This window comes from Streptomyces sp. NPDC058620 (assembly GCF_042717135.1).
Lineage (GTDB): Bacteria > Actinomycetota > Actinomycetes > Streptomycetales > Streptomycetaceae > Streptomyces.
The window spans coordinates 56,481-111,204 of sequence record NZ_JBHXQO010000003.1 but is presented as its reverse complement, the minus strand read 5'-3'; the positions used below and the strand labels follow the sequence as shown (position 1 = coordinate 111,204).

Annotated in this window: 56 protein-coding genes (2 of these 56 only partly in view); 37 read left to right on the top strand and 19 right to left on the bottom strand. The window is 71.3% G+C overall.

From position 1 onward, the window contains the following. From ACFWSK_RS05275 to ACFWSK_RS05250, 6 genes are all read left to right on the top strand, one after another. Positions 1 to 1,196 carry the 3' portion of a SpoIIE family protein phosphatase gene (locus ACFWSK_RS05275; RefSeq protein ID WP_383782183.1) on the top strand. 874 nt of this gene lie to the left of the window's left edge, so only the last 1,196 of its 2,070 coding nucleotides appear in the window; its start codon lies beyond the left edge, outside the window; it ends in the stop codon at positions 1,194 to 1,196. A gap of 166 nt (positions 1,197 to 1,362) precedes the next feature. Beyond that, on the top strand, positions 1,363 to 2,799 hold the full coding sequence (locus ACFWSK_RS05270; RefSeq protein WP_383782181.1) for a wax ester/triacylglycerol synthase family O-acyltransferase: 1,437 nt from the start codon (positions 1,363 to 1,365) through the stop codon (positions 2,797 to 2,799). Between the two features lie 133 nt (positions 2,800 to 2,932). Further along, positions 2,933 to 3,958: an aldo/keto reductase gene (locus tag ACFWSK_RS05265; RefSeq protein ID WP_383782179.1), complete on the top strand. Its 1,026-nt coding sequence runs from the start codon at positions 2,933 to 2,935 to the stop codon at positions 3,956 to 3,958. A gap of 1 nt (position 3,959) precedes the next feature. Further along, entirely contained in the window at positions 3,960 to 4,271 is a 312-nt protein-coding gene (locus tag ACFWSK_RS05260) for an L-rhamnose mutarotase (RefSeq protein ID WP_383782177.1), read from the top strand. Position 4,272: 1 nt separating this feature from the next. Next, the gene (locus ACFWSK_RS05255; protein ID WP_383782175.1) at positions 4,273 to 5,136 is read left to right on the top strand and encodes an amidohydrolase family protein; all 864 of its coding nucleotides are present in this window, start codon (positions 4,273 to 4,275) and stop codon (positions 5,134 to 5,136) included. Positions 5,137 to 5,191: 55 nt separating this feature from the next. Next, positions 5,192 to 6,052: an Fpg/Nei family DNA glycosylase gene (locus ACFWSK_RS05250; RefSeq protein ID WP_383782173.1), complete on the top strand. Its 861-nt coding sequence runs from the start codon at positions 5,192 to 5,194 to the stop codon at positions 6,050 to 6,052. 21 nt (positions 6,053 to 6,073) lie between these two features. On the opposite strand, the gene ACFWSK_RS05245 is transcribed toward ACFWSK_RS05250, so the two are convergent. Beyond that, complete coding sequence (locus ACFWSK_RS05245) at positions 6,074 to 6,730, bottom strand: zf-HC2 domain-containing protein (RefSeq protein WP_383782171.1); 657 nt, start codon at positions 6,728 to 6,730, stop codon at positions 6,074 to 6,076. An 81-nt stretch (positions 6,731 to 6,811) separates the two neighbouring features. Here ACFWSK_RS05245 and ACFWSK_RS05240 point away from each other — a divergent pair, with 81 nt between their 5' ends. From ACFWSK_RS05240 to ACFWSK_RS05225, 4 genes are all read left to right on the top strand, one after another. Next, entirely contained in the window at positions 6,812 to 7,564 is a 753-nt protein-coding gene (locus tag ACFWSK_RS05240) for a LytR/AlgR family response regulator transcription factor (protein ID WP_383782169.1), read from the top strand. A 63-nt stretch (positions 7,565 to 7,627) separates the two neighbouring features. After that, positions 7,628 to 7,990, top strand: a complete 363-nt coding sequence (locus ACFWSK_RS05235) for a hypothetical protein (protein WP_383782167.1) — start codon at positions 7,628 to 7,630, stop codon at positions 7,988 to 7,990. Continuing rightward, a complete protein-coding gene (locus ACFWSK_RS05230) occupies positions 7,987 to 9,477 on the top strand; it encodes a cation acetate symporter (protein WP_383782165.1) in 1,491 nt (496 codons plus the stop codon). Before ACFWSK_RS05235 ends, ACFWSK_RS05230 begins: the two co-directional genes overlap by 4 nt. Beyond that, positions 9,474 to 10,661 (top strand): sensor histidine kinase, encoded by a 1,188-nt coding sequence (locus tag ACFWSK_RS05225; RefSeq protein ID WP_383782162.1) that lies wholly within the window; start codon positions 9,474 to 9,476, stop codon positions 10,659 to 10,661. The genes ACFWSK_RS05230 and ACFWSK_RS05225 overlap by 4 nt, the downstream gene beginning before the upstream one ends. Before the next feature lie 28 nt (positions 10,662 to 10,689). On the opposite strand, the gene ACFWSK_RS05220 is transcribed toward ACFWSK_RS05225, so the two are convergent. After that, positions 10,690 to 11,208, bottom strand: a complete 519-nt coding sequence (locus ACFWSK_RS05220) for a hypothetical protein (RefSeq protein ID WP_383782160.1) — start codon at positions 11,206 to 11,208, stop codon at positions 10,690 to 10,692. A 111-nt stretch (positions 11,209 to 11,319) separates the two neighbouring features. Here ACFWSK_RS05220 and ACFWSK_RS05215 point away from each other — a divergent pair, with 111 nt between their 5' ends. Beyond that, entirely contained in the window at positions 11,320 to 11,517 is a 198-nt protein-coding gene (locus ACFWSK_RS05215) for a zf-HC2 domain-containing protein (RefSeq protein ID WP_383782158.1), read from the top strand. On the opposite strand, the gene ACFWSK_RS05210 is transcribed toward ACFWSK_RS05215, so the two are convergent. Next, positions 11,451 to 12,020 carry a sigma-70 family RNA polymerase sigma factor gene (locus ACFWSK_RS05210; protein WP_383782156.1) on the bottom strand — a complete coding sequence of 190 codons (570 nt, stop codon included), beginning with the start codon at positions 12,018 to 12,020 and terminating at the stop codon, positions 11,451 to 11,453. The genes ACFWSK_RS05215 and ACFWSK_RS05210 overlap by 67 nt on opposite strands. Before the next feature lie 258 nt (positions 12,021 to 12,278). On the opposite strand from ACFWSK_RS05210, the gene ACFWSK_RS05205 reads away from it, so the two are divergent. Then, positions 12,279 to 13,487, top strand: coding sequence for a CapA family protein (locus ACFWSK_RS05205; protein WP_383782154.1), 1,209 nt, complete (start codon positions 12,279 to 12,281; stop codon positions 13,485 to 13,487). 200 nt (positions 13,488 to 13,687) lie between these two features. On the opposite strand, the gene ACFWSK_RS05200 is transcribed toward ACFWSK_RS05205, so the two are convergent. After that, complete coding sequence (locus ACFWSK_RS05200; protein WP_383782152.1) at positions 13,688 to 14,149, bottom strand: universal stress protein; 462 nt, start codon at positions 14,147 to 14,149, stop codon at positions 13,688 to 13,690. A gap of 164 nt (positions 14,150 to 14,313) precedes the next feature. On the opposite strand from ACFWSK_RS05200, the gene ACFWSK_RS05195 reads away from it, so the two are divergent. Beyond that, positions 14,314 to 15,156, top strand: a complete 843-nt coding sequence (locus ACFWSK_RS05195; protein ID WP_383782150.1) for a polysaccharide deacetylase family protein — start codon at positions 14,314 to 14,316, stop codon at positions 15,154 to 15,156. A gap of 34 nt (positions 15,157 to 15,190) precedes the next feature. Here the strand turns inward: ACFWSK_RS05195 and ACFWSK_RS05190 are convergent, their stop codons facing one another. Next, positions 15,191 to 15,850 (bottom strand): class F sortase, encoded by a 660-nt coding sequence (locus ACFWSK_RS05190; protein WP_383782147.1) that lies wholly within the window; start codon positions 15,848 to 15,850, stop codon positions 15,191 to 15,193. 347 nt (positions 15,851 to 16,197) lie between these two features. Between ACFWSK_RS05190 and ACFWSK_RS05185 the strand changes: the two genes are divergently transcribed. Then, positions 16,198 to 16,701 (top strand): hypothetical protein, encoded by a 504-nt coding sequence (locus tag ACFWSK_RS05185; RefSeq protein ID WP_383782146.1) that lies wholly within the window; start codon positions 16,198 to 16,200, stop codon positions 16,699 to 16,701. A gap of 95 nt (positions 16,702 to 16,796) precedes the next feature. Here ACFWSK_RS05185 and ACFWSK_RS05180 read toward each other — a convergent pair whose 3' ends face one another. From ACFWSK_RS05180 to ACFWSK_RS05170, 3 genes are all read right to left on the bottom strand, one after another. Continuing rightward, complete coding sequence (locus ACFWSK_RS05180; RefSeq protein ID WP_383782145.1) at positions 16,797 to 17,405, bottom strand: hypothetical protein; 609 nt, start codon at positions 17,403 to 17,405, stop codon at positions 16,797 to 16,799. Between the two features lie 191 nt (positions 17,406 to 17,596). Further along, positions 17,597 to 18,364: a hypothetical protein gene (locus ACFWSK_RS05175; protein ID WP_383782143.1), complete on the bottom strand. Its 768-nt coding sequence runs from the start codon at positions 18,362 to 18,364 to the stop codon at positions 17,597 to 17,599. A gap of 15 nt (positions 18,365 to 18,379) precedes the next feature. Beyond that, complete coding sequence (locus ACFWSK_RS05170; RefSeq protein WP_383782141.1) at positions 18,380 to 18,514, bottom strand: hypothetical protein; 135 nt, start codon at positions 18,512 to 18,514, stop codon at positions 18,380 to 18,382. Positions 18,515 to 19,155: 641 nt separating this feature from the next. Between ACFWSK_RS05170 and ACFWSK_RS05165 the strand changes: the two genes are divergently transcribed. From ACFWSK_RS05165 to ACFWSK_RS05155, 3 genes are all read left to right on the top strand, one after another. Then, complete coding sequence (locus ACFWSK_RS05165) at positions 19,156 to 20,130, top strand: SCO0930 family lipoprotein (RefSeq protein ID WP_383782139.1); 975 nt, start codon at positions 19,156 to 19,158, stop codon at positions 20,128 to 20,130. 203 nt (positions 20,131 to 20,333) lie between these two features. Next, positions 20,334 to 21,152, top strand: a complete 819-nt coding sequence (locus tag ACFWSK_RS05160) for an SAM-dependent methyltransferase (protein ID WP_383782137.1) — start codon at positions 20,334 to 20,336, stop codon at positions 21,150 to 21,152. Further along, complete coding sequence (locus ACFWSK_RS05155; protein WP_383782134.1) at positions 21,149 to 23,326, top strand: putative bifunctional diguanylate cyclase/phosphodiesterase; 2,178 nt, start codon at positions 21,149 to 21,151, stop codon at positions 23,324 to 23,326. The genes ACFWSK_RS05160 and ACFWSK_RS05155 overlap by 4 nt, the downstream gene beginning before the upstream one ends. A 217-nt stretch (positions 23,327 to 23,543) precedes the next feature. Here the strand turns inward: ACFWSK_RS05155 and ACFWSK_RS05150 are convergent, their stop codons facing one another. Further along, positions 23,544 to 24,446, bottom strand: coding sequence for a LysR family transcriptional regulator (locus ACFWSK_RS05150; RefSeq protein WP_383782132.1), 903 nt, complete (start codon positions 24,444 to 24,446; stop codon positions 23,544 to 23,546). 96 nt (positions 24,447 to 24,542) lie between these two features. Between ACFWSK_RS05150 and ACFWSK_RS05145 the strand changes: the two genes are divergently transcribed. The 3 genes from ACFWSK_RS05145 to ACFWSK_RS05135 are packed head-to-tail and all read left to right on the top strand — an operon-like array spanning position 24,543 to position 27,944. Then, positions 24,543 to 25,250 carry a succinate dehydrogenase gene (locus ACFWSK_RS05145; protein WP_383782130.1) on the top strand — a complete coding sequence of 236 codons (708 nt, stop codon included), beginning with the start codon at positions 24,543 to 24,545 and terminating at the stop codon, positions 25,248 to 25,250. A gap of 1 nt (position 25,251) precedes the next feature. Then, positions 25,252 to 27,201 (top strand): fumarate reductase/succinate dehydrogenase flavoprotein subunit, encoded by a 1,950-nt coding sequence (locus tag ACFWSK_RS05140; protein WP_383782128.1) that lies wholly within the window; start codon positions 25,252 to 25,254, stop codon positions 27,199 to 27,201. Continuing rightward, positions 27,198 to 27,944: a succinate dehydrogenase/fumarate reductase iron-sulfur subunit gene (locus ACFWSK_RS05135; RefSeq protein WP_383782126.1), complete on the top strand. Its 747-nt coding sequence runs from the start codon at positions 27,198 to 27,200 to the stop codon at positions 27,942 to 27,944. Before ACFWSK_RS05140 ends, ACFWSK_RS05135 begins: the two co-directional genes overlap by 4 nt. Before the next feature lie 44 nt (positions 27,945 to 27,988). Here the strand turns inward: ACFWSK_RS05135 and ACFWSK_RS05130 are convergent, their stop codons facing one another. Next, entirely contained in the window at positions 27,989 to 30,409 is a 2,421-nt protein-coding gene (locus ACFWSK_RS05130) for an ABC transporter (protein WP_383782124.1), read from the bottom strand. Positions 30,410 to 30,486: 77 nt separating this feature from the next. Next, positions 30,487 to 31,500: an MsnO8 family LLM class oxidoreductase gene (locus ACFWSK_RS05125; RefSeq protein WP_383782122.1), complete on the bottom strand. Its 1,014-nt coding sequence runs from the start codon at positions 31,498 to 31,500 to the stop codon at positions 30,487 to 30,489. Between the two features lie 72 nt (positions 31,501 to 31,572). Between ACFWSK_RS05125 and ACFWSK_RS05120 the strand changes: the two genes are divergently transcribed. After that, on the top strand, positions 31,573 to 32,061 hold the full coding sequence (locus ACFWSK_RS05120; protein ID WP_383782120.1) for a hypothetical protein: 489 nt from the start codon (positions 31,573 to 31,575) through the stop codon (positions 32,059 to 32,061). A 36-nt stretch (positions 32,062 to 32,097) separates the two neighbouring features. Here ACFWSK_RS05120 and ACFWSK_RS05115 read toward each other — a convergent pair whose 3' ends face one another. Continuing rightward, entirely contained in the window at positions 32,098 to 32,313 is a 216-nt protein-coding gene (locus ACFWSK_RS05115) for a dodecin (protein ID WP_328907291.1), read from the bottom strand. 202 nt (positions 32,314 to 32,515) lie between these two features. Here ACFWSK_RS05115 and ACFWSK_RS05110 point away from each other — a divergent pair, with 202 nt between their 5' ends. The 4 genes from ACFWSK_RS05110 to ACFWSK_RS05095 all read left to right on the top strand — a co-directional run bounded on the left by ACFWSK_RS05110 (position 32,516) and on the right by ACFWSK_RS05095 (position 36,555). Continuing rightward, positions 32,516 to 33,769: an extracellular solute-binding protein gene (locus tag ACFWSK_RS05110; protein WP_383782118.1), complete on the top strand. Its 1,254-nt coding sequence runs from the start codon at positions 32,516 to 32,518 to the stop codon at positions 33,767 to 33,769. Between the two features lie 304 nt (positions 33,770 to 34,073). Then, entirely contained in the window at positions 34,074 to 34,553 is a 480-nt protein-coding gene (locus ACFWSK_RS05105; protein ID WP_383782116.1) for a nitroreductase family deazaflavin-dependent oxidoreductase, read from the top strand. Positions 34,554 to 34,849: 296 nt separating this feature from the next. Next, complete coding sequence (locus ACFWSK_RS05100; protein ID WP_383782114.1) at positions 34,850 to 35,641, top strand: GNAT family N-acetyltransferase; 792 nt, start codon at positions 34,850 to 34,852, stop codon at positions 35,639 to 35,641. Continuing rightward, positions 35,638 to 36,555 (top strand): lysophospholipid acyltransferase family protein, encoded by a 918-nt coding sequence (locus ACFWSK_RS05095; RefSeq protein ID WP_383782112.1) that lies wholly within the window; start codon positions 35,638 to 35,640, stop codon positions 36,553 to 36,555. The genes ACFWSK_RS05100 and ACFWSK_RS05095 overlap by 4 nt, the downstream gene beginning before the upstream one ends. Here the strand turns inward: ACFWSK_RS05095 and egtD are convergent. The 4 genes from egtD to egtA are packed head-to-tail and all read right to left on the bottom strand — an operon-like array spanning position 36,498 to position 40,874. After that, a complete protein-coding gene (egtD, locus tag ACFWSK_RS05090) occupies positions 36,498 to 37,460 on the bottom strand; it encodes an L-histidine N(alpha)-methyltransferase (protein WP_383782110.1) in 963 nt (320 codons plus the stop codon). The genes ACFWSK_RS05095 and egtD overlap by 58 nt on opposite strands. Further along, on the bottom strand, positions 37,457 to 38,212 hold the full coding sequence (gene egtC / locus ACFWSK_RS05085; RefSeq protein WP_383782108.1) for an ergothioneine biosynthesis protein EgtC: 756 nt from the start codon (positions 38,210 to 38,212) through the stop codon (positions 37,457 to 37,459). Before egtC ends, egtD begins: the two co-directional genes overlap by 4 nt. Further along, positions 38,212 to 39,570 (bottom strand): ergothioneine biosynthesis protein EgtB, encoded by a 1,359-nt coding sequence (egtB, locus tag ACFWSK_RS05080; protein ID WP_383782106.1) that lies wholly within the window; start codon positions 39,568 to 39,570, stop codon positions 38,212 to 38,214. The genes egtC and egtB overlap by 1 nt, the downstream gene beginning before the upstream one ends. Beyond that, complete coding sequence (gene egtA / locus ACFWSK_RS05075) at positions 39,567 to 40,874, bottom strand: ergothioneine biosynthesis glutamate--cysteine ligase EgtA (RefSeq protein WP_383782104.1); 1,308 nt, start codon at positions 40,872 to 40,874, stop codon at positions 39,567 to 39,569. Before egtA ends, egtB begins: the two co-directional genes overlap by 4 nt. Positions 40,875 to 41,022: 148 nt before the next feature. Here egtA and ACFWSK_RS05070 point away from each other — a divergent pair, with 148 nt between their 5' ends. Beyond that, positions 41,023 to 41,859, top strand: a complete 837-nt coding sequence (locus ACFWSK_RS05070; RefSeq protein ID WP_383782102.1) for a TIGR02452 family protein — start codon at positions 41,023 to 41,025, stop codon at positions 41,857 to 41,859. Here ACFWSK_RS05070 and ACFWSK_RS05065 read toward each other — a convergent pair. Further along, a complete protein-coding gene (locus tag ACFWSK_RS05065) occupies positions 41,844 to 42,311 on the bottom strand; it encodes a type II toxin-antitoxin system PemK/MazF family toxin (protein ID WP_383782100.1) in 468 nt (155 codons plus the stop codon). The two genes, ACFWSK_RS05070 and ACFWSK_RS05065, sit on opposite strands and share 16 nt — an antisense overlap. 50 nt (positions 42,312 to 42,361) lie before the next feature. Here ACFWSK_RS05065 and ACFWSK_RS05060 point away from each other — a divergent pair, with 50 nt between their 5' ends. The 4 genes from ACFWSK_RS05060 (at position 42,362) to ACFWSK_RS05045 (ending at position 45,540) form a co-directional block, all read left to right on the top strand. Beyond that, positions 42,362 to 43,534: a glycosyl hydrolase family 18 protein gene (locus ACFWSK_RS05060; protein WP_383782098.1), complete on the top strand. Its 1,173-nt coding sequence runs from the start codon at positions 42,362 to 42,364 to the stop codon at positions 43,532 to 43,534. Positions 43,535 to 43,714: 180 nt separating this feature from the next. Then, positions 43,715 to 44,737: a LacI family DNA-binding transcriptional regulator gene (locus tag ACFWSK_RS05055; RefSeq protein WP_383782096.1), complete on the top strand. Its 1,023-nt coding sequence runs from the start codon at positions 43,715 to 43,717 to the stop codon at positions 44,735 to 44,737. Positions 44,738 to 44,796: 59 nt separating this feature from the next. Then, positions 44,797 to 45,063 (top strand): hypothetical protein, encoded by a 267-nt coding sequence (locus ACFWSK_RS05050; protein ID WP_383782094.1) that lies wholly within the window; start codon positions 44,797 to 44,799, stop codon positions 45,061 to 45,063. Between the two features lie 54 nt (positions 45,064 to 45,117). Beyond that, a complete protein-coding gene (locus ACFWSK_RS05045; RefSeq protein WP_383782092.1) occupies positions 45,118 to 45,540 on the top strand; it encodes a helix-turn-helix transcriptional regulator in 423 nt (140 codons plus the stop codon). A gap of 138 nt (positions 45,541 to 45,678) precedes the next feature. On the opposite strand, the gene trxA is transcribed toward ACFWSK_RS05045, so the two are convergent. Then, positions 45,679 to 46,062: a thioredoxin gene (trxA, locus tag ACFWSK_RS05040; protein WP_383782090.1), complete on the bottom strand. Its 384-nt coding sequence runs from the start codon at positions 46,060 to 46,062 to the stop codon at positions 45,679 to 45,681. Positions 46,063 to 46,177: 115 nt separating this feature from the next. Here trxA and ACFWSK_RS05035 point away from each other — a divergent pair, with 115 nt between their 5' ends. Together ACFWSK_RS05035 and ACFWSK_RS05030 are read left to right on the top strand one after the other, a co-directional pair. Then, positions 46,178 to 47,617 carry a dihydrolipoyl dehydrogenase family protein gene (locus tag ACFWSK_RS05035; protein WP_383782088.1) on the top strand — a complete coding sequence of 480 codons (1,440 nt, stop codon included), beginning with the start codon at positions 46,178 to 46,180 and terminating at the stop codon, positions 47,615 to 47,617. 221 nt (positions 47,618 to 47,838) lie between these two features. After that, positions 47,839 to 48,321, top strand: a complete 483-nt coding sequence (locus tag ACFWSK_RS05030) for a hypothetical protein (RefSeq protein ID WP_383782085.1) — start codon at positions 47,839 to 47,841, stop codon at positions 48,319 to 48,321. A gap of 168 nt (positions 48,322 to 48,489) precedes the next feature. On the opposite strand, the gene ACFWSK_RS05025 is transcribed toward ACFWSK_RS05030, so the two are convergent. Further along, positions 48,490 to 48,654: a hypothetical protein gene (locus ACFWSK_RS05025; protein WP_383782083.1), complete on the bottom strand. Its 165-nt coding sequence runs from the start codon at positions 48,652 to 48,654 to the stop codon at positions 48,490 to 48,492. A gap of 110 nt (positions 48,655 to 48,764) precedes the next feature. Here ACFWSK_RS05025 and ACFWSK_RS05020 point away from each other — a divergent pair, with 110 nt between their 5' ends. The 5 genes from ACFWSK_RS05020 to ACFWSK_RS05000 form a co-directional block, all read left to right on the top strand. Continuing rightward, on the top strand, positions 48,765 to 49,607 hold the full coding sequence (locus ACFWSK_RS05020) for a carbohydrate ABC transporter permease (RefSeq protein ID WP_383782599.1): 843 nt from the start codon (positions 48,765 to 48,767) through the stop codon (positions 49,605 to 49,607). Further along, complete coding sequence (locus tag ACFWSK_RS05015; RefSeq protein WP_383782081.1) at positions 49,604 to 50,455, top strand: carbohydrate ABC transporter permease; 852 nt, start codon at positions 49,604 to 49,606, stop codon at positions 50,453 to 50,455. The genes ACFWSK_RS05020 and ACFWSK_RS05015 overlap by 4 nt, the downstream gene beginning before the upstream one ends. 1 nt (position 50,456) lies before the next feature. Further along, complete coding sequence (locus tag ACFWSK_RS05010; protein ID WP_383782078.1) at positions 50,457 to 52,088, top strand: beta-N-acetylhexosaminidase; 1,632 nt, start codon at positions 50,457 to 50,459, stop codon at positions 52,086 to 52,088. A gap of 288 nt (positions 52,089 to 52,376) precedes the next feature. Continuing rightward, positions 52,377 to 53,270 carry an FAD binding domain-containing protein gene (locus tag ACFWSK_RS05005; protein ID WP_383782076.1) on the top strand — a complete coding sequence of 298 codons (894 nt, stop codon included), beginning with the start codon at positions 52,377 to 52,379 and terminating at the stop codon, positions 53,268 to 53,270. Beyond that, positions 53,267 to 54,724: the 5' portion of a 2Fe-2S iron-sulfur cluster-binding protein gene (locus ACFWSK_RS05000; RefSeq protein WP_383782074.1), read on the top strand. It continues 168 nt past the right edge of the window; the window shows 1,458 of its 1,626 coding nt (coding positions 1-1,458); the start codon lies at positions 53,267 to 53,269; its stop codon lies off the right edge, out of view. The genes ACFWSK_RS05005 and ACFWSK_RS05000 overlap by 4 nt, the downstream gene beginning before the upstream one ends.

Sequence of the window (54,724 nt, the reverse complement as noted above, 5' to 3'; positions counted from 1 at the left end):
AGCGGAACCTGCTGGTGGCCCTGGGCAGCTCGATCGCCCAGAGCCTGCAGCGCGCCATGCTGTACGAGCAGGAGCACGACCTCGCCGAAGGTCTCCAGCAGGCGATGCTGCCCCGCAGAATCCCCGAGGTGCCGGGGGCCCAGGTCGCCGTCCGCTACCGTTCCGCACGGCTCGGCCGGGACATCGGTGGCGACTGGTACGACATCATCCCGCTGCCGGGCGGCCGGGTCGGCGCCGTCATCGGGGACGTACAGGGCCACGACACGCACGCCGCGGCGGTCATGGGGCAGCTCCGGATCGTGCTGCGCGCCTACGCCGCCGAAGGGCACAGTCCCGCCACGGTGATGGCGCGAGCCTCCGTCTTCCTCCACGAACTCGACACCGACCGCTTCGCGACGTGCAGCTACGCCGAGGTCGACCTGCGGACCGGCGTGGTGCAGCTGGTCCGCGCGGGGCACGTCGACCCGCTCGTGCGGGACGTCGACGGAAGCTGCCGCCGGCTGCCGGTCGAGGGCGGGCTGCCGCTGGGACTCTCCGCCGAATTCGGACGGCTCGAGTATCCGGTAAGCACGGTCGAGCTGGACCCGGGGCAGACGATGGTGCTGTACACGGACGGCCTGGTGGAGCTGCCGGGCTCCGATCTCGACGAGGGCATGCAACTGCTGGTCGACCTGGTCACCAATGGCCCCAGGGAACTCGAAAAGCTGGCAGACCGCCTCTGCGAGGCCGTCGACGAGCGGGGCGGCGAGGACGACGTGGCGATGCTCCTGCTCCGCCGCAAGGCGGCACACGCGCCGCAGCCCGGCGGCCGGCTCCAGCAGCATGTCGCGCAGAACGATCCGGAGGCGCTGAGCTCCGCCCGGCACATGATCAGGGCCGCCGTGCGGGCATGGGGAGCGGCGGAGCGGGCCGACGAGATCGAACTCGCCGCCGACGAGCTGATCACCAACGCGCTCATGCACACGGACGGCGGGGCCATCGTGACGATCCGCGTCCTCTCGGGCCCCGAGCGGCGGCTGCGGGTCGACGTCGAGGACCGCTCCAGCGCGCTGCCGCGGCGCAGGGACGCGGGGGAGTCCGGGGTCTCCGGGCGCGGGCTGATGCTGGTCGACCGGCTGGGCGACGTCTGGGGTGTGGAATCGCGGGGGACCGGCAAGTGCGTGTGGTGCGAGTTCCTCGTCCCCGAGCGCGGCTAGGCTCTCACCTACCTGAAAGTAACGTTACGTAACACGTCTGTCCTTGACCGTAATCGGTCGTCAGGGATTGACTGCGGGGACCCGGTGGGAGAGCGCGGGCTGCGAGCCCGGCTCTCCGTTCCGCGTCCCGGTCCTGCCGTTCTGCCTTCCATGACATGAGGACCCCTTGGGTACCGAGCTCCTGGCACCGCTTGATCTGGCCTTCTGGCACCTCGAATCCGACGCGCACCCGATGCACCTCGGCGCACTGGCCGTGTTCTCCCCGGCGCCCGGCGTCGGCCCCGCCGGCATCCTGGACCTCCTCGGCACACGGGCCGCCGCGATTCCCCGGCTGCGGATGCGCGTACGGGACGTCCTGCTGCCCGTCGGCGGCTCGGCCTGGTCGGTGCACAAGGAGTTCGACGTGCACCGCCATGTCGTACGCGTGGTCCTGGAGGAGGGCGACTTCATGGCGGAAGCGACCAGGCTCGCCGGGGAGCTGATGGAGCAGCCGCTCGAACGCGGGCTGCCGCCCTGGCAGATGTATCTGCTGAGCGGCGCCGACGACGGCCCGTTCGCCGTGCTCGTGAAGCTGCACCACGCCCTCGCCGACGGGATGCGCGCCGTCGCCATCGGTGCCGGGATCTTCGACCAGATCGCCGCTGTGACTGCCGCTTCCGGAGCCGGGCGCGGTGCGGTACGCCGCCGCGTTCCCGTGCCGCCGCGGTCCTGGATGCCCGGTCCGCGCCAGGTGGCGGGCATGGCCCTGGACCGGATCGGTGAGGTCGGACGGGCGTTGGGGGTGGGCGCCTCCGTCGTCCGGGCCAGCCGTCTCGACCTGCACGTCTCGACCGCGCTCACCGCGGGCTCCAGTGGCACCCGCCGGCTCGCCACGGCGGAACTGGACGCCGACGTGGTGCAGGGCATCCGCCGGGCGGAGGGCGGCACGGCCAACGACGTGGTGCTGGCCGTCGTCGCCGGGGGCCTGCGACGGTGGATGCTCGGACGCGAGGAGGAACTGCCGGGTGCGGACCCTCGCGCCCTGGTTCCCGTCTCCCGGCGCAGGCCGCGCGCCACGACGGGTACCGGGAACAGGCTCTCCGCCTACCTCCTCGGCCTCCCGGTCCGCGAGCCCGATGCCCGGGCACGCCTGCGCGCGGTACGGACCGCCATGGACCGCAACAAGGCGGCGGGGCCGCTGCGGGGAGCGGGCGCCGTCGCCGTGGTCGCCGATCAGCTGCCGCCGCTGGTGCACCGGCTCGGTGCGCCGCTGGCGGGGAGCGCGGCGCGGATCCTCTTCGACGTCCTGGTCACCAGCGTGCCCCTGCCCCGCTCGGCGCTCTCGCTCGGCGGCTGCCCGCTGAGTGCCGTCTACCCGATGGCGCCCCTGGCCCGTGGGCAGGCGCTGGCGGTGGCCCTGTCCACGTACGGAGGGCGGGTCCAGGTCGGCCTGGTCGCCGACGGCAAGGCGCTGCCGGACCTCGACAGGCTGGCGACCGCGATCGAGGAGGAGCTCGCGGAACTCCGGTCACTGATCGTTCCACCGGCCGCGGCTCCGTCCCCGGCTCCGGTTCCGGAGGAGTGCCTCGACCGGCGGACGGTCACCACCGCCCCGACCGTCTGATAGATCGGACTGATTCCCGGGAAAGCGGCGTAATTGGCCCGTTCCTCTTGTGTTCAAGGTGTTGACGCGCCCCAGTGATCCGATGAATATTCGCTGTGAATGCCCAGCGATCACCGGCAGGGACGGCAGAGACATGCACGGCAGAGACATCCAAAGGAACAGGCTCGGGCGCAGTGCGGTCGAGATCACCCGGCTCTCCTTCGGGGCAGCGGCCATCGGCAACCTCTTCACCGCCGTCGACCCCGCACAGGCCGCGGCCGCCGTGGACGCGGCCTGGGACGAGGGCATCCGCTACTTCGACACCGCACCGCACTACGGACTCGGCCTCTCCGAGCGGCGGCTCGGCGAGGCGCTGCGATCCAGGCCCCGCGACGCCTACGCCGTGTCCACCAAGGTCGGCCGGGTGCTCGACCCGCTCCCCGCCGGCGAGGCCCCGGCCGCCGCCGGCGGGCTCTCCGAAGGGTTCGCGGTTGCCGCCACGCACCGGCGCCGCTGGGACTTCAGCGCCGACGGCGTACGGCGCTCCATCGAGGACAGCCTCGAACGGCTGGGCCTCGACCGCATCGACATCGCCTACCTCCACGACCCCGACGACCACGGGGAAGCCGCCTTCCGCGAGGCGTACCCGGCGCTGGAGAGGCTCCGGGCCGAAGGTGTCGTCGGAGCCATCGGCGCGGGCATGAACCAGACGGCGATGCTGACCCGTTTCCTGCGCGACACCGACGTCGACGCCGTGCTCTGCGCGGGCCGCTACACCCTCCTCGACCACAGCGCCCTGACCACGCTCCTGCCGGAGGCCGCCGCCCGCGGCCGGAGCGTCGTCGTCGGTGGCGTGTTCAACTCGGGCCTCCTCGCCGCACCGCGCCCCGGTGCGACGTACGACTACAAGGCAGCGCCGCTCTCCCTCCTCGACCGGGCCCTGCGCATGAAGGCCGTCGTCGAGGGGTACGGCCTCCCGCTGCGCGCCGCCGCCCTGCACTACCCGCTCACCCACCCGGCCGTCGCCGGAGTGCTGGTCGGCACCCGCTCCCCGGACGAGGTACGGGACGCGGCCGCACTGCTCCGTGCCGAGATCCCGGACGCCCTCTGGGACGAACTGCGCGCCGAAGGACTCCTGACCGGTGAACCGGGCGGCGACGGCCACCGGGAAGGGAACTGACATGAGGATCGCCCTGCACACCAAGGTCCGCGCCGACCGCATAGAGGAGTACGAGGCGGCGCACCGCGAAGTGCCCGGGGAACTCACCACCGCGATCCGGGCGGCGGGCGCCACCTCGTGGACGATCTGGCGCAGCGGCACCGACCTCTTCCACCTCATCGACTGCGAGGACTACGCCCGCCTCCTCGCCGAGCTGGAGAAGCTGCCCGTCAACGTGGCCTGGCAGGCCCGGATGGACCAGCTCCTCGACGTCGCTCACGACTACACGTCCGGCGGAGCCGAAGCGGGTCTGCCGATCGCCTGGGAGCTGTGACGTGACAGCCTCCCCACCGGCGGCCGTGGTCGACGCCCACCACCACGTGTGGGACCTCTCCGTGCGGGACCAGGACTGGATCACCGGCGAGGAACTGGCCCCGCTGCGGCGTACCTTCACCCTCGCCGACCTGGAACCCGAGGCCCGGGCCGCCGGGGTGACCGCCACCGTCCTCGTCCAGACGGTCACCGTCGCCGACGAGACCCCCGAATTCCTCGCGCTCGCCCGTGACAGCGGCCTGGTCGCCGGTGTCGTCGGCTGGACCGACCTCACCGCACCCGGCATCACCGACACGCTCGCCGCTCTCCGCGCGCTTCCCGGAGGCGACCGGCTCGTCGGCATCCGGCACCAGGTGCAGGGGGAGCAAGACCCCGAGTGGCTGCTGCGCCCCGACGTCCGGCGCGGTCTGACCGCCGTCGCCGACGCCGGACTGGCCTACGACCTGATCGTCCGGCCCCACCAGCTGCCCGCCGCGGCGAAGGCGGCCGCGCTGCTCCCCGGCCTCACCTTCGTACTCGATCACGCGGGCAAACCACCCGTCGCGGAACGGCGCACACACCCCTGGGCGGACGAACTGCGGACGCTGGCGGCCCGCCCCAACACCGTCTGCAAGCTCTCCGGTCTGGTCACCGAGGCCGACCCGCACGCCTGGACCGTCGAGGACCTGCGGCCGTACACGGAGACGGTCATCGACGCCTTCGGCCCCGACCGCCTGATGTTCGGCTCGGACTGGCCGGTGTGCCGGCTCGCGGCGAGTTACGCCGAGGTCGTCGACGCCGCCCGCACACTGACCGCCGCGCTCTCCGGCCCGGAACAGCGGGCCGTCTTCGCGGAGACCGCCACCCGCGTGTACGGCCTGGGCTGAGCGGCCGACGGCGCGCGGGGAGGCATCCGCCGCGGTGCTGCGGCAGGCTGGAAGCATGCCCGAACTGCCGGAGGTGCAAGCACTGCGGCTCTTCCTCGACGACCACCTGGTCGGCAAGGAGTTCGCCCGTGTCCTGCCGCTCGCGATCAGTGTCCTCAAGACGTACGACCCGCCGGTCTCCGCCCTCGAAGGCGCGACGGTCACCGCCGTGGCACGGCACGGGAAATTCCTGGACATCACCGCCGGGGACCTGCATCTGGTCACGCACCTCGCGCGGGCCGGCTGGCTCCAGTGGAAGGACGGCTTCCCCGCCACACCGCCACGGCCCGGCAAGGGCCCGCTCGCGCTGCGCGTGGTCCTCGCCGGGGGCGACGGCTTCGACCTCACCGAAATGGGCACGACGAAACGCCTCTCCGTCCACCTGGTGCACGATCCGGCACAGGTGCCCGGCGTCGCGCGCCTGGGGCCCGACCCGCTCGACGACTCCTTCGACCGCGAGGCGTTCGCCGCCCTGCTCGCCGGGGAACGCCGCCGGATCAAGGGAGCCCTGCGGGACCAGTCCCTCGTGGCGGGCATCGGAAACGCGTACAGCGACGAGATCCTGCACGTCGCGAGGATGTCCCCGTTCAAACTCACCACAAGCCTGAGCGAGGACGACATCACCGAGCTGTACACCGCGCTGCGCACCACCCTCACCGACGCCGTCGAGCGCTCCAGCGGCCTCGAAGCGGGCAAGCTCAAGGCCGAGAAGAAGAGCGGCATGAGAGTGCACGGGCGCACCGGCCTGCCGTGCCCCGTCTGTGGTGACACCATCCTGGAGGTCTCCTTCAGCGACTCCTCGCTCCAGTACTGCCCCACCTGCCAGACGGGCGGCAAACCGCTCGCCGACCGTCGCCTCTCCCGACTGCTGAAGTAACCGCCGTGCGCCGGCACGGAGTCAGCGGGTGAGCGTGACGAGGCGCTGCCCCCGCACCGTCCGCACCTCGAACCGGTCGATGGCGCCGGGGCGCAGTGCGGCGCCCCCGCTCACCCGTACCGGCTCCCCGCCGGGGCGACCGGCCGACCAGGTGGTCACCGTCTGCTCGCTGCCGTCCCGGCCCACCGCGACCAGCGCGCACACCCCCGTCACCGGAAGCCGCGCCACCTGCAGGTCCACGTCCGTCCCCCACTCCCGCGCCCCGGTCGTCACCGCCGCCACCACCCCTGACACCGCGTCCCGCCCGCCCCACCGCTCGGCCCGCGCCGGCCCCGGCGTGTCCGGGGAGCCGGACATCGCCAGGGGACCGCCCACCGCGAGCACGGCGGCGGCCGCCACCAGCGCCGCCCGCCGCCACCGGGATCTCCGCCGCAGGGCCGCCACCGCGGCGACCGTCCGGTGCAGGAGCCCGGGGCCGGGCTCCTGCACCGGCTCCACCTCCGCGGCCGTCGGGCGGCCGTGCTCCGCCAGCAGCGCCGTCACCGCGCCGAACTCACGCACCTGGCACCGGCACGCGGGGCACTCCGAGAGATGCTCCTCGAAGCGGAAGGCACCGGCGGCACCGAGCACACCGAGCGCGTAGGCGCCCGAGGCGCGGCGGTGTTCCGGGGGGTGCATGTGCTCAGGTACGCGGGCCGCGTGAAAAACACTCACCCGTGCCCGCCCCGGCGTGCTCGCGGGGCCCTAAACTCCGGCCTCATGCTGCGCGTACTCGCCGTCGACGACGAACAACCCGCCCTGGAGGAACTCCTCTACCTCCTGCGCGCCGACCCCCGCATCCGCAGCGCCGAAGGAGCCACCGGGGCCACCGAGGCGCTGCGCCGCATCGGCGGTGCCGTCGACGCGGGACCCGACGATCCGTCCGCCATCGACGTGGTCTTTCTCGACATCCACATGGCGGGTCTCACCGGACTCGACGTCGCCCAGTTGCTGGCCGGGTTCGCCGCGCCGCCGCTCATCGTGTTCGTCACCGCCCACGAGGGCTTCGCCGTCCACGCCTTCGATCTCAAGGCCGTCGACTACGTCCTCAAGCCCGTGCGCCGCGAGCGCCTCGCCGAGGCCGTGCGCCGCGTCGCCGAGCAGGTCGGCGACCGGTCCGCGCCCGTCCACGACGCCGCCACCGACCAGATACCGGTCGAGCTGGGCGGAGTCACCCGTTTCGTCCCCGTCGACGACATCACGTACGCCGAGGCGCAGGGCGACTACGCACGGCTCCACACCGTCTCAGGCAGCCACCTCGTCAGGATTCCGCTCACCACCCTGGAGGAACGCTGGCGCTCCCGGGGCTTCGTACGCATCCACCGCCGCCATCTGGTGGCGCTCAGCCGCATCGACGAACTCCGCCTCGACGCGGGCGCCATGAGCGTCCGCGTCGGCGAGGCGGAACTCGCCGTGAGCCGCCGCCACAGCCGCTCACTCCGCGACCTCCTGATGCGCCAGACCGGCCGCTGACCAGCATCGACCCCGGGGCCGGCCCTTCCCAGAGCGCTCCTGCGCCGCCTACACTCCGAGCCCATGTCCGCAGAGCCCACACCCCGGCGCGAAGTGGTGACGGGAGAGCCCCGGCGGGTCCGCCCGCTGCCCCGCTACCGTGCCCAGTCGGAGATCGACGAGCAGACGGCGCTCGGCGGTGCCTACGTGCGCTCGCTGATGCGCAGCCAACTGCGCGCCGGACTGACCGCCTTCGCCGTGCTCGCCCTCGTCGCGGGCACGCTGCCCCTGGTGTTCGCGGCCCTGGACAGTGCCGCGGTCGTCTGGGCGGTGCTCGGCTTCGCCACCTGCCCACCGCTCACCCTGATCGCCTGGTGGTACGTACGGCGCGCGGAGCGCAACGAGCGGGACTTCGCCAGGCTCGTGGAAGGCCGCCCCGCACAGTGAGCAGACCCGACCACATGGCGTCGGTGGTGGCGGTCGCACTCGTCGTGCTCGCCACCGTCCTCGTGGGCGGATTCGGGCTCCGGATCTCGCGGACCACGTCCGACTTCTACGTCGCGTCCAGGACCGTACGTCCGCGCCTCAACGCCGCGGCCATCAGCGGCGAGTACCTCTCCGCCGCCTCCTTCCTCGGGATCGCCGGCCTCGTCCTCGTACACGGCCCGGACATGCTCTGGTACCCGGTCGGCTACACCGCCGGGTATCTGGTCCTGCTGGTATTCGTCGCCGCACCGCTGCGCCGCTCGGGGGCGTACACCCTGCCCGACTTCGCCGAGGGCCGGCTCGAATCCCGTCAGGTACGCAGACTCGTCAGCGTGTTCGTCGTCGGTGCGGGCTGGCTCTACCTCGTACCGCAGCTCCAGGGTGCCGGGCTCACCCTCCAGATCCTCACCGGGGCGCCGGGCTGGCTCGGCGACGTGCTCGTCGCCTCCGTGGTGGTGATCGCCGTCGCCGCGGGCGGCATGCGCTCCATCACCTTCGTCCAGGTCTTCCAGTACTGGCTGAAGCTGACCGCCCTGCTCGTGCCCGCCATCTTCCTGGTGCTGGCCTGGCGGGGCGACGGGCAGCCCCGTGTCTCGTTCGACGAACAGCTCTCCGTCTTCCGCGGCGACCATCCGCTGTACGCGACCTACGGACTGATCGTGGCCACCTTCCTCGGCACCATGGGACTGCCCCACGTCGTCGTCCGCTTCTACACCAGCCCCAACGGGCGTGACGCCCGGCGTACCACCGTCGCGGTCCTGGCCCTGGTGGGGGTGTTCTACCTGCTGCCACCCGTGTACGGGGCACTGGGCCGGCTGTACACCCCCGAGCTGGTGCACGGCGGGGACGCCGACGCCGCCGTGCTCCTCCTTCCCGCACGGGTCATCGGCGGCCTCGGCGGGGACCTTCTCGGCGCGCTCATCGCCGGTGGTGCCTTCGCCGCGTTCCTGTCGACGGCCTCCGGGCTCACGATGGCCGTCGCCGGAGTGATCACCCAGGATGTGCTGCCCTCGCGCGGAGTACGTCACTTCCGGCTGGCCACACTGCTCGCGATGGCTGTGCCGCTGGCCGGTTCGCTGCTGGTCAGCCGGGTGCCGGTGGCCGACGCGGTGGGGATGGCGTTCGCCGTCTCCGCCTCGTCCTTCTGCCCGCTTCTCGTGCTCGGCATCTGGTGGCGGCGGCTCACCCCGCCCGGGGCGATCGCCGGACTGCTGCTCGGCGGCGGCTCGGCCCTGCTGTCGGTGGCCATCACGGTCAGCGGGGCGGTGCGCCCGCCCGGCTGGCCGCATGCCCTGCTCGCCTGGCCGGCCGTCTGGTCCGTGCCCGTCGGCTTCCTCGCGATGATCCTCGTATCGCTGGCCACCCCCGGCCGGATACCCCCCGGCACCAATGCCGCCATGACCCGCTTCCACCTGCCGGAAGCGCTGACCTCGGGACGTGAGCGATGACCGGCGCCGGGATCGCGGTGGTCGCCGTCATCGCTCTCCTGCTGTTCGGCACGGGCTACCTGCTGGGCCGTACGGGCCGGCCCGTGCGCACGAGTGACGTCGGCACCCCCGTGGAGCACGCCACGTTCGAGACCCTGCACACCGCCTCCCTCGCGGCTCCGCCGCTGCGGGCCGGTCTCACCGAGGAGAGCGCGCGGAGGTCGGCCCGACGGCTGCGCTCGCTGCTGGGAACGAACGCCCTCTGCCTCACCGACCGCGACCGGGTCCTCGTGTGGGACGGCGACGGTGACCATCACGGCACGGGGGTGATGGAGCACGTCCAGGGGCTCCTCGCCAGCGGCCGCGACACCGCCTTCCACACCGACTGCGCGGACCTCGACTGCCCGCTGCGATGGGCCGTCGCCGTCCCGCTGACCGTCGACCACCGGGTGCTCGGGACGCTGGTCGCCTATGCCCCGCGCGAATCGGCCGTGCTGGCGAGGGCGGCCGGGGAGGTGGCCCGCTGGGTCTGCGTGCAGCTGGAGCTGGCCGAACTCGACCGCTCCCGTACCAAACTCATCGAGGCCGAGATCAAGGCCCTGCGGGCACAGATCTCTCCGCACTTCATCTTCAACTCGCTCGCCGCGATCGCCTCGTTCGTCCGCACGGACCCGGAGCAGGCACGCGAACTCCTCCTGGAATTCGCCGACTTCACCCGCTACTCGTTCCGCAGGCACGGGGAGTTCACCACCCTCGCCGACGAACTGCACTCCATCGACCAGTATCTGGCGCTGGTACGGGCCCGCTTCGGGGAACGGCTGGCCGTCACGCTCCAGGTCGCCCCCGAGGTGCTGCCCGTCGCGCTGCCGTTCCTCTGCCTCCAGCCCCTCGTCGAGAACGCCGTCAAACACGGTCTCGAAGGCGCCGTCAGCGACAGCCGCATCACGATCAGCGCCCTGGACGCGGGGTCGGAGGCGGAGGTCGTCATCGAGGACGACGGCACCGGCATGGACCCGGACCGGCTGCGGCAGATACTGCGCGGCGAGGGCGGCACCTCGACCGGCATCGGGCTGCTCAACGTCGACGAGCGGCTCAGGCAGGTGTACGGCGACGACTACGGTCTCGTCATCGAGACGGGCATCGGCGCGGGCATGAAGATCACGCTGCGGCTGCCCAAGTACCGTGCGGGCGTGCACGGTTCATGATCCGGATCGTGATCCGGCTCGTGGCGCTTCAGTAGAGGTGGACGGCCAGATGACCCAGCGGCAGCCCGAGCTGCCACGCCGGGGTCCACACCTGGGCGGCCTCCTCCTCCTCCTCCTCCGCGCGGCCCGGCGGCGCCCAGGACGGCGCGCCGATCGCGTCGAGATCCGCGGCGAGCATTTCGGTCTCCTCAAGCCACCGCCAGGCCGCGCGTGCCAGCCCGAGACCGGGGTCGGGCGGGCAGCCGGGAGCCGCCCGCCGGTCCAGCTCGTCGAGGCGCTCGCAGATCCACTGCCGCCACTCCGTGCCGTACGCCGTCAGCAGCCGTAACTCGTCCACCCGGACGGCGGGCAGCGCGTCTGCCACCGCCCCGTCGGACAGGAAGATCGTCAGGGCGAGTGCATCCCGCCCGGCGCGGTACTCCAGCGTCGTCGGCTCCATGAGATCGCCGGTCAGCAGCAGTTCATCCGCCAGGTACTCGGCGTACAGCCAGGCCATCGGGATCACCAGCCCGCCCCCACCGGCCCCATCCGTGCGTTCCGGACGCATCCCGCCTCGCCTCTTTCCTTACTCTGCACTGGGCTTCACGGAGCATTGAACCGGGGGCGCATGCCTCGCGTGGGCAGAAGAGCAAGTTCGTTCATGAGATGCGAGGTTGAGATGACCGCCGATCGTGCCGAGGTCCCGCATGTGCGGCAGTTGCTCGGTGCGTACGTTCTGGACGCGCTGGCCGCAGGGGAGTGCGTGAGGGTCTCCCGGCATCTGCAGCACTGCGACAGCTGTGCGGGGGCCTACGTCGAGGTCGCGGAGGCGTCGGCCATCCTCGGCCTGCTCGACGTGGAGGACCTGCTGGAGTAGCCGGGCAGACTGCGGGACAGGAGGCGCAGCGCGTAGTACGAACGGGACTTGACGGTGCCCGCGGGTATGCCCAGTTCCTGTGCCGTCTCACCCACGCTCATGCCGCGGAAGTAGATCTGCACCAGCACCGCGCGGTGCTCCGGGCTGAGGGTCTTCACCGCCTCGCGCACGTCGAGCGCGCGGACCGCCGAGTCCGCGGTGTCCTGCGGCGCGGGGGCACTCTCCAGCACGGTGTCGCTCACCTCAGCCGGACGGGCCAGACGCGACCGGCGGGCGTCGATGGCGAGGCGCCGGCCGACGGTGAAGAGCCAGGGGCGCATCGACTCGTAGGGCGCGTCGAACGCCTCGGGGTGCTGCCAGGCGCGTACCAGCGTCTCCTGGAGCAGATCCTCCGCGCGCTGCCGGTCGCCGAAGGTCAGGCCCAGCAGGAAGTGGAACAGCGCGGGCCCGTGCTCGCGCTGCAGATCCGCGAGGGCCCGCTCGCCGGTCTTCGTCGTGGTCATGGTGAACGTCCCTTCCCGGAGAGGCTCCTGCCGCCTCGCTTCCGCCTGCCGTATACGAACGCATTCGGGCCTGGAGGAACAGGCAGTGCACCGAGGTCTGCGATGAGCGGTCGCACGGAGCGGCGAGTGGTGCGGTGAACGGTCGGGCGGCGGCGATACGACCGATTCAGGGAGACGCGGGCCGTTGATCCTTGACTCTGCGGTATGACTGTATGTGTAGTCAGATGTCCTAAATGAGTCGAACTGGGAGCCGGGCAGATGACGAAGCGCATCCGACAGGGCGCCGTGGCCGCCGTCACCGTGCTGCTCGCGGCAACGGCGTGTAGTGGGAAGCAGTCTCCGGCGCCGGGGGAGGCCGGGCGGCAGACGGCCGCGGCACAGGCCGGCCGGGGCGCCGGTGGCGTCGCCGTCGACAAGGCGCGTGCCTTCACGCTGGTGGCCTCCGGCGACGTCCTGCCGCACTCCTCGGTCATCGACCAGGCGGCGGCGGACGCCGGCGGCCTCGGCTACGACTTCGGGCCGATGCTCAAGGGCGCCGCCCCTGTCGTCTCCGGCGCGGACCTGGCCATCTGTCACATGGAGACGGTGTACGGGGAGGACGGCGGCCCCTACACCGGCTACCCCTCCTTCAAATCGCCGCCCGAGGTGGCGCAGGGACTGCGCGCCACCGGGTTCGACTCCTGCTCCACCGCGTCGAACCACACGCTCGACGACGGGGCGGGTGGCATCCGCCGCACCCTCGCCGCCCTCGACAAGGAGGGCATCGCGCACGCGGGCTCCGCCCGTTCCGCCACCGAGGCCGCCCGCCCCACCCTCCTGAGAGCGGGCACGGGCAAGCACGCCGCCAAGGTCGCCCATCTCGCCTACACCTACGGAACCAACGACGTCCCGCTGCCGGAAGGGCAGCCCTGGGCGGTCAACCTGATCGACGAACAGAAGATCGTCGCCGACGCGCGCGCGGCCCGGCGGGCGGGCGCCGACGTGGTGGCCGTGTCCCTGCACTGGGGCACCGAGTGGCAGGACGCACCCGACGAGAAGCAGCTCGCACTCGGCCGGCAGCTCACCGTCGCCACCTCCGACGGCCGCCCGGACATCGACCTGATCCTCGGCACGCACGCCCATGTCCCGCAGGCGTACGAGAAGGTCAACGGCACCTGGATCATCTACGGCATGGGCGACCAGATCGCCGGGGCGATGATCAACTACGAGGGCGCCCAGGACCCGCGCGGCAACCAGAGCTCCATGGGCCGCTTCACCTTCGAGCCGCCGACGAAACCGGGGAAGCGCTGGACGGTGAAGAAGGCCGAGTTCGTCCCCCAGTGGTACGACACCACGGTGGGGCGCGTCGTGAACCTCAACGCCTCCATCGACGAGGGCGCCGACCACCACCGTGTGGTGCGCGACCGCATCCGCGACGTCGTCCTCGGCCGCGGCGCCGCTAAGGACGGTCTCCTCATGGGGAAGTGACGGAAGTGGTGGAAGCGGCGGATATGACCGCCACAACGAGACGGCCGTCGCCCGTCCAGCCGCTGGGCACTACGCCGACGCGTACACCGAGCACCACGGCGGGGGAGTTCCAGAGGCCGATCGAGCGGAACGCCTGACGGGCGGCGCGACGCGGGCGCTCGTCAGGCGTTCCGCTCGCGCCGCCCCGGCGCCGTATGCCGTTACGGGACGACGGTGACCGGCCAGCGGCCGGCCTTCACCAGACGGACGGCCACCGAGCCGATGAACCGGTGCCCCGCCGACTCCGACGCGCCCACCACGACGGCATCTGCCTTCAGCTCGTCGGCCGCGGTGACAAGACCGTTGTACGGATCGCCGCGGAAGGTGTGGAACTCCCACCGCACGTTCCATATGTCCTTGAGCCGCTCCGTCGACTCCCGGATCTCGTTCACCAGGCTCTCCGCGACCTCACCGGTGACGTCGCCGACCGGCGCCCCGAGCGCCGCCCCCGCGGCCATCACCGGCTGGACGTAGACAAGGGCGAGCATGGCGTTCTGCCGTCGCGCCAGGCCGGCGGCGTAGGCAGCGGCGCGCATGGAGGAGTCGGACCCGTCGATGCCCGCGACGATCACTTTGGGGCCGTCCGTGCCCCGCTCGAACTGATGGCTTTGCTGGTCTGTCACGGCAGTGAGGCTATCCGCTCCCCTCCCGGGAGCCCGTCAGGGTCGCACCATCACCCCCGAAGGGCCGCCGGTCACCGGTGGTCCGATAGTCCTATCGGGTGCAAAAACGACGTGCTCACGGTGTCGGGGGTACGGGCAGGTGACCGCCGTGCGAGCAGTTGGCCATGAAATCGGATCAGCAGCCCCTGGAACGACGCGTCCTGCTCCGGCTGGCCCTCGGCGTCGGAGCCGCCACCGCCGTGCACCTGATCGCCGCGGACCCCGCCGCCACGCCCGTCCGCCCCGGCGGCGCCCCGCCCGCAGGAGCCGCCGGGCCGCCGCCACCTACGCGTGCGAACCCCTCCTCGTACCGTCTCCAGCCCATGACGGCCCACGCCCCGCCACGCTTCCGCAGGGCGGCGCCGCCCGTACGCACCAGACCACTGGAGGAGCTTCCGGACCTCGGGCGGTCCATGGTGCTCAGCTTCGACGACGGCCCCGATCCCCGGTACACCCCGGGCATCCTGGCCACCCTGCGCGAGCACCGGGTCCGGGCGATGTTCTTCGTCTGCGGTGAGATGGCCGTCGACAACCAGGACCTGCTGCGCGAGATGGCGGACGACGGACACGTCGTCGCCAACCACTCCTGGTCGCACCCGCTGATCCCCGGGCTGTCCCGGGCCGGCATCCGCGACGAGCTGAGCCGTACCAGCGACATCATCGAGCGGACGCTCGGCGAAGCGCCGCTCTGGTACCGGGCGCCGTACGGGGCGTGGAACCGCAACTCGTTCGAGATCGGCGCCGCCCTGGGCATGGAACCCCTGGCCTGGACCGTCGACACCCTCGACTGGACCGAGCCGGGCACCGGCACCATCGTCCGCCGGGTCCTGGACGGCGCGGCGCCCGGCGTCGTGGTCCTGTCCCACGACGCCGGCGGCGACCGTTCACAGAGCGTCGCCGCCCTGCGCCGGTACCTGCCCGAACTGCTCGCCGACGGCTACCGCATCACGGTGCCGTTCCGCGGGTGAGCGCGCGGCGGCGGTCCCGGCACGCCCGTACGGTTCAGCGCGTCGCGACCATCCGGGCGAAGACGACCACGTTCCCCTCGTATCCGCCGGCCTTGGAGTAGGCGCCGCCGCAGGTGATGACCCGGAGCTCCGCGTGGCCCGTGTCCCCGTACACCCGGGCTCCGGGGAAGTCGTTCTTGGAGAACACCTCGACTCCGTACACCTCGAACACCGCGACCCGGCCGTCGTAGCGTGCCACCTCTACGCGCTGCCCCTTCTCGACGGCGCCCAGACCGTAGAAGACGGCGGGCCCCGACATGTTGTCGACATGGCCGACGACCACGGCGGTGCCGCGCTGGCCGGGCGAGATGCCGTTCTGGTACCAGCCCGCGAGGTTGGGGTCCTCCGGGGGCGGTGCCTCGATCCAGCCGTTCGGGTCCAGGCTCACATCGATCATCGGCGCGTCCACGCGGATCGAGCCGATCCTCACGCGGGCGGCGGGCGCGTAAGGCAGCGGCTGTACGGGCTCGCCCGCGAGCGGAGCCGCCGCCGGGTCCTGACGCTCCTTCAGTGAGGCGGCCGCCGCGGGCTGCGGTGGCCCCGGGGCGATATCGGTGCCGTTCCGCATGAGGGCGAGGCCCGAAAGCAGCACCAGGGCGATCGCGCCCCACGGCGCGCGCCTGGTCCGCTCGGCTCCCCAGTGGTCCCGGCCCATGGTTCTCCCTTCGTCGCGACGATTGGAACGCTATGTGCGGGGCGCACCGGCGGCGATCAGGGAAGGGCGAACGGGTGGCGGCCGGATGTGGGGACTCCGCGGCGATCACCCCGTGCGGCCTCCGGATCGGTCTCTTCGGAGTAATGAGCAGATAAAAGTTCTGACGGTCTGTGACCTGCGGCTCCGTCAGGTTCAGGGGGGTACGCGCGGCGTGTCGGCTCACCAGGGTGGAGCAGTGCCGAAGTGCGACAACCGGAAGATCTGGTGAGTGTTCGTCATGGGACGCGTATCCGTCGATCCATCCCGGAGGACATGACTCCGGGGCGCTTCCCGCTGGAGGTTCAACGATGCGTGCTTCACGCGTTCTCGCCGTGACCGCTACCGCGTTCGCGGCTGTCGGTCTCGCCGTGCCGATGGCGGCCGCGACCAACGGTCCGGGCAACGGCCCGGGCAACGGTCCGACCAACGTCACTGTCAACCCGTCCTCGGTGCACCAGGGCGCCACGATGCAGGTCAGCGCAATGGGCTGCGGCCAGGGTGGCAAGGTGTGGTCGAACGCCTTCCCGACGACGAACCTGTCCGCCGGCTCCACCGGATTCGCCACCGCTCACATCCGGCCCAACGCGACCCCGGGGCAATACAACCTGTCGGTGAGGTGCAGCGACAACGACCGGATCGCGACGCAGCGATTCACCGTGCTCGCCGGTCAGGGAGCCCAGGGCGGGCTCGGCGGCTCCATGGGGCCGAGCTCGGTCGAGATGCAGATCGGTGGTGGCCTGGTGGCTGCCTCGGCCATCGGTGGCGCCGTCTTCATCGTCCGTCGTCGACAGACCGGCCATGCGGCCGTCTAAGGCGTCGAATCTCCCGCCCGGCCCGATACGCCCGTCGCCCCGAGTCCTGGATCAGGACCCGGGGCGACTGTCGTGCGTCCGGCTGTTCATGCCGGTCAGTGGCTGCCTCGCCGCCTGCGCATGACATACACGGCGCCGCCTGCGGCTGCCAGCACCAGGGCGCTACCCGCAGCGATCGCGCCGGCGTCGATGCCGTCGACGCTGCCGCCCAGACCGCCCCGCACGCCACTCGGGGCGAGCGCGGTGGAACTGGAGGTCGGAGTCGTCCTGATGGGTGAGCTCGTGGGTGAGCTCGTGGGTGAGCTCGTTGGTGAACTCGTGGGCGTGCTCGTCGGTGTGCTCGTCGGTGTGCTTGTCGCGCCGCCGGTGATGGTCAGGCTGACCATTCGTACGGTGCCACCGCAGTTGAACGTCACCTCGTAGACGGCACCCCGCCTGGCATCCCAGTCGACCGTGGCCGTGGCCGACTGTCCACTGGGAATCGTCGTCGTGTCGAACACGCCCGACGATGCGGTCGCGGCCACATCGCACCCCATGGCGCCCAGGGTGACCTGGCCGCCCGGCGCGATCACCGCAGGGGTGACCGATGGGGTGAAGGACGTGCCCGGGCCGTTCGTGGCGGCGTATGCGGCCGTGGCCGGTGCCGTCAGTGCGAGAGCGACGGAGCCGAGCAGGGCAATGGGTGCGACACGTATCGCGCGCATGGTGAATCCTCCGGGTCCCCGAGGAGCAGTTGCGGAACGGTTTCCACAAAGCAGCAGAAATGCACCTCGATGCCCGAAAGGCTAGAAGTGGCTCATATCACCCGCGATCGGGGTCCGGCGAATGGGGCAGCTTTGTCCCCCGGCCGGAGCACCGGAGCGGTGCCGGCCGGAGGTGGGCCGGGGCCGGCCGGCTATCCGCCGGCGGCGTGCGGGAACAGGTCGACGAACGGTGCGGTGGTGGCCGAGATGCCCCGTCCGAAGGGTGCGTCGAAGTCCCAGATCAGGAAGAGCAGGAAGGCGATCAGCACGCTGAAGAGGCCCGCGAGCAGCAGTTCGCGGAACGTTCTGCGGATCTGCAGCGTGAAGATCAATCCCACCGTGACCATCGCGCCGGTGATCAGGCCGAACCACACCACCCCGGGCATCGTCGCGCCGGCGCTCTGCCCCCGGGAGCCGCGTGCGTCATCGGCCGCGGCCACCTGGTCCACCAGGGGCTGATACACCTGCCCCTCGTGGTCGGTCTTGGGCTGGTAGTCGGTGACATCGGCCCGTACGCGGTCCAGCAGCTGGGTGCCCCGCTCGGTGAGGCTCCCCGTCTCGGTCATGGCCTTCCACTCGTCGTTGACGACAAAGGTGACATAGGCATCGACATCGGCACGGATGCGGTCCCGGACCTCGACCGGATAGACGGAGGACCGGGCGCTCACCTCGTGCAGGGCCTGGGCCTCCAGGCGTACGGACTCCTGGGCCGCGCTGCGCCCCTCCCAGACGCCCGCGATGGCGAGGCCGAGCACGATCGCGTACACCACGCCGATCATCATCGTCATGTACTCGATGACGTCCGGTGTCTCGGACGGGTCGTCGTCCTCGCCGATGCGCCGGTTGTTGAGGACGGCGATCGTGATGACAACAGCGCAGGCCGAAGCCATGGCAATGGTCAGAACAAGCCATTCCGACATGGGTATCTCCGTGGATCAACGGGACGAACGCGGCCGCAGGACGGCGACGGCGAATACCGCGGGTGCGGTGATCAGCAGCGTGAGCGAGACCAGGGACGGGCCGCTGCGCGGTGCTTTGCGGGCGGGCTTGCGGTAGGTGGGCAGTGCCACGGGCTCCGGCGGCGGGGGCTTCGCGCGCGCCGACGGGGGCGGCGGCGCGGGTTCCGGTTCCGGTGGCGCGGGGGCAGGGGCAGGGGCAGGGGGAGGAGGAGGTGGCGGTGGGGGCTCCGGGGCCGGTGGGGGCTCCAGGGCCGGCGGAGGCGGGGGAGGGGGAGGTGGCGGTGGTGGCGGTGGTGGTTCCGGAGGAGGCGGCGGGGGTGGGGGAGGCGGTGGTGGTGGCTCCGGGGGCGGTGGAGGAGGCGGGGGCGGGACCGGTTCCGAGACCGCCGCACAACTCCCCCCGCCCGCCACGGCGACCGACGAACTGCCGTCGCCCTGCCCGATGGAGGCGACCGCGCAACTGTCGCCGGTCGCGGGCACGGGCACCGCGCACAGCCATACGAGTGCGGCGGCTGCCGAGAGCCGCCCGATGCGAGATCCGTACACGACCGGGAGCATGGACCCGGTCACGCCCGGACACGCCCGGACGGACGAGGATTCCCCTGATGGTGGGGATCTTGTTCGGTTCGCGTTTGCGGGCCGGGAAACTTTCTGCGCGACCCGTTGAACGCGGAGGGACCGGTGACCCGTACCTAGGGCCATGAACGACGCGGACTCGCGTCGCAACGGGCAGAAGGACAACGGGAGTCGACATGAACACCTGGCGCAACGCCTCGCTCGCGGTGACGGCGACGGCCCTGCTGGCGCTGACGACGGCGTGCGGTCAGGAGAAGGGGCCGGCCACGCCGAACGGCCAGGTCGTGGGCAACGCAGTCCCCGGCGAGCAGCCGGCCGACAGCGGATACGGCTCCGACGGCGGATACGGGTCGGACGCCGGAGGGGAGGCCGCCGCACCCAAGGAGGCAGGACAGCTCGCCGTGTGGGACAGCAAGACCCTCGGCAAGGTGCTCACCGACAGTGCGGGCTTCACGCTCTACCGGTTCGACAAGGACACCGCCAGTCCGCCCGCATCGAACTGCGAGGGCGAGTGCGCGAAGACCTGGCCGGTCGTGGCCGCGGGCAATGCCGTGGCCGCGGCGGGCACCGACGCCGCACTCCTCGGCGAGGTCGTGCGGGCCGACGGGACGAAGCAACTCACCGTCGCGGGCTGGCCGATGTACCGGTACGCCAAGGACACCGGGCCGGGAGACGCCAACGGGCAGGGCGTCGGCGGGACGTGGTTCGCGGCCGCGCCGGACGGTAAGAAAGCCGCAGCGAACGCCGAAGAGGGCGCCCAGGAAGGCGGCGAAGCCGAACCGGCCGACCTCGCGGGGCTTTCGGTCCGCAAGGACCCGAAACTCGGGGACATCGTCGTCGACAAGCGCGGAATGACGGTCTACCGGTTCAAGAAGGACACCGCGTGGCCGATGAAATCGGCCTGCACGGGCGACTGCCTCAAGAAGTGGCCCGCAGTCGATCCGGTGGCGAAGAATGACGTGGAGGGCGTCACCACGAAGGGTTATGTCACCTTCGACCGGCCCGACGGAATCAAGCAACAGACGCTCGACTGCTGGCCGATTTACACCTTCTCCGGCGACGCCAACCCCGGAGACACCAACGGGCAGGGTGTCGGGGGGACATGGTACGCGGTGTCGCCCGACGCGAAACTGGTCGGAGCGCCCAAGTAGGAGAATCTCCGGGCCCGTTGTGCCGGTCCGTCGCTGAATGTTCACCCGCAGCGACGGACCGCCGCACATGCTCCTGGTGTGTGACCAATAACGGACCGCGAATTTCCGTTTCCGCTCGCTCTCTTGGCGGTCGATCAGTAGCCTCTGGTCAACACTGACCATGAACATGGCCGGATCGCCGTGGCGACTTGTTGGAGACATCGATGGAGCGTCCCGCCTGGGCACCGCAAGGCATTGACATTTCAGTGCCGAGCGTGTCCCGCATGTATGACTTCTATCTGGGCGGATCGCACAATTTCGAGGTGGACCGGGAAGCGGCCCGGAAGGCCATGGAGTTCATGCCGGGCCTTCCCAAGATCATGCAGGCGAATCGCGCCTTTATGCGCCGGGCCGTGCACTACGCCGCAGCCGAGGGCATCAGCCAGTTTCTGGACATCGGTTCCGGCATTCCGACCTTCGGTAATGTCCACGAAGTGGCCCAGGCGGCCGACCCCGGGGCCAAAGTGGCGTACGTCGACCACGACCCGGTCGCCGTCGCACACAGCCAGGCCGTGCTGGAGGGCGTCGAGAACACGGTGATCGCCGCCGCGGACCTGCGCCGCCCCGAGGACATCCTGAAGAACCCCGAGATCACCGGACTCCTCGACTTCGACCAGCCGGTGGCGCTTCTCCTCGTCGCGGTACTGCACTTCGTCGAGGACGCCGACGATCCGTACGCCGCCGTCGCCTCGCTGCGCGAGGCACTCGCCCCCGGCAGTCTGCTCGTCATGACCCACGCCTCGTACGAGGGGATACCGCTCACCCGGGAGCAGGCGGGCGGCACCGTGGACGTCTACCGCACCATCCGCAACCCCCTCATCATGCGGTCGCGCGCCGAGGTGAGCCGGTTCTTCGAGGGCTACGAGATGGTCGACCCCGGCCTCGTCTCGATGCCCGACTGGCGTCCGGACGCCCCGGTGGTGGAGGGCCAGGAAGACCCGTTCGCCTTCTCGGGCTTCGCAGGGGTAGGACGCAAGGCGTGAGCATCCCCGCCCAGGCGTCCGGTGCCCCGGACGCGGAACCGGACGGTCCCGAGGGCCGGCTCCGAAGATTCGCCACGATCTGGAGCCGGGCGATCTTTCCGTCGACGGCCACCTCCATGACCCGCCAGGAGTTCGAACAGCATCTGCTGCCGCTGGCACGCGAGCTGAACGAGATCCTGCACGCATGGCCCTTCGACCCGGCGCCCGCGCACCGGGTGGGGGAGGCGCTCGTCGCCGCCCACTGCACGGACCCGGACGCGCTCAGCTCCACGCTGGGAGTCATCGACTCGTACCTGGTGCTCTACTGCGGGAGCAACGGCCCGCTGGAGCTCTCGACCGAGGACGGCAGGGCCCGCTGCGCACGGATGCAGCACGCGCTCGCCGGCGGATTCACCCTGGCGCTGCGCGAGCGGACCCTCGCCGAGCAGGAGGCCATCGCACGCTCGGCGCTCACCGCCCGTTCGCACGCCGAACACGCCCTGCACGCGACCGAGGCACGGTTCCGTGCCGTGTTCAAGGACGCGGCGATCGGCATCGGCATCGCGGACCTGGAAGGCAACATCCTGGAGGTCAACGACACCCTCACCCGGATGTTCGGCGGCCTCGAACACCATGTCCGCAGCCACAAGGTGAACGAGTGGGTCCACCCCGAGGACTCGCCCCAGGTGTGGAAGTACTACAACGAGCTGGTACGCGGCGAACGCGAGCACTACCACGTCGAGAAGCCCTACTACCGCAACGACGGCACGGTCCTGTGGACCAACCTCACGGTGTCGCTGCTGCGCGACTCCGAGGGCCGGCCCGAATACCAGCTCGCGCTCATGGAGGACACCACGGAGCGCCGGCTGCTCAACCTGCGGCTGCGCTACGAGGCCACGCACGACGCGCTCACCGGGCTGCCCAACCGGACCCTGTTCTTCGAGCGGCTGGAGAAGACGCTCGCGGCGAAGGGCGGAAGTCGCTTCGGGCTCTGCTATCTCGACCTCGACGGCTTCAAGGCGATCAACGACAGCCTGGGGCACGCGGCGGGGGACCGGCTGCTCGTCGAGGTCGCGGACCGGCTGCAGAGCTGCGCGACCGCACCGGGCGAGATGGTGGCGCGGCTCGGCGGCGACGAGTTCGTGGCCCTGACCACCGGACCGCATACCGAGGACGAGGTCGACGAGCTGGCCTGCCGGATACTCGGGGTGCTCGCCACGCCGATCCGGCTCGACGGCCGTGAGCTGACCGTACGGGGCTCCATCGGCGTGGTCGAAGGGCCGGCCGCCGGCGCGCGTACCGCCGCCGAGGTGCTGCGCAGCGCCGACATCACGATGTACCGGGCCAAGTCGGCCGGTGGCAACCGCTTCGAACTCGCGGACGCGGAGGCCGACGCCCGCGCGATCACCCGGCACGGGCTGACCACGGCGCTGCCGGCGGCGCTGGACCGGGGCGAGTTCTTCATCGAGTACCAGCCCCTCGTGCACCTCGGTGACGGCAGCGTGCACGGCGCGGAGGCGCTGGTGCGGTGGTGCCATCCGCAGCACGGGGTGCTCGGCCCCGACCGCTTCATCCCGCTCGCCGAACACACCGGTCTCATCGTGCCGTTGGGCCGGTGGGTGCTGGAGGAGTCCGTGCGCCAGGCCAACTTCTGGAAGGAGCGGCACAGCGACGGAGGGCCGCTGCGGATCAACGTCAACCTCTCGCCGACCCAGTTGCACCACCCCCGGCTGGTCGCCGAGACGGTGGACGTGCTGGAGCGTTCCGGCCTGGAACCGGGCGCGCTCTGCCTGGAGGTCACCGAGTCCGCACTGATCGGCGCCGACGACGATCTGCTCAAGCCGCTCCGGCAACTGGCGGAGATGGGCGTCGACATAGCGCTCGACGACTTCGGCACGGGCTACTCGAACCTGGCGAATCTCCGTCGGCTGCCGGTGAGCGTGCTCAAACTGGACCGGTCGTTCACGCAGGGCATGCAGCAGCACCCGGCCGACCCGGTCGACCTGAAGATCGTCGAGGGCATCGTGTCGCTCGCCCACAGCCTCGATCTCGCCGTGACGGTGGAGGGCGTCGAGACCGGCGCCCAGGCCGAGCAGCTCCGTCAGCTCGGCTGCGACACGGCCCAGGGCTGGTACTACGCGCGCCCGGGCGCCCCTGACCGCATCCACGCGCTGCTCCTGGCCGACGCGGTGTGAGGAGGCGGGGCAGGGGCGGCTTTGTCCGCAATCGCCGGACGGGCTGAAAGCCGTCCTCAAGCGCCGGACGGGCTTGGTTTCGCCCCCTGTCACAGGGCGAGGCCAAGCCCGGACCGGGTGAGGCTCACAACCCGGTCCGGCACAGCGAGCGCGTCCGGCGATTGAGGGCAAACGGGGGCGGAGTCGCCGTGCACCCTCCCGCGCCCGCCGCACCCCCTCACCCGGCACCCACCCCCCGTCCCCGCTCCAGCAGCACCCTCTGCAGCTCCCGCGCCGCCCGGGGCGGCGCCACGTCACTGCGGTGGGCCAGCGCGATCGTCCGGCGCAGCCCCGGCGAGGCCAGTGGTGTGGTCCGCAGATCGTGCCCGGCCCGGTTCGCGACCATGCTCGGCACCACCGCCACGCCGAGCCCCGCCCGTACGAAGCCGAGGACCGCGTCCAGCTCGCCGCCCTCCACCGTGTACGACGGCTCGAAACCCTCGGCGCGGCAGGCGGCGACGGTCAGCTCCCGCAGGTCGTAGCCGTGCCGGAACATCACCAGCGGCTCGCCCTGGAGATCGGCGATCCGTACCCGGCCCTTCCGGCCCGGTGCGGGCCCCGCGGCCGAGGACACCACGACCAGGTCCTCGTGCAGCAGCTCCACCGTGGTCAGGGCGGGCGACGCGGCCGGCAGGGGGAGCACGACGAGCGCGAGATCCAGTGCGCCACGTGCCAGCTGCCGTACGAGGTCGTGCGAGCCGCCCTCCTCCAGCAGGAGCTGAATGCCGGGGTGCAGATCGTGGAAGGCCCGCAGTACGTCGGGGAGCAGACCGGTGCAGAGGCTGGGCGTGGCACCGAGCCTGATGCGCCCCCGGCGGAGCTGGACCAGCTCCTGCACCTCGTGCCGCGCCGTGTCGGCGTCGGCGAGAATCCGGCGGGCCAGCGGCAGCAGCGCCTCGCCCGCGTCGGTCAGAGCGATGTTGCCCCGGGCCCGGCTGAAGAGCTCGGCGCCCAGCTCGCTCTCCAGCGCCTTGATCTGCTGGGAGAGCGAGGGCTGCGAGACGTGCACCTCCTCGGCGGCGCGGGTGAAGTGCCGGGCCTCGGCCACGGCGACGAAGTAGGCGAGCTGCTGGAACTGCATGAGCCGACGATAGCCTCCCTCGATAGGGGCAGGCTATGGATATGACCCATTCCATGTCTTGGACTGATGGGGCTCTGCGGCCGTAGCTTCGTGTTCATGGCATTGGCAACACGGACGGACCGGCGGCCGTCCATGACGCGCACGCTCTGGGACTCCACCGTCGGCAAAAAAGCGATCATGGCCGTGAGCGGCCTGGTCATGCTCCTCTACCTGGTCGTCCACATGATCGGGAACCTGAAGATCTTCTTCGGGTCCGGGGAGTTCAACCACTACGCCCACTGGCTGCGCACCATGGGCGAGCCCTTCCTCCACTACGAGTGGGCGCTGTGGCTCGTCCGGGTGGTGCTGGTCTCCGCCGTCGTCCTGCACGCGATGTCCGCGTACCAACTGAGCCGCCGCGACATCAGGGCGCGCCCCCGCAAGTACGTACACAAGAAGCCGCGCGCGAGCTACGCCACCCGCACCATGCGCTGGGGCGGGATCATCCTCGCGCTGTTCATCGTCTGGCACATCCTCGACCTGACCACCGGCACGGTGCACCCGGGCGGATTCCAGTCCGGACGCCCGTACCAGAACGTCATCGACACCTTCTCGACCTGGTACGGCAACGTCATCTACATCGTCGCGATGCTCGCCCTCGGCCTGCACGTCCAGCACGGGTTCTGGAGCGCCGCGCAGACCCTCGGCGTGGGCAACGCGACCCGCGACCGCGTCCTCAAGACGACGGCCAACGCCCTCGCGCTGGTGCTGACGGCGGGATTCGTCGCCGTGCCCGTCGCTGTCATGACCGGAGTGGTGAGCTGAAATGAGCGACTACACGCAGTACGGGACCGGCGCCCCCCTCGTCGACGAGAAGGCCCCATCCGGCCCCGTCGCCGACCGCTGGGACACCCGTCGCTTCGAAGCCAGGCTGGTCAACCCGGCCAACCGCCGCAAGCACACCGTCATCGTCGTCGGAACCGGCCTCGCCGGCGGCTCGGCCGGTGCCACACTCGCCGAACAGGGCTACCACGTCGTCCAGTTCTGCTTCCAGGACTCGCCCCGCCGCGCCCACTCCGTCGCCGCCCAGGGCGGCATCAACGCCGCGAAGAACTACCGCAACGACGGTGACTCCGTTCACCGGCTCTTCTACGACACCGTCAAGGGCGGCGACTTCCGCGCCCGTGAGTCCAACGTGCACCGGCTCGCCCAGATCTCCGTCGAGATCATCGACCAGTGCGTCGCCCAGGGCGTGCCCTTCGCCCGCGAGTACGGCGGCCTCCTCGACAACCGTTCCTTCGGCGGCGTCCAGGTCTCCCGCACCTTCTACGCCCGTGGCCAGACGGGACAGCAGCTCCTCCTCGGCGCCTACCAGGCACTCGCCCGCCAGGTCGCCGCGGGCAACGTCGAGCTCCACGCCCGCACGGAGATGCTCGACCTGGTCGTCGTCGACGGAAAGGCCCGCGGCATCGTCGCCCGCGACCTGATCACCGGGAAGACCGACACGTACTTCGCCGACGCCGTCGTCCTGGCCAGTGGGGGATACGGCAACGTCTTCCATCTGTCGACGAACGCCATGAACTCCAACGCCACCGCGATCTGGCGCGCCCACCGCCGCGGCGCGTACTTCGCCAACCCCTGCTTCACCCAGATCCACCCCACCTGCATTCCGCGCACCGGCGACCACCAGTCCAAGCTGACGCTGATGAGCGAGTCGCTGCGCAACGACGGCCGCATCTGGGTGCCGAAGGCGAAGCGTGACGAACGGCCCGCCAACGACATCCCCGAGGACGAGCGCGACTACTACCTGGAGCGCATCTACCCGGCCTTCGGTAACCTCGTCCCCCGTGACATCGCCTCACGCGCCGCGAAGAACGTCTGCGACGAGGGTCGCGGCGTCGGCCCCGGGGGGCAGGGCGTCTACCTGGACTTCGCCGATGCCATCGCCCGGATGGGAAGGGCGAAGGTCGAGGAGAAGTACGGCAACCTCTTCGACATGTACGCGCAGATCACCGCGGAGAATCCCTACGAAACGCCCATGCGGATCTACCCGGCCGTGCACTACACGATGGGCGGACTCTGGGTCGACTACGACCTGCAGACCACCGTCCCCGGCCTCTTCGCGATCGGCGAGGCGAACTTCTCCGACCACGGCGCCAACCGCCTCGGTGCCTCGGCGCTGATGCAGGGTCTCGCCGACGGCTACTTCGTCCTGCCGTCCACGATCAACGACTACCTGGCCCGCAATCCGCACACCGACGAGGTCGACGCCACGCACCCGGACGTCGCCGCGACGATCGCCGAGACCGAGGACCGGATCAACCTCCTTCTCTCCGTCGACGGCGACCGCACCCCCGACTCCTTCCACCGGGAGATCGGTGAACTCATGTGGGAGTTCTGCGGGATGGGTCGCACCGGGGAGGGACTGCGCAAGGCCCTCGACCGGCTCCCGCAGATCCGGGAGGAGTTCTGGCGCCGCATCAAGGTGCCCGGCACCGGAGAACAGTTCAACCAGTCGCTGGAGAAGGCCAACCGCATCGTCGACTACCTGGAGCTCGCCGAGCTCATGTGCCTCGACGCCCTCCATCGCGCCGAATCCTGCGGCGGCCACTTCCGCGAGGAATCCCAGACCCCCGAGGGCGAAGCCGCCCGCCGGGACGAGGAGTTCTCCTACGTCGCCGCCTGGGAGTTCTCGGGCACGGGCGACGCCCCCGTCCTGCACAAGGAAGACCTCGTCTTCGAGTACGTCCACCCCACTCAGCGGAGCTACGCATGAAGCTCACCCTGCGCGTCTGGCGCCAGCAGCACGCCGAAGTGCCCGGTGCCATGGCCACCTACGAAGTCGATGGCATCTCGCCGGACATGTCGTTCCTGGAGATGCTCGACACCCTCAACGAGGAGCTCATCCTCGAAGGGGACGAGCCCGTCGCCTTCGACCACGACTGCCGCGAGGGCATCTGCGGCGCCTGCAGCCTCGTCATCAACGGCGACGCGCACGGCCCGGAGCCCACCACCACCTGCCAGCTCCACATGCGGTCCTTCCAGGACGGCCAGACGATCGACGTCGAGCCGTGGCGGGCCGCGGCCTTCCCGGTCGTCAAGGACCTGGTCGTGGACCGCTCGGCCTTCGACCGGATCATCCAGTCCGGCGGCTACATCTCCGCCCCGACCGGCACCGCACCCGACGCGCACGCGACCCCCGTGCCGAAGCCGGACGCCGACTTCGCGTTCGAGCACGCCGAGTGCATCGGCTGCGGCGCCTGCGTGGCGGCCTGCCCCAACGGCTCGGCGATGCTCTTCACCTCGGCGAAGGTCAACCACCTCAACGTGCTGCCGCAGGGCGCACCCGAGCGCGAGACCCGGGTCCTCGACATGGTCGCCACCATGGACGAGGAGGGTTTCGGCGGCTGCACCCTGACCGGTGAGTGCGCAACGGCCTGCCCCAAGGGCATCCCGCTGCCGTCGATCGCCGCGATGAACAAGGAGTGGCTCCGCGCCACCCGCAAGGTCCGCCGCTAGCGGCCGCTCAAGCGCCGGACGGCCCGGTGCGCGTTCCGGCGAGGTCACACCCCGAGGGCTCGCGCGAGGTACGGCGCCGTGCGGCTTCCCGCCGTCCGTGCGACCTCCCCGGGCGTGCCCTCGGCGACGATCCTGCCGCCCTGGTCGCCCCCGCCGGGCCCCAGGTCGATCACCCAGTCGGCGCCCGCCACCACCGCCATGTCGTGCTCCACGACCACGACCGTGTTGCGGGCGTCGACCAGGCCGTGCAACTGCCTCATCAGCACCTCGACATCGGCGGGATGCAGACCGGTCGTCGGCTCGTCGAGCAGATACAGCGTGTGGCCCCGGCGGGTGCGCTGGAGTTCGGTGGCGAGCTTGATGCGCTGGGCCTCGCCGCCGGACAGCTCCGTCGCGGGCTGGCCGAGCCGCAGATAGCCGAGCCCGACATCGAGCAGCGCGCGCAGGCTGCGCCCGGCCGCCGGAGTCCCGGCGAAGAACGCGGCCGCCGACTCCACGGTCAGATCCAGTACCTGCGCGATCGTGAGGCCGCCCAGGGTGACGTCCAGGGTCTGCGGGTTGTAGCGCGCGCCGTGGCAGTCCGGACAGGGCGCGTACGTACTGGGCAGGAAGAGGAGCTCCACCGAGACGAAGCCCTCGCCCTGGCAGGTCTCGCACCGGCCGCCCGTCACGTTGAACGAGAACCGGCCCGCCCTGTAGCCCCGTTCCCGCGCTGTTTCCGTCTCGGCGAACAGCTTCCGTACGACATCGAAGAGCCCGGTGTACGTGGCCAGGTTGGAGCGCGGCGTCCGTCCGATCGGCTTCTGGTCCACCTGGACCAGGCGGTCCACCGCCTCCAGGCCCTCCGCCGACGCGCAGCCCTCGGTCTCCGGGACGCCGGGGAGGTCCGCGGTGGGCGATGCCTGCCGGTCGGCGAGCACCCCGGCCAGGACCTGGCCGGCCAGCGTGGACTTGCCCGATCCGGAGACTCCGGTCACCGCCGTGAACACCCCGAGCGGGAAGGCGGCGTCGACCCCCCGCACATTGTGGCGGTCGACCCCGTTCAGCTTCAGCCATCCCGAGGGCGTGCGCGGCTCCCGGGCGGGCACCGGGGCCTCGTCGAAGAGGAACCGGCGGGTCGCGGACTCCGCCACGTCCGCGAGCCCGGCCGGCGGCCCGCTGTGCAGGACCCGGCCGCCGTGCTCACCCGCCAGCGGCCCGACATCGACCAGCCAGTCCGCCTGCCGCACCACATCGAGCTGGTGCTCCACGACGAACACCGTGTTGCCGGAGTCCTTCAGCCGTCCGAGGACCGTGAGCAGGGACTCGGTGTCCGCCGGATGCAGCCCTGCGGAGGGCTCGTCGAGCACGTACACCACTCCGAACAGCCCCGACCGCAGCTGGGTGGCGAGCCGGAGGCGCTGCAACTCGCCGGAGGAGAGCGTCGGCGCCGTACGGTCGAGGCTGAGATAGCCGAGACCCAGCTCCGTGACCGTCTCGATCCGGGCCAGGAGATCGGCCGTCAGCACGTGCGCGGTCTCGCCTCCGCCCGCCCGGTGGAGCACCGCGGCGAGCGCGGCGAGGGGCAGCGCGGCCAGGTCGGCGATCGTCTGGCCGGCGAAGGTGACGGCCATCGCCTCGGGCCGCAGCCGGCTGCCCCCGCAGACCGGACAGGGCGCACTCGTCAGGAAGCGCTCGGCCTTCGCGCGCAGCGTCCTGCTCCGGGAGTCGGCGAAGGTGTGCATCACATAGCGCCGCGCACTCATGTACGTGCCCTGGTAAGGGCGTTGGATGCGATTCGCGTCGCGTACCGGATGGACCGTCACCACCGGCTGCTCGTCCGTGAACAGAATCCACTCCCGGTCCTTCGGGTCCAGCTCCCGCCACGGCCGGTCCACGTCGTAGCCCAGCGCGTCCAGCACGTCGCGCAGGTTCTTGCCCTGCCAGGCGCCCGGCCAGGCGGCGATGGCACCGGCCCGGATCGACAGGGCGGGATCGGGGACGAGCAGTTCCTCGGTCGTGCGGTGGATGCGGCCGAGCCCATGGCACTCGGGACACGCCCCGGCGGCCGTGTTCGGCGAGAACGCGTCGGAGTCGAGCCGCTCGGCGCCCGGCGGATAGTCCCCGGCCCGTGAGAACAGCATGCGCAGCGAGTTCGACAGGGTGGTGACCGTGCCGACCGACGAGCGCGACCCCGGTGCCGAGCGCCGCTGCTCCAGGGAGACTGCGGGCGGCAGCCCGGTGATCTCACCGACATCGGGAGCGCCCACCTGGTGGATCAGCCGGCGGGCGTACGGGGCGACGGACTCGAAGTACCGGCGCTGGGCCTCCGCGTAGATCGTCCCGAAGGCGAGCGAGGACTTGCCGGAGCCCGAGACACCGGTGAACACGGTGAGGGTGTCGCGCGGGATGTCGACGTGCACGTCCCGGAGGTTGTGCTCACGGGCGCCGCGCACCCGGACGTACGGATCGTGGGGGGTGTGCATGGGCGCGGCTCCGAACCGATCGGCGAACGGGATAAACGGTTGATTCTAGGTGGCGCCGGAAGCCGGAACGCGTGCGTTCACGCGCCGGTCGGTCCCGTGATCCGTGCCAGTCGGCGCAAGGAGTCCTCCAGGCCCTCACGGTCGTACGAGCTGGTGGTCACCAGCACCTCGTCGGCGCCGGTCTCCTTGATGACCAGTTCGAGTTCCGCCGCGACCTGTTCCTCCGTGCCGGCCACGTGTCCGCGCAGCCCGCTCTCGTAGAACTCCCGCTCCTTCGCGGTCATCGTCAGCGCCTCGATCCGCTCGGCCGGGGCGAGCGGCGGAAAGGAGCCGTGCGTCCGCGAGTACGCCATGGACCACGCCTCCGGAACGAGCAGCCGCCGGGCCTCCTCCGCCGTCCCGGCGACGGCGACCGTGCCCGCCACGACGACGTACGGGGCCGCCGACCAGGCGGACGGGCGGAAGTCCCCGCGATAGCCCTCGATGGCGCGCACGAGCTTCTCCCGGCCGCGCAGATCGCCCACGACCAGGGGCAGACCGGCCGCGGCGGCGATGGCGGCGCCTTCGCCCGTCGCCAGGACGTACGGCGGTATCCGCAGGCCCTCGGCGGGATGGGCGTGCACCTGCGGGTACGCCCGCTGGGTGCCGTCCAGCCAGCCGAGCAGCTCGGCCAGTTGTGCCGCGAAGTCGTCGGCGTCCTCCTTGTCACGGCCCAAAGCCCTGCGGATGCCGTCCGTGAAGCCCACCGACCGGCCCAGGCCCATGTCGATCCGCCCGGGGAACAGGGAGGCGAGCACCCCGAACTGCTCCGCCACGACGAGGGGCTGGTGGTTGGGCAGCATCACTCCACCGGTGCCCACCCGGATGGTGGAGGTGGCGGCGGCGACGGCCGCCGCGAGCACGGTCGGCGCCGAACCGGCGACTCCGGGCACGCTGTGGTGCTCGGAGACCCAGAAACGGTGATACCCGAGAGCCTCGGCCGTACCGGCCAGTCGTACGGTGTCCCGCAGTGCCTGCGCGCCGTCGTGCCCTTCGCGCGTACGGGAGCGGTCCAGGACGGAGAAACGGGTGCGTGCGATGACAGAGCTCACGCATGGTTCAACGCGTGCGTGTCCTGGGGATTCCCGGCGCGCCAGTCGTCCCTTTCTCCTAGGCTCACCCGTGTGAGAGACGACGCCCGGCCGCTGGCCGTATTCGACCTTGACGGGACACTCGCGGACACCGCCCACCGGCAGCATTTCCTGGAGGGCGCCCGGCGCGACTGGCATGGCTTCTTCTCCGCCGCCGTCGACGATCCGCCCCTGGAGGAGGGCATCCGGCTGGTGTTGGGGAGCGCCCGGGAGTGCGAAGTCGTGTATCTGACCGGGCGGCCGGAGCGGTGCCGCCGCGACACGCTTGCCTGGCTGGCGCGGCAGGGGCTGCCGGAGGGACGCGTGCACATGCGTCGCAACGACGACCGGCGCCCTGCCCGCCGCACCAAGCTGGACATCCTGAAGCGGCTGGGCAGGGAGCGCGACATCCGGGTCCTCGTCGACGACGACGAACTGGTCTGCGACGCGGCCGAGGCGGCCGGATTCACGGTGCTGCGAGCCCGCTGGGCGATGTCCTCACCCGTACTCGAGGACGCCCAGGAGCGCGAGGGGCGCACCTGAGCGCGTGAGGACCTGCATGATCGAGGAAGTGCCTGATCAGGTGCCTTCGTCGAGCCGGAAGCCCACTTTCAGGCCCACCTGGTAGTGCGCGATCCGGCCGTCCTCGATGTGCCCGCGCACTTGTGTCATCTCGAACCAGTCGAGATTGTGCAACGTTTCCGAAGCCCTGGCGATGCCGTTGCGGATCGCGGCATCGATGCCTTCCTCGGAGGTTCCTACGATTTCGGTGACCCGATACGTGTGATTGGACATGTTATGTCTCCTCTCGTGCCTCCACGGTGCCCTACCCGGGAGCGGTCCGCGAGGGAACGGGTCCCGTGATCCGCCTCTGAGCGGGCCCTTGACCTACCCATTGGTCCATACCAAAATCCAGCCACACGCCCGTGCGAGCGCCGCCCGCAGTCCCCCACACCGGGTCCCTGTTCCGTCGTGCCGTTTCGCAGAAGGTGACCTCGTGAAGAACCGCTTGCTGGCTGGAGCCGTCGCGCTCGTATCCTCCGTCGTACTGAGTGGCTGCGGCTTCCTCCCCGGCGCGGGCGGAGGCGATGTCACGGTCACGGTGTGGCTGATGAAGGACAGCGTCTCGGAGGACTTCCTCGACCGCTTCACGGAGTCGTACGAGAGCGAGAACCCCTCCGTCCAGCTGGAGTTCACGATCCAGGAGTGGAGCGGCATCGGCCCCAAGGTCACCGCGGCCCTCGACAGCGACGACGCGCCGGACGTCATCGAGGTCGGCAACACCCAGGTCGCCCAGTACGCGGAGAGCGGCGGACTGCGCGACCTCACCCTCGAATCGATGCGCGACCTCGGCAGCGAGGAATGGCTGCCCGGCCTTGCCGAGCCCGGCAGCATCAACGGCATGCAGTACGGAATCCCCTGGTACGCGGCCAACCGTGTGGTCATCTACAACAAGGAGCTCTTCGCCCGGGCCGGCATCGAGACCCCGCCCAGGACCCGCGGCCAGTGGATCAAGGACACCCGAGAGCTCAACAGTTACGGCAACCAGGGCATCTACCTCGCCGGCCAGAACTGGTACGTGCTCGCCGGGTTCATCTGGGACGAGGGCGGTGAACTCGCCGACGAGAACGGTGGCGACTGGAAGGGCGCGCTCGACTCTCCCGCCGCGCTCAAGGGCATGAACTTCTACAAGGAACTCCAGGCCCTCGGTAACGGCCCCAAGGACGCCGACGAGGAGAAGCCGCCGCAGACCGACGTGTTCGCCGAGGGCGACGTCGCCCAGATCATCTCGGTACCCGGAAGTGCCGCCCTGATCGAGCAGAAGAACCCCGAACTCAAGGGAAAGCTCGGCTACTTCCCCATTCCCGGCAAGACGGCCAAGGCTCCGGGCTCCGTGTTCACCGGCGGTTCCGATCTGATCGTGCCCAAGAGGGCGGACCACCGCAGCTCGGGCATCGAAGTGATCAAGGCGCTGGCGAGCAAGCGGTGGCAGACCGAGCTGGCCAGGGCCATGAGTTACGTCCCCAACAAGCCGAGCCTCGCCCCCGTCATCGAGGGCCAGGAAGGCACCGCCGCGATGGCCGAGGGAGCGACCCGGGGCCGGGCCACCCCGAACTCGCCCCAGTGGGCGGCCGTCGAGGCCGCCAACCCGATCAAGCCGTACATGACGGCCGTCCTCCAGGGCGGCGACCCGGTCGCGGAAGCCACCGCGGCATCGGAGCGCATCACGGCGATCCTCGCGCGCAGCTGACCGCCTGCCGGACCGGGGTGGCACCCGGCGGCCCCCGGGCGAGGGGCAGGGCACCCAAGCCCGCCCGTCCCCGCTGAGCGTCGCCCACCGGGAGAAGCCGGTGCGGCGCCTCGTCGCGCCGGTGTAGACGCCATGGAGTTTGCCGGAGCCATGGCCAGGGAACTCCTCGCCCAGGCCGAGGTCTCATGTGAGCCGGGCGGCGGCCCGGCCTGCGACGACACCCACGCCTGAGCAGTACACCCCGCACCCGGCCGAGGCGAAGGCCGCCGCCGGGTGCATCTTCGACAGCACGGAGGTAGACAACATGCCGCTCAAGGGCGCGTACGAGCCGAGCACGATGAAGTTGGTAAGGGACCAGGTGGAGCTGTACGAAAGCTCCGGCGGCACGGAAGGAACGACACTGGGCAGCCTGGTCGGTCCGGACGACGCCGAGCGGCGGGACCTGCCTGTCGTCATCCTGACCACCCTGGGTGCGAAGAGCGGCAATATCCGCAAGACCCCGGTCATGCGGGTGGAGCACGACGGCTCCTACGCCGTGGTCGCCTCCCTGGGAGGAGCGCCCAAGCACCCGGTCTGGTACCACAACGTGGTGGCCGACCCCCGGGTCGAGCTTCAGGACGGCCCGGTGCGACAGGACATGCTGGCACGCGAGGTGACCGGGGACGAGAAGGAACCGTGGTGGGCGCGAGCCGTCGAGGCGTACCCGGACTACGCCGAGTACCAGAAGAAGACGGACCGCGAGATCCCGGTCTTCGTCCTGGAGCCGGCGGCCGAGGAACACTGACCGGTCCACCCGGTTCCGCATGCGGATCCGCACCGCCCGGGCCCCCGCCCCGCCGGCTGAGCAGCGCGGTCAGCCGCCTCGCGGTCCTGCCCAGGCCGGCCGTCCGGGCCGCGGTACTCTCCTCGCCCGGCCGCGGCCCGGGGAACCCTGAGCCCGGGATTCAGCCGTCGCACATCCCCGCTCTCCGTTGCGGTCACGTCGAGTCCAGCCGGTCACGGAAGAAGTAAGGGGCCGGGCCGTCGCAGCACCGCGACGGCCCGGCAGCCGCCCTCGCTGATCCGTCCCCGGAGACTGCCATGACCGCGCTGCCCCTCACCTCCTTCGCCCCCGCCCAAGCCACCACCCCCGCGTCCGCCCCGGCCTACCGGGTCTCCCTCGCCGTGGACCAGGAAGACGTACGCGCCGCCCAGCGGCTGCGTCACCAGGTCTTCGCCGGAGAGCTCGGCGCCCTGCTCGACAGCTCCGAGCCCGGCCTGGACAGCGACGCCTTCGACGCCTACTGCGACCACCTGCTGGTACGCGAGACGGCCACCGGCGACGTCGTCGCCACCTACCGCCTGCTGCCTCCCGAGCGGGCCCGCGTCGCCGGGCGCCTCTACGCGGAGAGCGAGTTCGACCTGGGCAGGCTGGCACCCATCCGGGACGACCTCGTCGAAGTCGGCCGGTCGTGCGTCCACCCCGCGCACCGGGACGGCGCCGTCATCGCCCTCATCTGGGCCGGACTCGCCCGCTACATGGAACGCAGCGGCCACAACTGGCTGGCGGGCTGCTGCTCCATACCCCTGACCGACGGCGGCGCGCTGGCCGCCTCCAGCTGGGACACCGTACGAGCGAAGCACCTCGCGCCCGAGGAGTACTGGGTCGCCCCGCACCGCCTCTGGAGCGCCGCAGGGCCCGCCGGAGCGCCCGGGACCCGCGCCGCCCTGCCGCCGCTGCTCCGCGGCTACCTCCGCCTCGGTGCCTGGGTCTGCGGAGCACCCGCGTACGACCCCGACTTCAACGTCGCCGACCTCTACGTCCTGCTCTCCCTGCGCCGCACGGACCCCCGCTATCTGCGCCACTTCCTCTCCCTCGCCCCGCTCCGATGAGTGGCTGGCTGCCCGTCGCCCCCTGCACTCCGCGTGCGTGCGCGGGCCACCGCGGCGCGAGGCGGGGGCCTCTGCCCGCCGCCGTCCTGCTCGTCGCCGGGTGCGTGCTCACCCTGCTCGGAGTGGTGTGCGTCCCCGCCGTGCTGCTCCTCGGGGCGGCTCACCGTGAGCGGCTGATCCGCCGGTGGGCGTACACGGTGGTGCGGGCCTTCGGGGTGCGGGTGCTGATCACGGGGGAGCGGGCGGAACGTGCGGCGGGTGCGGCCGCGGGGCGTCCGGCCGGTGAACTGGTGGTCGCCAACCACGTCTCCTGGCTGGACATCCCGCTCGTGGCGGCCGTGCTCCCCGGCCGGATGCTCGGCAAGAGGGAGATCCGCGGCTGGCCGGTGCTCGGCCCGCTCGCCGTTCTCGGCGGCACGCTCTTCATCGAACGGGACCGTCTGCGCGCACTGCCCGCCGCCGTGCGCGCCGTGGCGGAGGCACTGCGGGCCGGGTCCCGGGTGGTGGTGTTCCCGGAGGGCACCACCCGCTGCGGACGGGGGCCCGGCGGGCGGTTCGGGCCCGCCGTGTTCCAGGCGGCGATCGACGCGGGCGCCACCGTCCGGCCCGTACGCCTCAGCTACCGGACCACGCGAAGGGGCCCCGCCGCTGTGGGCGGGGCCCTCACCGGAGCGTGCGGGGGCCCTTCAGCGGGCCACCCGGGTCATACGGGCGCGGTCGCGTTCGTCGGCGACGACCCACTCGCCGCGTCCCTCTGGCGCGTGGTGACGGCCGCCGGGCTCACCGCGGAGATCCGCATCCTCCCGACGATCCCCGCGGCGGCCCGGCCCGGCAGACGCGCGCTTGCCCGCGCCGCTCAGAACGCCGTGGCCAGCGACAGTGCGAAGCGTCCCGCCGTATCCGTCCACCAGTGATCCAGCCGCAGCCCGGCACCGGCCAGCTCGCCCCGTACCCCCTCCTCCCGGAACTTCGCCGACACCTCCGTGCGCATCTCCTCCCCGGCCGCGAACGTGACGACGAGGTCCACCTCCGGGATCTTCACCGTGAGGGCCCGGCGGGCGCGCAGCCGCATCTCGATCCATTCCAGGCGCGGGTCCCACACCGCGACGTGGTCGAAGTCGCCGAGCTGGAAGTCGGCCCCCAGCTCACGGTTCACGACGGACAGCACGTTCTTGTTGAACGCGGCCGTCACTCCGGCCGCGTCGTCGTACGCCGCGACGAGTGTCGCGTTGTCCTTCACCAGATCCGTACCGAGCAGCAGGCTGTCGCCGGGGGAGAGCAACTCCCTTACGGAGTGCAGGAACTGCTCCCGTTCCTCGGGCAGCAGATTCCCGACCGTCCCGCCCAGGAACGCGACCAGCCGGGGACCCGGCGTGTCGGGCAGGCGCAGGACGTGGGTGAAGTCCGCGATGAGCGCGTGCACGGAGAGGTCCGGGCGCTCGGCGAGCAGGACGTCGGCCGCGCCCTTCAGCGCACTCTCGCTGACATCGACGGGCACGTAACTGTGCAGCCCCGGAAGGGCGTCCAGCAGATGCCGGGTCTTCTCCGAGGAGCCGGAGCCGAGCTCGATCAGGGTCCTGGCCCCTGACGCCTCCGCGATCTGCGAGGCGCGGGTCACGAGGATCTCGCGCTCGGCACGGGTCGGGTAGTACTCGGGGAGCCGGGTGATCTCCTCGAACAGTTCGCTGCCGTGGGCGTCGTAGAACCATTTGGGCGGCAGCGTCTTCGGCTGCCGGTTGAGGCCGCTGAGCACGTCGGCGCGCAGCGCCGCGTCCGTCGCGTCCACCGGCAGGGTGCGGGTCAGTTGGAAGGGACTCACGCGGAGGGCTCCTTGAGCGGGGTCAGCAGTACGTCGGTGCGGGTCGCGGTCAGCAGGGTGCGGTCGGGAACCTCGCGCCACAGCGGATCGTCGTCGTACGGCTCCGAGGCCACCACCGTGCGGTGGCCCGGTTCCGTGAGATACCAGAGGGTGTCGCCCCACGCGGTCGCCACGATGGTGGAACCGTCGGTGAGCAGCAGATTGAGCCGTGAGCCCGGCGCCGAGGCCGCGACGTCGACGACGGTGTCGGCGACGGCCTGCGGGACGGTGTCACCCCCGGAGATCCGGTGGCGTACGAGCGCCCAGATCAGGGCCGAATCGCTGCGGGCTTCGAGAGTGAGCAGTTCGGCCGGGGGCAAGGCACCGGCCAGCGGTGCCAGGGAGGCCGGCCACCCCTTCACCGCTCCGTTGTGGCTGAACAGCAGGCCGTCCGCGGCGAACGGCGCGGCAGCCGCCTCGCCGTCCGCGCCCGCCACCGTGGCGTCACGGACGGCGGCGAGTATCGCCGCGCTCCGTACGACCCGGGCGAGGTCGGCGAACGTCTCGTCGCCCCAGACGGGACCCTGGCGCCGGTAGCGACCCGGTGCCGGATCTCCCTCCGCGTACCAGCCGACCCCGAAACCGTCCGCGTTGACGGTCCCGTACCTCTGGCGGCGCGGTTCCCAGGACTGCCGCACCAGGGAGTGCTGCGGCGACACCAGGAGCTGACCGAGGGCCACCGAGGGCCCCACGTAGGCCACATGACGGCACATCAGGCGTCCCTCGCGGTGCGGAAGCCGGAGAAGATCTGCCGGCGTACCGGAAGGTCCCAGTTGCGGAACGTGCCCCGGCAGGCCACCGCGTCCACCGCGAACGAACCCCCGCGCAGCACCTTGTGCTCAGGGCCGAAGAACACGTCGGAGTACTCCCGGTACGGGAACGGCACGAAGCCGGGGTACGGGAGGAAGTCGCTCGACGTCCACTCCCACACATCACCCATCAACTGGCCCACGCCGAGCGGCGACCGGCCCGCGGCGTACGCGCCCGCCCCGGCGGGGCGGAGGTGCCGCTGGCCCAGATTGGCGTGCTCCGGGGCCGGGTCCTCGTCGCCCCACGGGTAGCGCAGTGAGCGCCCCGAGACCGGGTCGTGCCGGGCCGCCTTCTCCCACTCGCTCTCCGTGGGCAGCCGCCTGCCCGCCCAGCGGGCGTACGCGTCCGCCTCGTACCAGCTGACGTGCAGCACCGGTTCGTCGCGCGGCACCGGCTCGGTCACCCCGAAGCGGTGGCGCAGCCACTGCCCGGCGTCCCGGTGCCAGAACAGCGGCGCCGTGAGGCCGTTCGCGTGGACCATGTCCCAGCCCTCCGGCGCCCACCAGCGTCGCTCGGAGTACCCGCCGTCCTCGATGAACCGCTCGTAGTCACCACAGGTGACTGGCGAGGTGTCGACGAAGAATCCCGCGACCTCCCGGCGGTGCGAGGGCCGTTCGTTGTCCAGCGCCCAGGGATCGACCGAGGTGCCCATGGTGAACGGCCCCCCGGGCACGAGGATCTCGGCGGGCAGGCCGGCCGCGTCCGTGGAAGCGGGCGGCTCCGGAGCGGAGAGCGCGGCGGGACCCGAACGCAACTGATGGGTAATCAGCATCGTTTCGTCGTGCTGCTGTTCGTGCTGCGCGATCATGCCGAAGGCGAACCCGGCGCGCACGAGCGGCCGCCCGCCCTCGTGCAGCGGCGTGGCTTCGAGGATGTCCAGTGCCCGGCCGCGTACGTCCGCGGCGTAGGCCCGCGCCTCGGCGGGCGGCAGCAGCGGCAGTGAAGGGCGGCTCGCCCGCGGGTGCTCGAAGGCGTCGTACAGGCCGTCGATCTCGGGGCGCATCGCCTCGCGTCCCCCGACGGTCCGCAGGAGCCACAGCTCCTCCTGATTGCCGATGTGCGCCAGATCCCAGACCAGCGGGGACATCAACGGGGAGTGCTGTGCTGTCAGTTCGCCGTCGTCCACGCTGTCGGTGAGCAGCGCGGTGCGCTCGCGGGCCGTCAGGAGAGCGGCGAGGGCGCGCTGCCTGAGTGTTTCGGGGTCCAGGTCCACGGTCTCGGGAGAGAGGTCCGGGAAGCCATCGGCGGAGAGGTCGGTCATGAGCGGATGCCCCTTCCCTGGAGCGGTGCGAACCCGGGTGTGTGGTCGGTCAGGTCGTCGGCCGGACATCGTCCCCGGGCGACGAACCGTTCGTGGAAGTCCGCGACGGCGTCCCGCACGGCCTTGCTCGCCCCGATCCGGGGCAGCGCGTCCAGGGCCGCTTCGAAGCAGGTGATCGCCGCCGCCCCCAGCTCCGGGTCGGTCAGACCGTCGCGGGCGGCGCCGGTCCACAGCGGATTGCGCGGAGCGGCCAGCGGGCCCGCCGTCTCGGCCAGCGGCTTCACGGTGCGGTACACGGTCTCTGCGGCCTCCGGATCGTCGAACAGGGCCGTGGTGACGGCGAGCGGTACCACCCACCCGTCCTCGCCGCTCTGCGCGTCGATCATGCGCAGCTCAAGGTGTCCGCGCGGCCGGACCGGCGGAAAGAGGGTGGTGAGGTGGTAGTCGAGATCGGCCCGTACGGGCGGCCGCGGCCCGCCGCCGCGCATCCAGTCCCGGAACGTGAGCCCGTCGGGTACCTCCCAGGGGCCGTCCCCGCCCCGGATGCACATCACCGGGGTGTCGAGGGCGTGGGCCGTCCAGGCGTCGCGCGGCGCGAGACGGCCGGACGGAGCGAGCGACCGCACGGGATCGAGCTCGGCCCAGAGGGCCTGCCGGGTGGAACGCCAGCCCGTGACCCGGCCCCGCTGGAACGGCGAGTTGGCGAAGGCTGCCACGAGCACGGCACCCAGGAGGTGCGCCAGATGCCAGCGCCGCCCGTACCCGAGCGGCCCCGGTTCCTCCTCGCCGGCATCCAGACAGACCTGGATGGACGCGGACGTGCACATCATGGCGCGCCCCGCCGGACCCGACCGGTCCAGGGAGCGTTCCATGGCCGCGTAGCGCGGCTCCCGCAGCAGACGGTGCGGGGGGTGCCACGGATCGACCCCGAGACCGACAGGGGCGAGATCCGCCCGCCCGAGCGTGTCGCGTACGGCGGCGAGATCCGCGGCGGTGGCGTCGACGCACTCCATCAGGGAGTCGGCGGGAACGGAGCTGAGCTCCAGCTGACCGCCGGGTTCGAACGTCAGGGACGCGCTCAGTGGCACGGCGCGTACCGCGTCGGCAGCCGCGACGAGCCGGTCCTCCGACACGGGAACCTCGGGATGTTCACGGTCGTGAATGAGCCATTCGAGTTCCACGCCGACCTTGCGCGGGGGCCCGGTCTTGAAGCAGATGCCGCGCAGTAAATCCTCGGCCTCACCCTCGTCGAGGGGTACGCCGCGCTTCGCCTGGCCGTCTGTGCCGGGGTTCTCCGGGGGCATGTTCGGTCCTCCTGTCCGGGTACGTCCGTACCACCCAAACCCCTTCCGGGAGATCGCACAAGGGTGCCATCGCCGAGCGTAAATCCGCTTGCGTCCTTGCCGGTGGAACGCCGAGCATGCCCCGTATGCACCACACGGGGGCGCTCCGATGAGCGCGAGACTGCGCGGCATCGCGCGAGAGACCGAGGCCATCGTCGAGGCCGGCCGCTACCGTACGTCCGACGGCAGCGAGGTGAGCATCGAACGTGCCCTGACCGCCGCGCTCTCCGGCACCCGGCTGTACGGCCCCGAGCCGGTTCCCGTCGCCGCCCTGGACACCGGCCGGGCCACGGCCGTCGAGGTGACCGACGAGAGCAGTCTGCAGGCCGCACACCGGCTGACCAGCGAGGCAACGGGCAAGGTCGCCGTCCTCACGTACGCCTCGGCCCGCAATCCCGGCGGCGGATACCTCAACGGCGCACAGGCCCAGGAAGAAGCCCTGTGCCGCGGCTCCGCGCTCTACGCGACGCTGCTCCGGGCCCCCGATTTCTACGCCCACCACCGCGCCGAACGCAGCACCTTCTACACCGACCGGGTGATTCACTCGCCCGGCGTCCCGGTCTTCCGCGACGACCGGGGACGTCTCCTGGACACCCCGTACACCGTGGGCTTCCTCACCTCTCCGGCACCCAACGCCGGAGTGATCCGCAGCCACACGCCCGAGGAGGCGGGCCGCATCCCGGAGGTCCTGGTGAGCCGCGCCGAGCGAGTCCTCGAAGTGGCCGCCGTGCGGGGCTATCGCAGGCTCGTGCTCGGTGCCTGGGGCTGCGGCGTGTTCCGGAACGACCCGGCCCAGGTGGCCGGCGCGTTCCACACCCTGCTCGCCGCCGGTGGCCGGTTCTCGGGCCACTTCGAACAGATCGTCTTCGGCATCCTCGACCGCGCCCCCGACTCCGCCACTCGGGCGGCGTTCGCCCGGACGTTCGCCGGTCAGCTCCAGCCGTAACGCTCACGCAGCCGCCCGGCCACGCGGTCGAACCGCACGCGGTCCAGCGCGCACGCCTCTCTCCGCATGCCGTCCTCGTGCACCCGCAGCAGCCGGTCCAGATCGACCCAGGACTGACGGCCCGAGCTGTCCCACGGCCCCGCCCCGAGTGCCACCCACTCGCGGTCCATGTCGTGCTGCTTGCTGGAGAGCTGTACGGCGAGCAGCGTTCTGCCCTCCTCACGCGCCACGATCAGCACGGGCCGGTCCTTGCCGAGCCCGTTGTTCTCCTCGAACGGCACCCAGGTCCAGACGATCTCGCCCGGGTCGGGATCACCGTCCCGGTTGGGTGCGTACGCGGTGCGGACGGGGCCCGTGTCGCGCGAATCCGTCTCCGCCGTGGCGGTCGGACCGTTGCGGCCGGGAAAGTCGGACGAGCTGTCAGTGGTGGCTGAGCCGTGGGGGAACTTCATCCGAACACCGTAGAACCTGTACGGCCCATTCCATGGAGCGGGTCGGCTGAATGGGCATCAGGCTCGACCTCATGGTCATCGGATTCCTCGCTCATCCTTCCCGTACCGTCGCCCTCACCCTCGCCGGGATGCTCGCAGCGGCCCTGCTTCCCACGGCTTCTGCCGCGGCGTCAGCCCCCGTACCGGCCCACCCCCTGCCACCCCCCTCCCTCTCGACGAACGCACCGGGCTCCGAGTCCGGGCCCCACGCGGGCGGCGGCGCCGCTCTGCCGCGCACCGTGTCGGCGTGGCTGCCCTACTGGGACCAGGAGGGTGCGTACCAGGACGCACTGCACCACTCGGAGCAGCTGCACACCGTCAGCCCCTTCTGGTACCAGGCGATTTCGGCCGGCCGGATCGACCCGCATCCGGGCGCGGGCGAGCGCCGCATCATCGACGGGCTGCACCGCGCGGGTGCGAAGGTCGTGCCCACCGTCATGGAGACGATGAAGAAGGGAGCCCTCGCCGCGATCCTCACCGACCCCGCGCAGCGTACGGAACACGCCGACGCACTGATGCGCACTGTCAGCACGCGCGACTACGACGGCCTCGACCTCGACTACGAGTCCATCGCCGCCACCGGCGAGAGCACCTACCGTCAGGTCCGCGACGGCTTCACCGCTCTCGCCACCGACCTCTGCGGACGCCTCCACAAGCTGCGCAAACAGTGTGTGATCACGGTGTTTCCCAAGACCAGGACCACCGGGCGCATCTGGGACTACGCGGCGATCGGCCGGGTCGCCGACCGGATGCGGATCATGGGCTACAACCTGCACTGGTCGAGCGGCACCCCGGGCCCCATCTCCGACACCGCCTGGTACGACGACATCCTGACCCGCGCCACCGCCCTCGTCCCCGCGGCCAAACTGGAGATGGGACTGCCCGCCTACGGCTGGGACTGGCCGGCCGATCCGGAGAGCAGCGCCAAGACCGGGCACGTGACCTGGAAGACCGCCGAAGCCCTCCGCATCAAGAAGGGGGCGCCCTACCAGTTCGACAAGGTCTCCGGGACGCCGCACTTCAGCTACCTGGACGGCGACGAGCGCCGCGAGGTCTGGTACCAGGACGCCCGTGGAATCGCCGAACACATGCCGGTGCTGCGCCGCCACGGCGTCCGCAACACCGCCATCTGGGCGCTGAACTTCGAGGACCCCGGCATGTGGCCGGTCCTCGCCCGGGGCTGACCTCGGCCCGTGGCCGGTGCGCGCCGAGGACGGCCCGTGCCGCAGAAAACGCCCGCCCGTGGCCGGTCCGCGCCCGAGGGCGACGGAGGGCCACGGCCGGGGCCGCCGCTGAACGGGCCCAGCCCTCCGGTGCCCCCGGCGCACCGGCCCGGCGAACGGGTCTGGAAGACTCCGGACGCCATGACCCAGTTACCCGAGCAGCCCGCCGAGACCTCCGTGCCGACCAGCGCCGACGTGGCCCGTGTGGCCGGAGTCTCCCGGGCCACCGTGTCCTACGTACTGAACAACAACGCGACCGTACGGATCAGCGAACAGACCCGCCGCCGGGTCAGGGAAGCGGCATCCGACCTCGGCTACGTCCCGCACGCGGCGGCCCGCAGCCTGCGCGCCGGACACAGCCGGATGGTCCTCCTGCCCACCTGGCACATCCCGGCGAGCCCGCTCCACCAGCGCTTCTTCCACGAGCTCCAGTCGGATCTGCGCCGCCTCGACTACACCGTCGTCCAGTACGGCAGCGCGGGCCTCGACGCCGACGAGGCGGCCAGGGCCTGGGCCGAGCTGCGCCCCGTCGCGGTGGTCTCGCCCGGCGGACCCGCCCTCACCCCGTACGGCATAGAAGTCCTCACCCGTTCCGGCGCCAAGGCCGTCATCACGCTCGGACCGCAGCCGGTCGACGGAGCGCACGCCCTCGTCATGGACCAACGGGTGGTCGGCCACTGCGCGGTCGCCCATCTCCTGGCCCGGGGCCGCCGGCGGATCGGCGTGGTCATGCCGCAGGAGCCGGGCCTCGCCCTCTTCGGCGAACCCCGGCTGGTGGGCGCACGCCGCGCCGCGGAAGCGGACGGCGCGCACATCCAGCCGCTGCCGCTGCGGTACGAGGAGGAGTCGGCGGCCCAACTCGCCGCCCGTTGGCACACGCTGGGCCTGGACGCCGTGTTCGCCTACAACGACGAGTACGCCATGCTCCTGATGAGCGCGCTCCAGGACGCGGGCATCTCCATCCCCGGGCAGACCGCCCTGATCGGCGCGGACGACCTCATGCTCGGCAGACTGCTCCGCCCCCGGCTCAGCAGCGTCCGGATGGAGCTGGCGGCCGGTCAGCCCCCGGCCGAACTGATCGACCGGCTGGTCCGCCACCCCGGCGGAGCCCCGGAACACCACGACCTGCTGCGCGCCTCGGCCGTACCCCGCGAGTCCAGCTGAACCGGCCGCCCGGGCGCGACGACGTGCGCGGTGCACACCGGATGTCTAGCGTCGTGGACATGAGTCATCCGCAGAGTTACGAGATCCTGCTGGTCCCGGAGTTCGCCGAGTCCGGCAGCGGAGACCCCGACCCCGGCACCGCCATCCGCTCGGCGGTCGTGGCGGCCACCGGTGAGACCGGGGCCTCGGGCTATCCCCGCTATGCCGGGGACGGCATGGAAGCTGACATCGACCCGGCGACACACACCGTGGAGGCCCTCCTGGTGGACGGCGCGGAGGTGGACTACGGGCTCACGGTCCGGATCGCCGAGAAGACCGACGACTGAGAGTTCTGCCCGGACGGCCCCGCGCCGCACGGGCGGCCGTGCGATCCTGGACGGGTGACACTTTCGGACCTGGTCCGGCTCCGCCGGGCGCGCGACCAGATGGACCGCGACTACGCGGAACCGCTCAACGTCCCTGCCCTGGCACTCGCGGCCCACATGTCGCCCGGACACTTCTCCCGGAGCTTCCGCGCCGCGTTCGGGGAGACGCCGTACAGCTATCTGATGACCCGCAGGATCGAGCGGGCGAAGGCCCTGCTGCGGCGCGGCGACCAGTCGGTGACGGACGTCTGCTTCGCGGTCGGGTGCACCTCGCTGGGGACGTTCAGTACGCGCTTCACCGAGCTGGTGGGCGAGAGCCCCAGCGCCTACCGGGCGCGCGGTCACGACCAGGGCGAGGGCATCCCGGCGTGCGTCTCCAAGATCCACACCCGGCCCGTCAGGAGCAGGGAACCGCTCAGCAACACGGACATTCCGTAGCCGGACAGCACACAGTCAGCGCGCGGCACACGTGCGCCTGCGCACCCCGTACCGGCCGACACCACGTGGCGAGGCCCGGTCGGCGTAGACCGACCGGGCCCCATCACGCATGCGCGGTCACCGCAGCATCAGCACGTCCTACTGCTGACTCTGCTCCTGAGTCTTCTGCTGCTCCTCGACGGACTTGCGTACCTCGTCCATGTCCAGGGCCCTGGCCTGCCCGATGACGTCCTCGAGGGCCGCTTCGGGGAGCGCGCCGGGCTGGGAGAAGACCGCCACATTGTCCCGGACGATCATCAGCGTCGGAATGGACCGGATCTCGAAAGCCGCCGCCAGCTCCTGCTGGGCCTCCGTGTCGACCTTGGCGAACACCAGGTCGGGGTGACGCTCGGAGACCGAGTCGTACACCGGCGCGAACTGCCGACACGGGCCGCACCAGGAAGCCCAGAAGTCGATCAGTACGAAGTCGTTGTCGCTCACGACCTGATCGAAGTTTTCCTTGGTGAGCTCTACGGTGCTCATGCTCTGATACCTCTTCCTGGGCCCGTTCGGACCTGTCGGGCACAACGGTGACTGCACTGGCGCTATTCCGCCTGCCCATGTGGCCGTCGCGCACACCCACGATCAGACTGTCCGCATGACTGAAGCTATTGAGAATGCCGAATACGACGTCGTGGTGATCGGTGCAGGTCCGGTGGGTGAAAACGTCGCGGACCGGGCCAGGGCCGCAGGGCTGAGCACGGCCGTTATCGAGTCCGAGCTCATCGGGGGCGAATGCTCCTACTGGGCGTGCATGCCGAGCAAGGCGCTGCTGCGCCCCGTGGTCGCCCGAGCGGACGCCCGCCGGGTTCCGGGGCTAAGCGCCGCCGTGCAGGGCCCGCTCGACGCGGACGCCGTTCTGGCCCACCGCGACGAGTACGCGTCCCACTGGAGGGACGACGGACAGGCCGGCTGGCTGGAAGGCATCGGTGCGCACATCTACCGGGGCGCAGGCCGTCTGACCGGCACCAGGCAGGTGTCCGTCACCACGCGCGAGGGTACGGAGCACCGGCTCACCGCCCGGCACGCCGTGGCCGTCTGCACCGGCAGCCGGGCCGTGATCCCGGACCTGCCCGGCATCGCCGAGGCCCGGCCCTGGACCAGCCGCGAGGCGACCAGCTCCAAGGAGGTACCTGGCCGGTTGATCGTGGTGGGCGGCGGCGTGGTCGGCGTCGAGATGGCAACGGTCTGGCAGGCCCTCGGCGCCGAGGTGACGATGCTGATCCGGGGGAAGGCGCTGCTCCCCAAGATGGAGCCCTTCGCCGGGGAACTGGTCGCCGAGGCGCTGACCGAGGCTGGTGCGCGTATCCGTACGGGAGTGTCGGCCACCGCGGTGCGGCGAGCCGCTCCGGACGGTCCGGTCACCGTCGAGCTGGACGACGGCGAACAGCTGGAGGCCGACGAGATCCTCTTCGCCACCGGCCGCGCTCCGCGCACCGACGACCTCGGCCTCGACACGGTGGGCCTGGAACCCGGCTCCTGGCTCGACGTCGACGACAGCTGCCGCGTCCAGGGGAGCACCTGGCTGTACGCCGTCGGTGACGTGAACCACCGGGCGCTCCTGACCCATCAGGGCAAGTACCAGGCCCGTATCGCGGGCGCCGCGATCGCGGCCCGCGCCCAGGACGTCCCCCTGCTGGAAACCGACCGCTGGGGCGCCCACGTGGCCACGGCCGACCATGCGGCCGTCTCCCAGGTCGTGTTCACCGACCCGGAGGCCGCCTCGGTCGGACTCACCCTCAAGGAGGCGGAGGCGGCGGGCCACCGGGTACGGGCGGTCGACTACGACCTGGCCTCGGTGGCGGGCTCCGGCCTGTACGCACAGGACTACCGGGGCCGTGCCCGCATGATCGTGGACCTGGACAGGGAGACCGTCCTCGGCGTCACCTTCGTCGGCCCCGGCATCGGCGAACTGCTCCACTCCGCCACCATCGCGGTCGCGGGCGAGGTCCCGATCGACCGCCTGTGGCACGCGGTCCCGGCATACCCGACGATCAGCGAGGTGTGGCTGCGGCTTCTGGAGACGTACAGGGGCTGAGTTTCAAGTATGACAACGAGAGCCGGCTCACCACACAGACCGACAGGCTGCTCGCCCTCGACGAGGATCTCGGAGGCAAGGGCGCCCGCCTTATGGTGCCCAGTGAATGCGGTGCCGCGCATGTGAACGAAGTGCTGTCCAAGTCCTTCCCCGAGGCCTGTGCCAGCGGGCAGCTGAAGGCGTATCACGTGCCTGGCAATGGCATGAGTGGAAATGAGTTCATGGCTGCAGTGATCGCAATGCTGGAAGACCTCAGAGGCCTCGCCCCGCTGACCGCCGAAGGTGCGGCGGCGCGGTTCCTGGCTCAGGAGTGGACGCCCGGGGGCAAGCCCCGCGACGGCGTGGAGACGTCGTGGGACAAGGACGGCGTCGGGGGCTGGATCCAGACGTTCGGCGGTGGGGCGGTCAGTGTCTCGTTCGCCGTCTGGATCCGTGACGTCGACGAGTCGGGCTACTTCGACGACCTGGAAGCCGTCTACGAGCAGGGAGAGCGGGCGCTGGCCGACTTCCTCCCCGAGATCGAGGAATCCTCTCTCGCCGGCCACCTCGTCGAGGCCCAACAGACGGCGGCGGACAGGGACGAGTTCATCGCGGTGAAGAAGTGGACCCTCGACGCCCGGATACTGACCGCCGGTGTGATCCAGCAGGACACCGATCTTCCGGTGATGGTCGTCGTGGCGCTGGAGGGGCCCGGCATCGCGTGACCCACCCCGTACACCAGGGCGCCCGCGTCCCCACCGGGCCAGGGGTGCCCTGGGGCGGGCTCATCGCACGCCGGAGAGCCGGCTTCGGTGCGCCCGGAAGACATCAGCCCTTGCTTCCGGCTCGTAGCCCCTCTCCGCGTGCGGCTGTCTTCGGAACGTGCCGGCTGCTCAGCGGGCCGCGGTGTTCTCAGGCCGAGGCGTGGGCGGTACCGCCGGCCGGACCGGCAGCAGCTCCGTGGTGACGAAGGCGATCACCGCCGCCAGGATCACGATGGGCATCATGGCGGAGCCTCCCAGCAGGAGGACGACGAGTACCACGCTACTGACCGGCAACCGCAGGGTGGCGGCCGTGGGGGGGGGGCGGGCCCCCCCCCCGCCCCCCCCGGCGCCGCCGCCCCGTCTCACCCGCGCGGCGGCCCGGCTGGACGCCCTGGCTCTACCTCCTGCCGGCGCTCGTCCTCCTCGGCGCCCTCCTCGTCTACCCGATCTACCAACTGGGCCTGATCTCCTTCCTGGAGTACACCCAGGCCCAGGTCAGCGGCGGCGAGCCGACCACTTTCAAGGGGTTCGGCAACTACACGGCCCTCTTCGGCGACAGCCAGTTCTGGCAGGTGCTCCTCGCGACCGTGGTCTTCGCCGCGGCCTGCGTGCTCGCCACCCTCATGACCGGCTGCGCGCTCGCCGTCCTGCTGACCCGGGTCCGTGCCCTGCCCCGGCTCGCGCTCATGATGGCCGCGCTCGGCGCCTGGGCGACCCCCGCCGTCACCGGCTCCACCGTCTGGGTGTTCCTCTTCGACCCCGACTTCGGGCCGGTCAACCGGGTCCTTGGACTCGGCGACTTCTCGTGGACGTACGGGCGCTACAGCGCCTTCGCCCTGGTGCTCCTCGAAGTGCTCTGGTGCTCGTTCCCGTTCGTGATGGTGACCGTCTACGCGGGCATCCGGGCGATCCCCACGGAGGTCCTGGAGGCGGCTTCGCTGGACGGCGCCTCGCAGTGGCGGATCTGGCGGTCGGTCATGGCACCGATGCTCCGGCCGATCCTGGTCGTCGTCACCATCCAGTCGATCATCTGGGACTTCAAGGTGTTCACCCAGATCTACGTCATGACCAGCGGCGGCGGCATCGCGGGCCAGAACCTGGTGCTCAACGTGTACGCGTACCAGAAGGCGTTCGCGTCCTCGCAGTACAGCCTCGGCTCGGCGATCGGTGTCGTCATGCTGGTGATCCTGCTGGCCGTGACCCTGGTCTACCTGCGCCTCGTCCGGCGCCAGGGGGAGGAACTGTGAGCACGCTCAGCACCCGATTCCGTGTCCGCAGGCCCGGCCGGCTGGCCGCCGAGGCGGCGGCCCTGCTCGTCGCCGCCGCGGTGGCCTTCCCGCTCTACTGGATGGTGCTCTCGGCCTTCAAGCCGGCGGGCGAGATCCAGTCCACCGAAGCCCGGCCCTGGACGCTGTCCCCGTCCCTCGACTCCTTCCGCCGGGTCTTCGAACAGCAGGACTTCGGCCGCTACTTCCTCAACAGCCTGCTCGTCGCGGGCACGGTCGTCATCGCGTCCGCGCTGATCGCCTTCCTGGCGGCGACGGCGGTGACCCGGTTCCGCTTCAAGTTCCGCACGACGCTGCTGATCATGTTCCTGGTCGCGCAGATGGTGCCGGTCGAGGCGCTGACCATCCCGCTGTTCTTCCTGATGCGGGACTTCGGGCAGCTGAACACGCTCGGCTCGCTGATCCTGCCGCACCTCGCCTTCTCGCTGCCGTTCGCGATCTGGATGCTCCGCGGCTTCGTGAGGGCCGTCCCCGAAGCCCTGGAGGAGGCCGCCTACATCGACGGGGCCAGCCGCACCCGCTTCCTGTGGCAGATCCTCTTCCCGCTGGTCTTCCCCGGCCTCGTGGCGACCAGCGTCTTCTCGTTCATCTCGACCTGGAACGACTTCCTGTTCGCCAAGTCGTTCCTCATCAGCGACACCTCCCAGTCGACGCTGCCCATGGCGCTGCTGGTCTTCTTCAAACCGGACGAGAACGACTGGGGAGGGATCATGGCAGCCTCGACGGTGATGACCATTCCCGTGCTGGTCTTCTTCGTACTCGTACAGCGACGCCTGGTCTCGGGACTCGGCGGAGCGGTTAAGGACTGACGTGGCCAACCTCATCCCCGAGCCCGCGCGCACCGACGACCAGGGCCGGTGCGCATTCCTCCTGGACCGGTCCACCACCATCACGGCGCAGGCCGGCACCGAGACCACCGAGCGGTGGCTGCGCTCCACCCTCGGAGCCGCGTTCGGCCTGCCGCTCGCGCCGGGCCGTGAGGGGGCAGAGCACACCATCCAGCTGCGTCTGGACCCGGAGCTGGAGCCCGAGGGCTACCAGCTGCGCACCACGCCCGGCCTGGGCGTCGTGATCACCGGAGGCGGCCCGGCAGGCGTCTTCTGGGGTGCGCAGACCCTCCGTCAGCTCCTGGGCCCCGACGCCTTCCGCAGCGCGCCCGTCAGTCCAGGCGGCAAGACCGTCATCCCCTTCACGCACATCGAGGACAGCCCCCGCTTCCCCTGGCGCGGCCTCATGCTCGACGTCGCCCGGCACTTCCTGCCCAAGGACGACGTCCTGCGCTACCTCGACCTTCTCGCCGCCCACAAGCTGAACGTCTTCCACTTCCACCTGACCGACGACCAGGGCTGGCGCGTCGAGATCAAGCGCCACCCCCGCCTCACCGAGGTCGGCGCCTGGCGGGACCGCACCAAGTACGGTCACCGCGCTTCGGATCTGTGGGACGAGACCCCGCACGGCGGCTACTACACCCAGGACGACATCCGCGAGATCGTGGCGTACGCCGCCGCGCGGCACATCCGGGTCGTCCCGGAGATCGACATCCCGGGCCACTCGCAGGCCGCCATCAGCGCGTACCCCGAGCTGGGCAACACCGACGTCATCGACACGGCCACCCTCTCCGTCTGGGACAACTGGGGCATCACCCCGAACGTACTCGCCCCCACCGACACCGTCCTGCGCTTCTACGAGGGCGTCTTCGAGGAGATCCTCGACCTCTTCCCGTCCGACACCTCGCCGTTCGTCCACGTCGGCGGCGACGAGTGCCTCAAGGACCAGTGGAAGGAGTCCGCGACGGCCCAGGCCCGGATCGCCGAACTCGGCCTGGCCGACGAGGACGAGCTCCAGTCCTGGTTCATCCGCCACTTCGACACCTGGCTCACCGCGCGCGGACGGCGCCTCATCGGCTGGGACGAGATCCTGGAGGGCGGCCTCGCCGACGGCGCCGCTGTGTCCTCGTGGCGGGGCTACGCGGGGGGCATCGCCGCCGCAGAGGCGGGCCACGACGTCGTAATGTGCCCCGAGCAGCAGGTGTATCTGGACCACCGTCAGGACGGCGGCCCCGACGAGCCCATGCCCATCGGATACGTACGCACGCTGGAGGACGTCTACCGCTTCGAACCCGTACCGCCCGGCCTGTCCGAGGCGGCGGCCCGTCACATCCTGGGCACCCAGGCCAATGTGTGGACCGAGGTGATGCAGAACCGGGCCCGCGTCGACTACCAGGTCTTCCCCCGGCTCGCCGCCTTCGCCGAGGTCGCCTGGTCCCGGCTCCCGGCCCCCGCCGAACGGGACTTCGCCGGGTTCGAACGCCGCATGGTCACGCACTACGCCCGGCTCGACGCCCTCGGCGTCGACTACCGGCCGCCGGGCGGCCCGTTGCCCGGGCAACTGCGCCCCGGTGTCCTGGGACGTCCGATCGAGGGAACGCCCCCGAACGTGTAGGTACCCGTTCTTCGTGCGGGGCGGGACCGCTGCGGCCCCCCTGTGAGCCCCCCCCCCCGCACGAAGGGAATAAGTCGTACGAGACTCGCTTAAGAGTGGCAATTCACACTCTGCGCCGAAGAGGTGCGAATCAGGATCATCCTCCTGGTCAGGGGCGGAAACCCCCTTCGTGGACCCTCGCGTCGGGCCGGTCGGAAGATGTGCCAGAGTTGCCACGTCCGGGCTGTGAGCACGTACCGTACGGCGGAACAGGCGGGACAGCCGGGAGACCGGAAAGGGGCAGCTGGGTTGACGACTCACGCACCGCAGGCGATGCAGTCGGTGACGCTGCCGGCCTCGCTCGACGAGGCCGTGGCGGCGCTCGGTGCCATGCCCGCCGCCGTTCCTGTGGCGGGTGGCACGGACCTGATGTCGGCCGTCAACAAGGGGCTGCTGCGCCCCTCGGGCCTCGTCGGCCTCGGACGGATCAGCGAACTGCGCGGCTGGCACTATCAGGACGGTCATGCGCTGCTCGGCGCGGGACTGACCCACGCACGCATGGGACGGCCCGACTTCGCGGCCCTCATCCCCGCGCTCGCCGCGGCCGCGCGCGCCGCGGGCCCGCCCCAGATCCGTAACGCCGGGACGCTCGGCGGCAACATCGCGAGCGCGGCCCCGACCGGCGACACCCTGCCGGTACTGGCCGCCCTGGAGGCGGATCTGGTCGTCGCGGGCCCCGCTGGTTCCCGTCGCGAGATCCCGGTCTCGCACCTGCTGGCCGGCCGCGAGATGCTCTCGTCCGCCGAGCTGATCGGCTTCGTCCGCGTACCGCTGCTGCACGCCCCGCAGGTCTTCCTGAAGGCCACCGGCCGCACCGGTCCCGGCCGTGCGACCGCGTCCGTGGCGATCGTCCTCGACCCGGCCCGGCGCGGAGTGCGCTGCGCGGTCGGCGCCGTCGCACCGATGCCGCTGCGGCCCCTGGAGGCCGAACGCTGGATCGCCTCGCTGATCGACTGGGACGGCGAACGCGGCCTGGCCCCCGACGCGCTGGCCGCCTTCGGCGAGTACGTCGCCGCGGCCTGCATCCCGGACCAGACCCCGGCCGACGGGGGAGAGGCACCACCTCTGCCCCCGGCCGTACAACATCTGCGCCGCACCGTCGCCGCGCTGGCCCGACGCGCGCTCGGGAGGGCACTGTCGTGAGCAACGAAGAACCCACCGAGCAGCAGGGGCAGCACGACCCGTACGCACAGCAGTACGGCGGCTGGCAGCCGACCCCGCAGAGCGGCGAGTACGACGCCGAGGCGACGGCATTCGTCCACCTGCCCCCGGAGGACCTGGCCAACGCCCCGCTGGCCGCCCCCGGCCACGGATACGTACCGCCCATGATCCTGCCGCTGACGCCGGCCGCCGGCCTGGACCCGGCGTCGACGGGCAGCTGGGTCGTGCAGACGCCGCAGGCGCAGGACCAGCAGGCCCACACGCAGGACCAGCGGGACCAGCACACGCATGACCCGCGCGACCAGCGGGACCAGCACACGCATGACCCGCGCGACCAGCGGGACCAGCACACGCACGACCCGCGCGACCAGCACACGCACGACCCGCGGGACCGGCATGACCCGCAGGCACCGGACGCGCCGACCGGCGGGGAGCACCTCGCGCCCTCCTCCGTGCACTGGCCGGACCCGAACCAGCAGCACGAGCACCGGGAGGACCCGGTCACGTCCTCCACGACGGCCCAGTGGGACTTCACCGAGGTGACGACCGCCGCCGCCGAGCCCACCGCGGGCTCCGGGGCGGCCGGACACACCGGCCAGTGGACGATCCCGGTCGCCGACGGCGACCTCCCGGAGGAGTCCGGCGAGTTCGCCACCTCCACCCTGGCCTCGCAGTGGTACACGGACACGGCCCGGCCGGCCACGCTGCCGGGCGGCGCGCCCGCGCCGTGGGCGACGCAGCAGCCGGAGGAGGCCGGGACCGCGCTCCCGGCCGCCGGCGAAGCGGCGGAGGAAGCGGCAGAGCTTGCGGAGGCCCCGTCGGCCGCGGAGCCGCTGGAGGCCCCCGCCGCGGAGCTCCCGGACGGCACCGAGGCCGGTGAGGTCACCGGCTCCACCGACCTCGGACACGCCCCCGCCCCCGACACCTCCGCCCCGCCGGCGGACCTGGTTGATTCCGATTCCGTCCCCGGCCAGGACCCCGCCGCCGCTGCCGTACCCGTCACGGGCGCCCCGAGCGATCACCCATCCGCCTCGTACGTCCTGCACGTGAACGGCGCCGACCGCCCCGTCAGCGACGCCTGGATCGGTGAGTCCCTCCTCTACGTGCTGCGCGAGCGCCTCGGCCTCGCCGGGGCCAAGGACGGCTGCTCACAGGGCGAGTGCGGTGCCTGCAACGTCCAGGTCGACGGGCGTCTCGTCGCCTCCTGCCTGGTCCCCGCGGCCACGGCGGCGGGCAGCGAGGTCCGGACGGTCGAGGGCCTCGCGGTCGACGGCGAGCCGTCCGACGTGCAGCGGGCCCTGGCCGCGTGCGGGGCCGTCCAGTGCGGCTTCTGCATCCCCGGTATGGCCATGACCATCCACGACCTCCTCGAGGGCAACCACGCGCCCTCCGAACTGGAGACGCGCCAGGCCCTGTGCGGCAACCTCTGCCGCTGC

What these genes read in the sequence shown, in the direction of transcription:
- ACFWSK_RS05055 (WP_383782096.1), top strand. Translation starts at nt 43,715, where the DNA reads ATGACCCAGTTACCCGAGCAGCCCGCCGAGACCTCCGTGCCGACCAGC.
- ACFWSK_RS05245 (WP_383782171.1), bottom strand. Translation starts at nt 6,730, where the DNA reads ATGCACCCCCCGGAACACCGCCGCGCCTCGGGCGCCTACGCGCTCGGT.
- ACFWSK_RS05145 (WP_383782130.1), top strand. Translation starts at nt 24,543, where the DNA reads ATGGCATTGGCAACACGGACGGACCGGCGGCCGTCCATGACGCGCACG.
- ACFWSK_RS05180 (WP_383782145.1), bottom strand. Translation starts at nt 17,405, where the DNA reads ATGCGCGCGATACGTGTCGCACCCATTGCCCTGCTCGGCTCCGTCGCT.
- ACFWSK_RS05060 (WP_383782098.1), top strand. Translation starts at nt 42,362, where the DNA reads ATGGGCATCAGGCTCGACCTCATGGTCATCGGATTCCTCGCTCATCCT.
- ACFWSK_RS05185 (WP_383782146.1), top strand. Translation starts at nt 16,198, where the DNA reads ATGCGTGCTTCACGCGTTCTCGCCGTGACCGCTACCGCGTTCGCGGCT.
- ACFWSK_RS05070 (WP_383782102.1), top strand. Translation starts at nt 41,023, where the DNA reads ATGAGCGCGAGACTGCGCGGCATCGCGCGAGAGACCGAGGCCATCGTC.
- ACFWSK_RS05100 (WP_383782114.1), top strand. Translation starts at nt 34,850, where the DNA reads ATGACCGCGCTGCCCCTCACCTCCTTCGCCCCCGCCCAAGCCACCACC.
- ACFWSK_RS05050 (WP_383782094.1), top strand. Translation starts at nt 44,797, where the DNA reads ATGAGTCATCCGCAGAGTTACGAGATCCTGCTGGTCCCGGAGTTCGCC.
- ACFWSK_RS05240 (WP_383782169.1), top strand. Translation starts at nt 6,812, where the DNA reads ATGCTGCGCGTACTCGCCGTCGACGACGAACAACCCGCCCTGGAGGAA.
- ACFWSK_RS05235 (WP_383782167.1), top strand. Translation starts at nt 7,628, where the DNA reads ATGTCCGCAGAGCCCACACCCCGGCGCGAAGTGGTGACGGGAGAGCCC.
- ACFWSK_RS05190 (WP_383782147.1), bottom strand. Translation starts at nt 15,850, where the DNA reads ATGGGCCGGGACCACTGGGGAGCCGAGCGGACCAGGCGCGCGCCGTGG.
- ACFWSK_RS05150 (WP_383782132.1), bottom strand. Translation starts at nt 24,446, where the DNA reads ATGCAGTTCCAGCAGCTCGCCTACTTCGTCGCCGTGGCCGAGGCCCGG.
- ACFWSK_RS05130 (WP_383782124.1), bottom strand. Translation starts at nt 30,409, where the DNA reads ATGCACACCCCCCACGATCCGTACGTCCGGGTGCGCGGCGCCCGTGAG.
- ACFWSK_RS05105 (WP_383782116.1), top strand. Translation starts at nt 34,074, where the DNA reads ATGCCGCTCAAGGGCGCGTACGAGCCGAGCACGATGAAGTTGGTAAGG.
- ACFWSK_RS05260 (WP_383782177.1), top strand. Translation starts at nt 3,960, where the DNA reads ATGAGGATCGCCCTGCACACCAAGGTCCGCGCCGACCGCATAGAGGAG.
- ACFWSK_RS05175 (WP_383782143.1), bottom strand. Translation starts at nt 18,364, where the DNA reads ATGTCGGAATGGCTTGTTCTGACCATTGCCATGGCTTCGGCCTGCGCT.
- ACFWSK_RS05220 (WP_383782160.1), bottom strand. Translation starts at nt 11,208, where the DNA reads ATGCGTCCGGAACGCACGGATGGGGCCGGTGGGGGCGGGCTGGTGATC.
- ACFWSK_RS05210 (WP_383782156.1), bottom strand. Translation starts at nt 12,020, where the DNA reads ATGACCACGACGAAGACCGGCGAGCGGGCCCTCGCGGATCTGCAGCGC.
- ACFWSK_RS05215 (WP_383782158.1), top strand. Translation starts at nt 11,320, where the DNA reads ATGACCGCCGATCGTGCCGAGGTCCCGCATGTGCGGCAGTTGCTCGGT.
- egtA (WP_383782104.1), bottom strand. Translation starts at nt 40,874, where the DNA reads ATGCCCCCGGAGAACCCCGGCACAGACGGCCAGGCGAAGCGCGGCGTA.
- ACFWSK_RS05065 (WP_383782100.1), bottom strand. Translation starts at nt 42,311, where the DNA reads ATGAAGTTCCCCCACGGCTCAGCCACCACTGACAGCTCGTCCGACTTT.
- ACFWSK_RS05225 (WP_383782162.1), top strand. Translation starts at nt 9,474, where the DNA reads ATGACCGGCGCCGGGATCGCGGTGGTCGCCGTCATCGCTCTCCTGCTG.
- egtB (WP_383782106.1), bottom strand. Translation starts at nt 39,570, where the DNA reads ATGACCGACCTCTCCGCCGATGGCTTCCCGGACCTCTCTCCCGAGACC.
- ACFWSK_RS05205 (WP_383782154.1), top strand. Translation starts at nt 12,279, where the DNA reads ATGACGAAGCGCATCCGACAGGGCGCCGTGGCCGCCGTCACCGTGCTG.
- egtC (WP_383782108.1), bottom strand. Translation starts at nt 38,212, where the DNA reads ATGTGCCGTCATGTGGCCTACGTGGGGCCCTCGGTGGCCCTCGGTCAG.
- ACFWSK_RS05135 (WP_383782126.1), top strand. Translation starts at nt 27,198, where the DNA reads ATGAAGCTCACCCTGCGCGTCTGGCGCCAGCAGCACGCCGAAGTGCCC.
- ACFWSK_RS05165 (WP_383782139.1), top strand. Translation starts at nt 19,156, where the DNA reads ATGAACACCTGGCGCAACGCCTCGCTCGCGGTGACGGCGACGGCCCTG.
- ACFWSK_RS05095 (WP_383782112.1), top strand. Translation starts at nt 35,638, where the DNA reads ATGAGTGGCTGGCTGCCCGTCGCCCCCTGCACTCCGCGTGCGTGCGCG.
- ACFWSK_RS05035 (WP_383782088.1), top strand. Translation starts at nt 46,178, where the DNA reads ATGACTGAAGCTATTGAGAATGCCGAATACGACGTCGTGGTGATCGGT.
- trxA (WP_383782090.1), bottom strand. Translation starts at nt 46,062, where the DNA reads ATGAGCACCGTAGAGCTCACCAAGGAAAACTTCGATCAGGTCGTGAGC.
- ACFWSK_RS05115 (WP_328907291.1), bottom strand. Translation starts at nt 32,313, where the DNA reads ATGTCCAATCACACGTATCGGGTCACCGAAATCGTAGGAACCTCCGAG.
- ACFWSK_RS05265 (WP_383782179.1), top strand. Translation starts at nt 2,933, where the DNA reads ATGCACGGCAGAGACATCCAAAGGAACAGGCTCGGGCGCAGTGCGGTC.
- ACFWSK_RS05160 (WP_383782137.1), top strand. Translation starts at nt 20,334, where the DNA reads ATGGAGCGTCCCGCCTGGGCACCGCAAGGCATTGACATTTCAGTGCCG.
- ACFWSK_RS05140 (WP_383782128.1), top strand. Translation starts at nt 25,252, where the DNA reads ATGAGCGACTACACGCAGTACGGGACCGGCGCCCCCCTCGTCGACGAG.
- ACFWSK_RS05030 (WP_383782085.1), top strand. Translation starts at nt 47,839, where the DNA reads ATGGCTGCAGTGATCGCAATGCTGGAAGACCTCAGAGGCCTCGCCCCG.
- ACFWSK_RS05195 (WP_383782150.1), top strand. Translation starts at nt 14,314, where the DNA reads ATGAAATCGGATCAGCAGCCCCTGGAACGACGCGTCCTGCTCCGGCTG.
- ACFWSK_RS05250 (WP_383782173.1), top strand. Translation starts at nt 5,192, where the DNA reads ATGCCCGAACTGCCGGAGGTGCAAGCACTGCGGCTCTTCCTCGACGAC.